General features: G+C 60.9%; 47 protein-coding genes, 1 tRNA gene and 3 pseudogenes (1 of these 51 cut by a window edge). 22 read left to right on the top strand and 29 right to left on the bottom strand.

Features of this window, described 5'->3' with window-relative positions; genetic code table 11:
* Positions 1-53 precede the first annotated feature (53 nt).
* From AC07SZ_RS29970 to AC07SZ_RS29955, 4 genes and pseudogenes are all read right to left on the bottom strand, one after another.
* Positions 54-381: pseudogene (locus AC07SZ_RS29970) on the bottom strand (catalase-related domain-containing protein); the annotation flags it as partial.
* 69 nt (positions 382-450) lie between these two features.
* Positions 451-918: a DUF6894 family protein gene (locus tag AC07SZ_RS29965; protein ID WP_494917107.1), complete on the bottom strand. Its 468-nt coding sequence runs from the start codon at positions 916-918 to the stop codon at positions 451-453.
* A 13-nt stretch (positions 919-931) separates the two neighbouring features.
* A complete protein-coding gene (locus tag AC07SZ_RS29960) occupies positions 932-1,222 on the bottom strand; it encodes a hypothetical protein (protein ID WP_494917105.1) in 291 nt (96 codons plus the stop codon).
* A gap of 260 nt (positions 1,223-1,482) precedes the next feature.
* Entirely contained in the window at positions 1,483-1,695 is a 213-nt protein-coding gene (locus AC07SZ_RS29955) for a hypothetical protein (RefSeq protein ID WP_494917103.1), read from the bottom strand.
* A 503-nt stretch (positions 1,696-2,198) separates the two neighbouring features.
* On the opposite strand from AC07SZ_RS29955, the gene AC07SZ_RS29950 reads away from it, so the two are divergent.
* The 4 genes from AC07SZ_RS29950 (at position 2,199) to AC07SZ_RS29935 (ending at position 5,422) form a co-directional block, all read left to right on the top strand.
* Positions 2,199-2,939, top strand: a complete 741-nt coding sequence (locus AC07SZ_RS29950; RefSeq protein WP_494917101.1) for a DUF4142 domain-containing protein — start codon at positions 2,199-2,201, stop codon at positions 2,937-2,939.
* Positions 2,940-2,961: 22 nt separating this feature from the next.
* Positions 2,962-3,561 carry a general stress protein gene (locus AC07SZ_RS29945; protein ID WP_494917100.1) on the top strand — a complete coding sequence of 200 codons (600 nt, stop codon included), beginning with the start codon at positions 2,962-2,964 and terminating at the stop codon, positions 3,559-3,561.
* Positions 3,562-3,696: 135 nt separating this feature from the next.
* On the top strand, positions 3,697-3,888 hold the full coding sequence (locus tag AC07SZ_RS29940; protein ID WP_494917099.1) for a DUF3606 domain-containing protein: 192 nt from the start codon (positions 3,697-3,699) through the stop codon (positions 3,886-3,888).
* An 865-nt stretch (positions 3,889-4,753) separates the two neighbouring features.
* Positions 4,754-5,422, top strand: coding sequence for a methyltransferase domain-containing protein (locus AC07SZ_RS29935; RefSeq protein ID WP_494917098.1), 669 nt, complete (start codon positions 4,754-4,756; stop codon positions 5,420-5,422).
* A 23-nt stretch (positions 5,423-5,445) separates the two neighbouring features.
* On the opposite strand, the gene AC07SZ_RS29930 is transcribed toward AC07SZ_RS29935, so the two are convergent.
* Entirely contained in the window at positions 5,446-6,642 is a 1,197-nt protein-coding gene (locus tag AC07SZ_RS29930; RefSeq protein WP_494917096.1) for a glycosyltransferase family 4 protein, read from the bottom strand.
* Positions 6,642-7,466 carry an amidohydrolase family protein gene (locus AC07SZ_RS29925; RefSeq protein WP_494917094.1) on the bottom strand — a complete coding sequence of 275 codons (825 nt, stop codon included), beginning with the start codon at positions 7,464-7,466 and terminating at the stop codon, positions 6,642-6,644. The genes AC07SZ_RS29930 and AC07SZ_RS29925 overlap by 1 nt, the downstream gene beginning before the upstream one ends.
* Positions 7,467-7,637: 171 nt before the next feature.
* On the opposite strand from AC07SZ_RS29925, the gene AC07SZ_RS29920 reads away from it, so the two are divergent.
* Positions 7,638-8,807 (top strand): glycosyltransferase family protein, encoded by a 1,170-nt coding sequence (locus AC07SZ_RS29920; protein ID WP_494917093.1) that lies wholly within the window; start codon positions 7,638-7,640, stop codon positions 8,805-8,807.
* Positions 8,800-9,936, top strand: coding sequence for a UDP-galactopyranose mutase (gene glf / locus AC07SZ_RS29915; protein ID WP_494917091.1), 1,137 nt, complete (start codon positions 8,800-8,802; stop codon positions 9,934-9,936). The genes AC07SZ_RS29920 and glf overlap by 8 nt, the downstream gene beginning before the upstream one ends.
* 80 nt (positions 9,937-10,016) lie before the next feature.
* On the opposite strand, the gene AC07SZ_RS29910 is transcribed toward glf, so the two are convergent.
* Complete coding sequence (locus tag AC07SZ_RS29910; protein ID WP_494917090.1) at positions 10,017-10,193, bottom strand: hypothetical protein; 177 nt, start codon at positions 10,191-10,193, stop codon at positions 10,017-10,019.
* Positions 10,194-10,430: 237 nt separating this feature from the next.
* On the opposite strand from AC07SZ_RS29910, the gene AC07SZ_RS29905 reads away from it, so the two are divergent.
* The gene (locus AC07SZ_RS29905; protein ID WP_494917088.1) at positions 10,431-11,573 is read left to right on the top strand and encodes a hypothetical protein; all 1,143 of its coding nucleotides are present in this window, start codon (positions 10,431-10,433) and stop codon (positions 11,571-11,573) included.
* A 252-nt stretch (positions 11,574-11,825) separates the two neighbouring features.
* Here AC07SZ_RS29905 and AC07SZ_RS29900 read toward each other — a convergent pair whose 3' ends face one another.
* Positions 11,826-12,545 carry a Crp/Fnr family transcriptional regulator gene (locus AC07SZ_RS29900; protein ID WP_172351868.1) on the bottom strand — a complete coding sequence of 240 codons (720 nt, stop codon included), beginning with the start codon at positions 12,543-12,545 and terminating at the stop codon, positions 11,826-11,828.
* Between the two features lie 82 nt (positions 12,546-12,627).
* Here AC07SZ_RS29900 and AC07SZ_RS29895 point away from each other — a divergent pair, with 82 nt between their 5' ends.
* A complete protein-coding gene (locus tag AC07SZ_RS29895; protein WP_494917085.1) occupies positions 12,628-12,972 on the top strand; it encodes a DUF6894 family protein in 345 nt (114 codons plus the stop codon).
* Positions 12,973-13,078: 106 nt separating this feature from the next.
* On the opposite strand, the gene AC07SZ_RS29890 is transcribed toward AC07SZ_RS29895, so the two are convergent.
* The 5 genes and pseudogenes from AC07SZ_RS29890 to traA all read right to left on the bottom strand — a co-directional run bounded on the left by AC07SZ_RS29890 (position 13,079) and on the right by traA (position 18,390).
* Positions 13,079-13,342, bottom strand: a complete 264-nt coding sequence (locus AC07SZ_RS29890; RefSeq protein WP_494917084.1) for a DUF2177 family protein — start codon at positions 13,340-13,342, stop codon at positions 13,079-13,081.
* Positions 13,339-13,656: pseudogene (locus AC07SZ_RS29885) on the bottom strand (FAD-binding domain-containing protein); the annotation flags it as partial. The gene AC07SZ_RS29890 and the pseudogene AC07SZ_RS29885, both read right to left, overlap by 4 nt.
* 653 nt (positions 13,657-14,309) lie before the next feature.
* Positions 14,310-14,690 (bottom strand): response regulator, encoded by a 381-nt coding sequence (locus AC07SZ_RS29880; protein WP_494917082.1) that lies wholly within the window; start codon positions 14,688-14,690, stop codon positions 14,310-14,312.
* A 303-nt stretch (positions 14,691-14,993) separates the two neighbouring features.
* Entirely contained in the window at positions 14,994-15,209 is a 216-nt protein-coding gene (locus tag AC07SZ_RS29875) for a helix-turn-helix transcriptional regulator (protein WP_494917081.1), read from the bottom strand.
* 127 nt (positions 15,210-15,336) lie between these two features.
* Entirely contained in the window at positions 15,337-18,390 is a 3,054-nt protein-coding gene (traA, locus tag AC07SZ_RS29870; RefSeq protein ID WP_494917079.1) for a Ti-type conjugative transfer relaxase TraA, read from the bottom strand.
* A gap of 172 nt (positions 18,391-18,562) precedes the next feature.
* On the opposite strand from traA, the gene AC07SZ_RS29865 reads away from it, so the two are divergent.
* Complete coding sequence (locus AC07SZ_RS29865) at positions 18,563-18,889, top strand: conjugal transfer protein TraD (RefSeq protein ID WP_494917078.1); 327 nt, start codon at positions 18,563-18,565, stop codon at positions 18,887-18,889.
* Between the two features lies 1 nt (position 18,890).
* On the top strand, positions 18,891-19,139 hold the full coding sequence (locus AC07SZ_RS29860) for a conjugal transfer protein TraD (RefSeq protein WP_494917076.1): 249 nt from the start codon (positions 18,891-18,893) through the stop codon (positions 19,137-19,139).
* A 243-nt stretch (positions 19,140-19,382) separates the two neighbouring features.
* Here AC07SZ_RS29860 and AC07SZ_RS29855 read toward each other — a convergent pair whose 3' ends face one another.
* From AC07SZ_RS29855 to AC07SZ_RS29825, 7 genes are all read right to left on the bottom strand, one after another.
* On the bottom strand, positions 19,383-19,811 hold the full coding sequence (locus AC07SZ_RS29855) for a very short patch repair endonuclease (protein WP_494917074.1): 429 nt from the start codon (positions 19,809-19,811) through the stop codon (positions 19,383-19,385).
* Positions 19,812-20,535: 724 nt separating this feature from the next.
* The gene (locus AC07SZ_RS29850) at positions 20,536-22,902 is read right to left on the bottom strand and encodes a hypothetical protein (protein WP_494917072.1); all 2,367 of its coding nucleotides are present in this window, start codon (positions 22,900-22,902) and stop codon (positions 20,536-20,538) included.
* A gap of 470 nt (positions 22,903-23,372) precedes the next feature.
* On the bottom strand, positions 23,373-25,892 hold the full coding sequence (locus AC07SZ_RS29845) for a PIN domain-containing protein (RefSeq protein ID WP_494917070.1): 2,520 nt from the start codon (positions 25,890-25,892) through the stop codon (positions 23,373-23,375).
* A gap of 15 nt (positions 25,893-25,907) precedes the next feature.
* On the bottom strand, positions 25,908-27,266 hold the full coding sequence (locus AC07SZ_RS29840; RefSeq protein ID WP_494917068.1) for a hypothetical protein: 1,359 nt from the start codon (positions 27,264-27,266) through the stop codon (positions 25,908-25,910).
* A gap of 795 nt (positions 27,267-28,061) precedes the next feature.
* On the bottom strand, positions 28,062-29,423 hold the full coding sequence (locus tag AC07SZ_RS29835) for a DUF6538 domain-containing protein (protein WP_494917067.1): 1,362 nt from the start codon (positions 29,421-29,423) through the stop codon (positions 28,062-28,064).
* Between the two features lie 129 nt (positions 29,424-29,552).
* Positions 29,553-29,629 (bottom strand) — tRNA-His (locus AC07SZ_RS29830).
* A 354-nt stretch (positions 29,630-29,983) separates the two neighbouring features.
* Complete coding sequence (locus tag AC07SZ_RS29825) at positions 29,984-30,442, bottom strand: phasin (protein WP_056566362.1); 459 nt, start codon at positions 30,440-30,442, stop codon at positions 29,984-29,986.
* A gap of 246 nt (positions 30,443-30,688) precedes the next feature.
* Between AC07SZ_RS29825 and AC07SZ_RS29820 the strand changes: the two genes are divergently transcribed.
* The gene (locus AC07SZ_RS29820; RefSeq protein WP_494917066.1) at positions 30,689-34,603 is read left to right on the top strand and encodes a PAS domain S-box protein; all 3,915 of its coding nucleotides are present in this window, start codon (positions 30,689-30,691) and stop codon (positions 34,601-34,603) included.
* 244 nt (positions 34,604-34,847) lie between these two features.
* Here AC07SZ_RS29820 and AC07SZ_RS29815 read toward each other — a convergent pair whose 3' ends face one another.
* Positions 34,848-36,818 carry an acetoacetate--CoA ligase gene (locus AC07SZ_RS29815; protein WP_494917064.1) on the bottom strand — a complete coding sequence of 657 codons (1,971 nt, stop codon included), beginning with the start codon at positions 36,816-36,818 and terminating at the stop codon, positions 34,848-34,850.
* A gap of 198 nt (positions 36,819-37,016) precedes the next feature.
* On the opposite strand from AC07SZ_RS29815, the gene AC07SZ_RS29810 reads away from it, so the two are divergent.
* Positions 37,017-38,870, top strand: coding sequence for an AsmA family protein (locus AC07SZ_RS29810; RefSeq protein ID WP_056566114.1), 1,854 nt, complete (start codon positions 37,017-37,019; stop codon positions 38,868-38,870).
* A 91-nt stretch (positions 38,871-38,961) separates the two neighbouring features.
* Here the strand turns inward: AC07SZ_RS29810 and AC07SZ_RS29805 are convergent, their stop codons facing one another.
* From AC07SZ_RS29805 to AC07SZ_RS29780, 6 genes are all read right to left on the bottom strand, one after another.
* Positions 38,962-39,780: an ABC transporter permease gene (locus AC07SZ_RS29805; RefSeq protein WP_056566109.1), complete on the bottom strand. Its 819-nt coding sequence runs from the start codon at positions 39,778-39,780 to the stop codon at positions 38,962-38,964.
* Positions 39,777-40,745, bottom strand: coding sequence for an ABC transporter permease subunit (locus tag AC07SZ_RS29800; RefSeq protein WP_056566106.1), 969 nt, complete (start codon positions 40,743-40,745; stop codon positions 39,777-39,779). Before AC07SZ_RS29800 ends, AC07SZ_RS29805 begins: the two co-directional genes overlap by 4 nt.
* A gap of 9 nt (positions 40,746-40,754) precedes the next feature.
* Positions 40,755-41,894: an ABC transporter ATP-binding protein gene (locus AC07SZ_RS29795; protein WP_172374472.1), complete on the bottom strand. Its 1,140-nt coding sequence runs from the start codon at positions 41,892-41,894 to the stop codon at positions 40,755-40,757.
* 82 nt (positions 41,895-41,976) lie between these two features.
* Positions 41,977-43,074, bottom strand: a complete 1,098-nt coding sequence (locus AC07SZ_RS29790; RefSeq protein WP_056566100.1) for a polyamine ABC transporter substrate-binding protein — start codon at positions 43,072-43,074, stop codon at positions 41,977-41,979.
* Between the two features lie 321 nt (positions 43,075-43,395).
* On the bottom strand, positions 43,396-44,349 hold the full coding sequence (locus tag AC07SZ_RS29785; protein WP_056566098.1) for a DMT family transporter: 954 nt from the start codon (positions 44,347-44,349) through the stop codon (positions 43,396-43,398).
* 136 nt (positions 44,350-44,485) lie between these two features.
* Entirely contained in the window at positions 44,486-45,931 is a 1,446-nt protein-coding gene (locus tag AC07SZ_RS29780) for a helix-turn-helix domain-containing protein (RefSeq protein WP_056566094.1), read from the bottom strand.
* A gap of 236 nt (positions 45,932-46,167) precedes the next feature.
* On the opposite strand from AC07SZ_RS29780, the gene aceA reads away from it, so the two are divergent.
* The 3 genes from aceA (at position 46,168) to AC07SZ_RS29765 (ending at position 48,441) form a co-directional block, all read left to right on the top strand.
* On the top strand, positions 46,168-47,457 hold the full coding sequence (gene aceA, locus AC07SZ_RS29775) for an isocitrate lyase (protein WP_172374473.1): 1,290 nt from the start codon (positions 46,168-46,170) through the stop codon (positions 47,455-47,457).
* Between the two features lie 57 nt (positions 47,458-47,514).
* On the top strand, positions 47,515-47,757 hold the full coding sequence (locus tag AC07SZ_RS29770) for an SMc00767 family acetate metabolism repressor (protein ID WP_006202762.1): 243 nt from the start codon (positions 47,515-47,517) through the stop codon (positions 47,755-47,757).
* A gap of 240 nt (positions 47,758-47,997) precedes the next feature.
* Positions 47,998-48,441, top strand: coding sequence for a response regulator (locus tag AC07SZ_RS29765; RefSeq protein WP_494917062.1), 444 nt, complete (start codon positions 47,998-48,000; stop codon positions 48,439-48,441).
* Between the two features lie 11 nt (positions 48,442-48,452).
* On the opposite strand, the gene AC07SZ_RS29760 is transcribed toward AC07SZ_RS29765, so the two are convergent.
* The gene (locus tag AC07SZ_RS29760) at positions 48,453-49,169 is read right to left on the bottom strand and encodes an HAD family hydrolase (RefSeq protein ID WP_494917060.1); all 717 of its coding nucleotides are present in this window, start codon (positions 49,167-49,169) and stop codon (positions 48,453-48,455) included.
* A gap of 147 nt (positions 49,170-49,316) precedes the next feature.
* Between AC07SZ_RS29760 and AC07SZ_RS29755 the strand changes: the two genes are divergently transcribed.
* The 4 genes and pseudogenes from AC07SZ_RS29755 (at position 49,317) to AC07SZ_RS29740 (ending at position 53,530) form a co-directional block, all read left to right on the top strand.
* Positions 49,317-50,753, top strand: a complete 1,437-nt coding sequence (locus AC07SZ_RS29755; protein ID WP_056566081.1) for a glutamine synthetase family protein — start codon at positions 49,317-49,319, stop codon at positions 50,751-50,753.
* Between the two features lie 21 nt (positions 50,754-50,774).
* A pseudogene (locus tag AC07SZ_RS29750) lies at positions 50,775-50,924 on the top strand (four helix bundle protein); the annotation flags it as partial.
* A gap of 89 nt (positions 50,925-51,013) precedes the next feature.
* Positions 51,014-52,300: an NAD(P)/FAD-dependent oxidoreductase gene (locus AC07SZ_RS29745; RefSeq protein ID WP_056566078.1), complete on the top strand. Its 1,287-nt coding sequence runs from the start codon at positions 51,014-51,016 to the stop codon at positions 52,298-52,300.
* Positions 52,301-52,678: 378 nt separating this feature from the next.
* Complete coding sequence (locus AC07SZ_RS29740) at positions 52,679-53,530, top strand: SH3 domain-containing protein (protein ID WP_494917058.1); 852 nt, start codon at positions 52,679-52,681, stop codon at positions 53,528-53,530.
* Positions 53,531-53,718: 188 nt separating this feature from the next.
* On the opposite strand, the gene AC07SZ_RS29735 is transcribed toward AC07SZ_RS29740, so the two are convergent.
* On the bottom strand, positions 53,719-54,465 hold the full coding sequence (locus tag AC07SZ_RS29735; RefSeq protein WP_056566352.1) for an SDR family oxidoreductase: 747 nt from the start codon (positions 54,463-54,465) through the stop codon (positions 53,719-53,721).
* A 309-nt stretch (positions 54,466-54,774) separates the two neighbouring features.
* Between AC07SZ_RS29735 and zwf the strand changes: the two genes are divergently transcribed.
* The 3 genes from zwf to edd all read left to right on the top strand — a co-directional run.
* Positions 54,775-56,244 carry a glucose-6-phosphate dehydrogenase gene (zwf, locus tag AC07SZ_RS29730; protein ID WP_172374475.1) on the top strand — a complete coding sequence of 490 codons (1,470 nt, stop codon included), beginning with the start codon at positions 54,775-54,777 and terminating at the stop codon, positions 56,242-56,244.
* The gene (pgl, locus tag AC07SZ_RS29725; RefSeq protein WP_494917056.1) at positions 56,226-56,942 is read left to right on the top strand and encodes a 6-phosphogluconolactonase; all 717 of its coding nucleotides are present in this window, start codon (positions 56,226-56,228) and stop codon (positions 56,940-56,942) included. Before zwf ends, pgl begins: the two co-directional genes overlap by 19 nt.
* A gap of 69 nt (positions 56,943-57,011) precedes the next feature.
* A protein-coding gene (edd, locus tag AC07SZ_RS29720; protein ID WP_494917054.1) for a phosphogluconate dehydratase crosses the window boundary here: on the top strand, positions 57,012-57,470 show its 5' portion. The gene runs 1,365 nt beyond the window's last position; only the first 459 of its 1,824 coding nucleotides appear in the window; the start codon lies at positions 57,012-57,014; its stop codon lies beyond the right edge, outside the window.

The raw sequence follows: 57,470 nt of genomic DNA, 5'->3' as shown, positions 1-57,470 counted from the left end.
GAAAATCGGGGACGCGCCTACAATCTGAGCGCTGGCTTCCGGTACCGGTGCCGGACACCAACCTCGCGGCTGGCAAAGCTTTCCGGACCATTGGCAATGATGCTAAGCGCTGGCCAGGGCTCGAAATCCGTCCGCGGCGGCACTGCGGCGTCGGCCGGCTTCGACATCCCGGTAATGCCAATCTTGTCGGCGACCGTGGAACCGAGCCCCTCATCGATGTTTAGCAATTGCGCAATCATCCGCTCGCTGAATGTTGGGGTTTGACCTTGCTCAGTTCAAAGGTCAAAGCCGGAGCACGTGGCGTTGTTCTGGTGGGATCTGGCTATTGAAAAACGGAGCAGCTTGGCTTTAGTGATCGGCCAGACTGTCGCGACGCCGCCGATGTGTTGACTTCGGCTGCTGGAGTATCCGGCATAGTGCTCTTCAATGAAACGCTTGAGAATGATCGGCTCAATTTTTTGAACGAGGCGGTTGGTCCAGCTCGGCCGATGCGTGTTGCAATTCGGAAAAATCGACGGAGGCGACGATGTCTCCGCTACGGTCTCGCGCCCTGACGGCCCATCCCACCGGTGCGTCCCCCCGAGACAGGGCGTCTTTCCACAAATCCTCGGCTGATCGCCTGCATTCGTCGCGCACCGCGTCCAGACTGGGAAAGACGAGGCCAGCCACCTCGCGGATTTCCCCATCGTCATGATACTCAAGCCGATACTCGTCCCCGGCGTCGGCTAGCAACAGCTTGCGAGCGCTCTCTTCGTCGACACTAAATTTGGCGGCGTGCAAAAGCATAATCTTGGATTTCTCGATCAGCTCTTCAGGAGATAGGGCTGCCTGTTGCGCAACGGTAACCAGTATGTTGTCACCCCCCTCGCCGCAGAACTCCACAACGTTGTTGGCAACGCGGACTTCCAGAACTTCCATGGCTATGATTCCTTCACATCTGATCTTTGTAAGGTTGTTTGGTAATTCCGACCTGCTTGGCCAGATCTGAAACTGGCGGCACGCCGGCCTCGAACTGACATGTGTTCGCCAGTTGCAAGTCGCAACGGGAAGTAGATGGCATCGCGGCCAGCCGGTGACATATCCTCGTACAGGCGCTTATCGCCGGTGAAGGAGCCTTTCCGGTTCTCAACGCCTCGTCGATTTCGTCGATGGTGAGGAGCCCTTTACGAACCAAGGCGTTGTTGGTCGCCGCGATCGCCATCAGAAGATCCTCCAGCTTCATCCAACGTGCTCCGTTACATGAATTCCAAGGCGTCGTTTTACCCGTCGGGTTTCCTTCGGGGACGTTGGGGAACTTTCCAAACGAGGCGAGGTTCCACAGCCAACAGCCCTCCAAACACCGATAGGGCTTGTTGTTAGCTGTTGGCGAACGCCGCATTTACCCATGTTCTAGAATGCCGCCACGCTCGGCGACACGCTGCATTTGCGGCAGCAAGTCCTTTTCTCGACCATCGAAAGCGAATGACAGGCCGGTGATCGAGACTACGGTTTAATCACGACCTTGATGCAGCCATCCTTTTTGTCGCGGAAGGTCTGGTATGCCTCCGGTCCTTGTTCCAGCCCAATGCGGTGGGTAACAAGAAAGGACGGGTCGATCTCGCCGTCCTCGATGAGTTTCAGCAGCGGTTGCAAGTAGCGCTGGACGTGTGTTTGGCCCGTTTTCATTGTCAACCCTTTGCCGACGAACAATCCCATCGGTGAGGCTCCCAACGAACACTCCGGGCAACGAGACAGTGCCGCCGGGCCGGCAGGCCATCAGCGCCTGTTGCAGCGCATAAGGTCTCTCCATCGCCGTAAGGTCCGTCTGCAAGGTCTCTATGACGCCACCGGGTCCATGGCTTTCCATGCCGACCGCTTCGATGACTGAATCGGGGCCTTTACCATCCGTCATAGCCAGGATGTGCTTTTGCAAATCTTCATCGTCATATCTCAGCGTCTCCGCCCCCGACGCTTGGGCAGGCGTCAGGCGTTCGGAAACGATGTCAAGCGCGATTACCCGGCCCGCCGAGCAGGCCGCTCGCAGGCTCCATGACGACCTTCGGGGCTCGTGCGGACGAATTCGCGCGGCCCAAACGATGTCCACTCAGCGCGCGAACGCCGGCAGCATCCCCAATCAATTTGAGCGCGTTCGCATCGTCTGGGAACAAACCCGCCGCAAGCAGGTTTGAATTCACCACTCTCAACTGAGGAATAATATCATGAGAAACAGTCTTCGCCTGGCGTCGCTGTCGCTAGCGACGTCGATGATATTTGCGTGGCCAGCACTCGCTGTCGAGACAGCCCAGGAGTTCGTCACCAAGGCCGCGATCGGCGGAATGTTCGAAGTCCAGTCAAGCAAGGCCGCCCAAGACAAGCTGCAGGATCAAGGTCTCAAGGACTTCGCCCAGAAGATGATTTCCGATCATGGGGCCGCCAATGCGAAGCTTGAGAGCATCGCCGGAGAACAGAAGTTGAAGGTGCCCACCGACCTCGATGCTGCACGCAAGAGTGATGTCGACAGGCTGCAGGCGGGTACGGCGCCAGTAGACGCGTCTTATCTCGAAATGCAGAAGGCGGCCCACGCCGATGCGGTCGGCCTGTTCGAGGCTTATGCCAAGGACGGTGACAACGCCGCACTAAAATCCTTCGCGGCCGATACGTTGCCTACACTCAAGATGCATCAGGATATGATTCAGAAGGTCGCAATAACGGCGCCTGCTTCTGACGGCACCGCACCGGCAGTCAACAGCGGCGCCACCAATCCGGCAGCTCCTATTCCCGGCGCCAACAGCTTCACCGAGGCCCAGGCCAAGAGCGCGATCGAAAAGGCGGGTTATGCCGACGTCTCAGGCCTGAAGAAGGACGACCAAGGCATCTGGCGCGGCACAGCAAGCAAGGACGGTAAGTCGACGCCGATCGCGCTCGACTACCAAGGCAACGTCGTTGCCGGCACCAAGTGATTCAGAAAGCGAGGAGAGTTAAATGAAAACCGTAACAGGACTGTTTGACAATTACGACGATGCCAACGATGCAGTAGGCGAACTCGTAGCCACCGGCGTCCCACGCGATGATATCAGCATTGTGGCCAACAACGCGACCGGCTGGCACAAGGAAGACGACGAGGCCGAAGCCGCCGGGGATGCGGCTACGGGAGCTGGCGTGGGCGCCGTCATTGGCGGCGCCGGCGGCTTGGCAACAGGCCTCGGCCTGATGGCCATCCCCGGGGTGGGACCTGTCGTTGCAGCCGGATGGCTGGCTGCCACTGCTGTCGGCGCGGTTGGCGGGGCAGTGGTTGGTGGTGCTGCTGGAGGCATCATCGGCGCCATGACGAACGCTGGCGTCCCTGAAAACGATGCGCATGTCTATGCCGAAGGCGTTCGCCGCGGCGGCACGATGGTCACGGCCAAGGTCGACGATAGACTTGCGCCGAATGCCGAACAAATCCTCAAGCAATATAATTCGGTCGACGTCGCGGGCCGACGCAGTGAATATGAGGCTGGAGGCTGGACCGGTTTCGACCCGAACGCCGACGTCTATACCGGAGACGACCTGCAGCAGGTTAGACGTGGACGCGATCTTTGAAGCGAAACCCGCAAGGCGGCCAAGGCCACCTTGCTTCACCAATTCGGGATCAAGTCAGCATCAATTGGGCGACCCGCCAAACTGATAGGTTGCAACAAGTGGCGTCGAGTCCATCGCCTTTTGTGGAGGATTGAAATGGCTGATGATAAAAGCAAACGAGACTTTCGCGACCGCGACCACGTGTCCGCTGACGAGGACTACGAGGTAGAATATTTCGCCAGCAAGGCAGGGATCACTCCTCAGCAAGTGAGAGAACTCATCGCGAAGCACGGCAACAATCGCGATAAACTGGAAAGGGAAGCACAGGCTCTGCGAGGCCGAGCTTGAGGTAGGTGTTCGAAGTGGTTGAGCCGGGTGCGCAATGCTATATGGCTTCTGCCAACCGTATCGGTTGGCTTCTACCAGATCATTCGCAAGACCCGTCAAGCACTAGCATCTTCGCCCTCACGCCAAAAAGATCGAAGACCAACGCAAGAGCGCAGGTCCGCGGCAGACAGCGCGGGCAATGTGCACACCGTATCGTGTTGGTGAGGTGCAGATGGTGTCGGCCCGCTTCATCACAAACCTTGAATTCGAACGTGCGTTTGGTGCCATGTGGATGTGATCCTCTTATGATCGCCGCGAGCGCTCACAGACCTGCTTCACGCGCGTCATCTGTTGAGCCTTGGTCTCGGCGAACATCACCATATCGAAGAGTCCTCAAGTGGAGATCAGCTGCAACGTCGATCGGAGAAGGACGTTCCACGGCCTCTTCCGCAAACCGTTCGCGGGGGTTGAAGGACATCACGAGGCGCTCTCAGAGGGAACAAATCATCTCCCGGCAAATTCGTATCAAGCATAGCTAAAACTTTAAACCAGGAGGAGGAAACGATGGGGTTTTTCGGCAAGTATTTTTCAGGCCTCTTGGGCAAAAGAGAACAGCCAGAAAAGCGCAGCGGCGACATGCGTAAGACGACCGGGGCCGGCCCCGCTCTGGCGGCCCACTCAAAGGATGCAAAGACTTCAGCTCCCAGCGGTCAAAATGCGAAGGCAGCGAGGAAGAATTCCGATGGGTGATCTAGAAGGAACCCGGGAATATCTCCACCGCAGTTCCAGCGACCTGCTTCCCGGTCGGGTGGTTTCGTCCGGTGCGATTTGACGATACGTCGAGCGAGGTTCTCGTTGCGCTACGACCCAGCGGTTTAAAATTCACATGCGCGATATCCCGGCGCCCGGTGCGGTGGTCTTTGGTGACCTTGGCGAGGTCGAGCCCCTAAGCCGTAAATTTGGCGGCGATCGCGGCACACCACTCGACCGCTACTACATCGAGAGTTTCCTGCAGCGCCATGCGGAGGATATTCAAGGACGTGTCGCGGAGATCGGCGACGATGTCTACACGCGCCGTTTTGGCCTGGCTCGAGTTGTAATTTCCGACATTATCGACTCGCCGGAGAGCACCAATCCTCACGCCACGATGCGCATTGATCTCCAAAACGAGAATGCCGTGGAGGGCGGGCGCCTTGACTGCATCATCGTGACCCAGACTCTCCACATGATCTACGACGTGCGGGGTGCAATTGCTACGATCCATCGTGCCCTGGCATCAGGTGGCGTTGTGTTGGCGACAGTACCAGGCATCACTCCGATCGACGCGCATGACGGGCCAGAAAAGTGGTTCTGGGCCATGACACAGAGTGCTGCACGACGCCTGTTCGAGGAAAAGTTTGGGGCAGCCGCAGTGGAGGTACAGCAATTCGGCAATGTGCTCGCAGCCACAGCCTTTTTGCAAGGCCTCGCTGTCGAAGAGATCGACCCCGAAAGGCTCGACATTGTCGACCCCCTTTACCCTGTTATTACAGGGATCAAGGCTACCAAATCCTGACCCTGCTGTCTCGTCGAAACCGTTCAGGGAACAGAGTGAAGGCGGGCCTTGTCGGGACGGGATCCCAGCAGCTGCCGGAAGACATGACTCGTCAGGGTTGCCGACTGGCGGATATCGAAGCTCGCCTGCGCCCGCCTCACGCTCGCGCCAGCCATTGATTTTAGCTTAGCTGGGTTTGATAAAAGTGAGATTGCAGCAAGGGCTACACCTTCCCAGTCACCGGGGTATTCCGAGACGATGCCCGGCCATTCGGTGGTTCCTATAAGAATTCCTGTTTCACCCGTCGCGACGATTTCCGGTACGCCGCCGACGCCGATCGCCACGACCGGCACGCCAGATGCCATGGCCTCCAGGATGGTGAGAGGCATCGCGTCAGCGCGCGACGTATGCAACAGCAAATCGAGTGCCGGATAGATGCGATGTGGTTCGCGTGCGAGCCCGACCATATGGATGCGGGATCCCAGTCCCGCACGATGAACTGTGGCGGTGAGATCCTTTTCCATGGACCCGGTGCCAACCATTGCGAAATGCACCTCTGGGCGCCTTTGCAGTATGAATTCGGCTGCTTTGAGAAATTTGTCGGGGCCTTTTTCCCAAGCCAACCTGCCAACGAACCCGACCAACAGATCGTCAGGGCCGATGCTGATCGTTTGGCGGAAATCCAAAGGGTCAGCCGACATAGGATGATACATTGCCAGGTCGACCCCGTTTGGAACGAGACTGACAAGCTCCGGCGCCAAACCCACGGCAAGTGCTTGTGACCAGGCTTCGCGGCATACCACAATGGTGTGGCTCTCGGTTGTGCGCGCCACGCTGATTTCCTGCGGATGCAAGCTCATGCCATGCAAGGTGGCAACGGTCGGCGTCCCGCTCAGTCGGCCGGCCACCGCCGCCACGGTATGGGCGTTCATCAGGTGAGCGTGCAGCAGGTCGACACGCGTTTCACGCACGAGCGTACAGATAAGTTCAACTGTCTTCCAAGGTGGATCGTCACGCAGCGGCGCAATGTATACGTCCCTGCCTTCCGATCTCAACAATGCGGTGTAAGGGCTTTCATAGGGGCACAGGAGCGAGACTTTGTACTCGTTCGATGGCAGGTTCGCAGCCAGATTGCGCACGTAATTTTCCATGCCGCCGACAATGGCATTGCCCAACACCTCAAGGACATGCGTGCGCTCATCAGTTTGGCCGCCTGGTAGCACCCGTGGGGTCCGGGCCATCAGTTTCCTCCTTGCGCAGGTCGCAGCCTTAGCCAATCCATTGCCGTCCCCGACATGATTGCATTTCGCTCATCGGTAGCGACATCGAGCTGATCGAGAAGCCCCCCGACCTCGTCTAATGCAGCGTGGATATGAGCACCGCTGCACGGCAAGAAACGGTCGCTCCCGAATTGCAGCGAGCGTGGCCCGATCACGTCGATTGCCTTGCGAAAAACCTCGTTACGATAAATTGGAGGTGGTCCAAAGGACAGGTCGAAGCGAAACTGGCTCTCGGCTGGATCTACGCCATTGATCCGGTCGATAACACCGACAGCATTGGCTTCGTCACACCAAGGCCAGCCTAGGTGAGCCAAAGTCACGCGAAGGCCGGGATGATCGCGAACCGCTTCATAGAAGGACGGCCGGCAGAACCGGCCAGATCGGCCGTCAATAAAAATTCCGCTATGAAACAGGATGGGAAGATCTAGTTTCGCGGCGACGGCGTACACACGGTGAGCGCACTCATCATACGGATACCATCCGGTTGGGACCATCTTCAGCGCGTGAATACCGGGGAGCGCGGCTGCCTCCTTGAGATCGTCGGCTGCTTGCGGATGGAGCGGATTGACAACCGCGAACCCAACCAGCCGATCCGAGTGGCCCTTGACGAGCTCGGAAAGGTACCGGTTGCCGGCACGCAGCGACTCGCGGTCGTTGAGCGAGTAAGGCGGGGTCAGGAACGGCGCCAGCAGGAAGGCAATGTCCACGCCCGCATCGTCAAGCGTCCGTAGCACATCTGCCGTCGTCTCTCGACCCGATGTATGAAGGTGTGCATCAACAATCATTGGCGCCTCCCCGCCGACAACTTGCGGAGGTGATGCCCGTTCCCGCCCTGCCAAGAAAATCGTGGGTTCGTTGACCCAGGGTAGGAAAGACAAAATTCCGCGTCGCCATGGAACCCGATTTGCGAACGGAGCTTGATCCACCACAAGCCAACCCGAATGCGGATCTTTGCAATGGATCAAACTGTATCCAACCCCATGCTCGTGCCATTTGATAAGCCTCTTCTGATTTGTTTTTCCCACCTGCGGTGGGACTTTGTTTATCAACGCCCACAGCATTTGATGACGCGCGCCGCGGCGGATTACGCCGTTGTGTTCTTCGAAGAGCCCGTCTTCGAGCCTGTCCAGACCGCTCTTCTGCGCCGCAAGGCGGTTGCGCCAGGCCTTGAAGTTGTCACTCCGATTGTGCCGCAGCATCAATGCGGGACGGATGTCGAGCGAGCCATCGCCGTTCTGCTTGAGAAGCTCGTTGCCGGAATCGAGCACGACCAGTTGGTGACCTGGTACTACACACCCATGGCCTTGAAGATCACGGAAGCGCTGCAGGAGGATGTCTGCGTCTACGACTGCATGGACGAACTTTCTGCCTTCAAAAACGCACCTCCCGAACTCGAGCGACTGGAAGAGCAGCTCTTCGGCAAGGCCGACGTCGTGTTCACCGGTGGAATGAGCCTCTATGAGTCCAAGCGCAGCCGGCATCCCTCCGTCCATGCATTTCCAAGCAGTATAGATGCGGCACACTTCCATCAGGCGCGCCGGCCCCAGGCAGACCCAGCAGACCAACGGAGCATTGTCCATCCCCGTGTAGGCTTCTTCGGTGTCATCGACGAACGGTTCGACATCGACCTGATGGCTCGAACCGCTGCGGCGATGCCTGAGGTCCAGTTCGTCACGATCGGTCCAGTGGTCAAGATCGACCCGGCCACTCTGCCCGTCGGCTCAAATATTCATTGGCTGGGCGCCAAGCGGTACGCCGAATTGCCCAGATACTTGGCTGGTTGGGACGTAGGATGGATGCCTTTCGCCTTGAACGAGGCCACGCGATATATTAGCCCGACGAAGACGCCTGAGTTCCTCGCCGGCGGGCTGCCGGTCGTGTCGACTGCAATCGTCGATGTGGTTCAAACCTACGGTCGTCGCGGACTGGTCAAGATCGCGGATGCAGGCTCGATGCCAGCTGCTCTCAGCATCGCTCTGCGCCAAGGTCGCGGTCCCATGGCCAAGGTCGACACGTTCCTCTCGGGAATGTCTTGGGACACGACCTGGAGCGCGATGCACGATCTGCTCAAGCCGGCGAAAGTTTTGCGTCATCCGGGTTTCAGGAGCTTGGTCGACCATGTTTGATTGGCTTGTCGTCGGCGCAGGCTTCGCCGGAAGCGTTTTGGCAGAGCGGCTAGCCAGCCAGCGCGGAGAGACAGTCCTTGTCGTCGACCGTCGCAGTCACATCGGTGGCAACGCTTTCGATTGGTACGATGAAGCCGGCATTCTCGTGCATCGCTACGGGCCGCACATTTTCCACACCAACGCTGAACCCATCGTCACTTACCTGTCTCAGTTCACGGTTTGGCGTCCCTATGAACACCGTGTCCTGGCCAAGGTCGACGGTCAGCTTGTACCAATTCCGATCAACCTGGACACGATCAATCGCCTCTATGGGCTCGACCTAACTTCCGAGCAGATGGAGCATTTTTTGGCCAAACGCAGAGAGAGCGTGGAAGAGATCCGCACCGCCGAGGACGTTGTCGTGGGCACGGTGGGGCGCGAACTCTACGAGAAATTCTTCCAAGGCTACACGCGTAAGCAGTGGGGGGTCGATCCCTCGCAGCTGAGCAAATCCGTCACGGCGCGCGTGCCGACACGAACCAATCGCGACGATAGGTATTTCGCCGACACGTTCCAAAGTATGCCGGCGGGCGGCTACACACGCATGTTTCAACGAATGCTGGCCCATCCCAATATCAAGGTGTTGCTGCAGACAGACTACCGCGAGGTCCAGAATGTCATCCCCTATCGGCGCCTCATCTATACCGGTCCAATCGATGAGTTCTTCGATTTTAGGCTGGGCAAATTGCCGTATCGATCGTTGCGCTTCGAGCACGTCACACTCGACACGCCGCGGTTTCAGCCGGTCGCAGTGGTCAACTACCCGCAAACCGAGGCCTTCACCAGGGTCACGGAATATAAGCATATGACAGGACAGCAGCATCCTCAAACCAGCCTGACCTACGAATATCCGACGGATGAAGGCGATCCCTACTATCCGGTGCCCAGGGCGGAGAATGAAGTGCTTTACAAGCGATACGAGGCACTCGCCGCTCAGCAAACCGATGCGATTTTCGTCGGTCGGCTGGCAACCTACCGGTACTACAATATGGACCAGGTGATTGGTCAGGCGCTGGCCGCATTCAATCGCATTCAGAAGGCGGGCGCGCCGCAGCTATCCCTTGCCAAGGGCGTGGCGGGGCAGTCGTAGTGGAAGTTTGGGGCGGCATTGAATGCAGCGTGGTTCGAGTGCGTGGCATAATCCGCGATCAGCTCGCCGAAACCGGGCATTCAAAGCGTATCGGGGATTTGAATCTTGTCGCGTCCCTCGGCATCAAAACGCTTCGATATCCTGCGTTGTGGGAGCACGTCGAGGCGGTTGATGGCAGCGATGACTGGAGCTGGCTCGACCAGCGGCTCCAACGGCTGCACCAGCTCGGCATCGCTCCAATAACTGCCCTTGTCCATCACGGCAGTGGGCCGTGCTGGACGTCCATTCTCGCTCCGGATTTTGCCGAACGGCTAGCCGCGTTTGCCGGTCGGCTCGCAAGTCGATACCCGTGGATAAAGACTTTCACGCCAATCAACGAACCAATGACAACCGCCCGTCTCAGCGGCCTCTATGGCTTCTGGCACCCACACCGGACGGACGAGTCAACTTGCCTGCGGCTTCTGGTAGCCCAGTGCCGTGCGATAGCGATGACAATGTCGGCCATCCGCAAGATCATCCCCGACGCGCGCCTCCTGCAGACCGAGGATGTCGGAAAGATTTTTGCCACACCAGAGCTAGCATATCAGGCTGAATACGAGAACGGCCGGCGATGGCTATCGCTGGATCTGCTTTGTGGGCATGTCGGTCAGTATCATCCGTTCCATCAACGCCTCCTCGACGCTGGTGTCGATCCAGCCCACTTGGCAGAGTTGGAGGGCACGCCCTGCACGCCGGACCTGATCGGCGTTGATTACTACCTCACCAGCGATCGGTTCCTAGACCACCGGGTCGATAGGCACCCTCGAGAACCGGTCGGCGGCAACGGCATCGTTCCCTATGTCGACATCGCTGCTTTCCGTGCCGACGCGCCAGCCTGCGAACTGGGGTTTGCCTCGCGCCTGCGCGAGGTGTGGCGCCGCTATTCTCTACCGGTGGTTATCGGAGAAGTGCACAACGCCTGCACCCGCGAGGAACAGCTTCGCTGGTTCATGGAGGGATGGGAAGCTGCTACCGAATGCGCGGCTGAGGGCATTGACGTACGGGCTGTGACGGCTTGGTCAATGTTCGGCGCCATGGACTGGAATTCCATGATGATGCGCCAGGATGGATACTACGAATGCGGAGTGTTCGACGCGAGGGCGGATCTTCCGCGCCACACAATTATGGCCGATGCCATTTCGACCTTAGTCAACAAGCAATCGTTCTGCCATCCCGTGCTTGCACAGACCGGCTGGTGGCGCGCGCCGCGCAGCAGGTTGGGAAAATCGCCCACGATCCAGCTCAGAGGGTTTGACCGGCGGCTATCGATCCTGGGAGAATGTTGCAGCCGCCGGCGACTTTCAGCGAGGGCGGCGCCCCAGCAGGCAGGATCTCCGGATGCGTGGGTTGAGCTAAGCGTGGGGGGCTCGGGACGCGGCTCGCAAGCTGTCTTGTTTGGAAGATATTGCCGGAGCAAGATGTTTTCGCTGGCGGTGTCTGATAGTGTGGACTGGGTTGCCGCCTGCAACGCATTTCTCGACTTGGTAGTCGACGGCCTTACAGGGTCCTATGAGCTGGTTTCCGCACATCGGGACAACCAGTATCGAATCGCCGAACGCCCGATCTCCCTTGCCGCGACCATGTCGCTTCAGCGCTGATATAGCACTGGTCTTCAACTGATCCTATTGGCCGACTTGCATAACACGCGGACGCAGCGGATCGCCGCTCCACCGCCGTTCCTCGGAAGTTCGTGCTGCCCGAATTCCTTGGGTGCAAGCCGTAGCGGGTCATCTCGGAAGTTTTTCCGCTTGCGCCGACGGGATGAATGCGGCGCCCAGCAAGAGCGATCGATTCAACCTATATCAATGGCTGCAACGTGTGATGTTTCGTTGGTAAGTTACCTGAGCTCGTCAGCGCGGATCTCGCACCATACTGAGGTACGTCGGATCAAATTCCGCGATCTCTTGCAGGCGCTCCCAATCGATGATTGTCAACAACTGATCAGCCCAAGTAATGGCGTCAAGCTTACGAAGTTCGCCTACGATTCGGTTCATATGGACTACCGACAGTCCCAGCACGTCGGCAAGTTCTGCCTGCGTTATGGGTAGACGGAAACTCCGGCCGGCTGTGCGATTTACCACATTCAATCGGACATAAAGTTCGCAAATCAGATGGGCTAGATGGGAAATTTTCGATCGACGCCCCATAGCAACGATCCATTCCCGGTGTATCGCCCCATCGACTAGCGTATCCAACCAGAGAAGGCGCGTAAGGTGAGGCGCCGTCTCTGTAAGTCTTCGCAGTCGATTATGATCGGCGAAAAGCACGCGACAAGCCGACAAGGCGATAATGCCGTGGTCCATTGTCTTCAGCAGGAAAGCGTGAAGGTCGACGAAGTCTCCCGGCACTTGAAGCGACGTGAATTGGCGACCGCCGTCCTCCAGCACTTTGTATCGCGCAGCCAGTCCCTCGACCAGCAGGGTGCTGTAGGTTGGACGGGAGCCCGCAGACACCAAATCCTGACCGATGGCGAAATCACGTCCGATTGATATCGTCTGCGTTAGCAAAGCCCGTTCGGACTCTGAGAGAGCATCATGTTGTTCCAGCTGCAAAAAGAGCGATTCAAGCATTACGTGACCCGAAGTGTATAGGCGTACAATAGCTAACTGCCTTGCCGGATTAGCGAGAAGAGCTGCCAGTCCCAACCTCAAAATGAGCTCGCCGCCACAATCTGGTGTATTTTCCACACAAACGCCAGCAGTGAAGGAACCACGATTCATCGAGCGGATTTATGATGTGGCATCCCGCGGTGATTTCCCGATGAACCGATATTTTTTCGATGTCTACAACAGTAACGGCCAGGTTCTCGATGATGACGGCCAGTTTTTCGAATCGCGGGATCGGGCCCGCGCCGAGGCGCTGCGAATCCTGCATGACATAGCTCGAGATGAGATGCCTGACCGCGACCTTGTCAAGCTCACTGTGAAGGTCAGGAGTGACGGAGGCGCACAGATGTTCGAAGCGTCGCTGATCTTGACGTCAGGCTGGAGCGCATAGACATCATCGCCGAGCTCCGGCCACGACTGGTCGCCAGCAGGCCGCGTAGCGCCGCCAGCGAAGGAGCACCGCCGCAACTTGAAGACCGGATATGCCAGTTCGGTGATCAACTATCGCGCCTCTCGGTGTGCTCACCTTCTTCAGCCCGGACCAACGAATATGCCGAACCATAGAGCGGTTTTTTCCGCCTGACGATGCCCGCGATGTAGATCAGGTAGAACAGCGCCGCCGGAGTTTGGTTGAAGCTATCAACCAAAATGTCGCCGATGTAGCGGCGATAGAGCCGTTCCGACATCGTCGTCTGACATACCGCGTCGATGGCCAGGAAAGCGATCAGGGTTGTCGCGCAGGCCACGGCATATCGCATCATGAAGCCTTCTCTTCGTTTATGTCTTTTATGGACTGGTAGACAATCAAGGCCCTGTCTCGAGCCCCTCCGTGATCCACTATAGGTTTCGGGTAGGCCTTTCCGAGCTTGATGTTGTTGGCCTGCAGCACCGAAGCCGGAGCTTCCCATGGTCGATGGATGTAGTGGTCCGGCAAGGCGGCAATTTCCGGTAGGTGGCGGCGGACGTAGTCGCCCCGAGGGTCGAACTTCTCGCCCTTAAGGACCGGATTGAAGATGCGGAAATAGGGTGCGGCGTAAGCTCCCGAGCCGGCAACCCATTGCCGTTCGACACGGTTGAAAATGCCGCGGCCTTCAACCGCTCATGGCCGAGATTAGCAAACCCAGAATTTGACTACGCATTCATGGGAGGCCGCGCGCCTCATGTCGGATGCCGCCGGTTTGACGACGCTCTCGTGTCGTGTCGCTCACGTGGCGCCATGGGTTCCACCTGACTGTTGATGTCTGCTGAGCCGCAATTTTCTTAGCCGGGCCGTTTTAGCGTCTCGGGCTTTGCGTTCAGCGTCGAGAACCTTGCGTGCTTCACGATCTGCTCTCTCGATTTTCTCCTTATCCACACGCCGCTTTTCCACAACAGGCCTCCTTTATCTGTTGGCTTGTACGTAGATTCTGTCTGCTCGAGCTGGGCTTTCAATTTCATTTGTTAAGCAGCAGTAGCTTCGGCCGAACCAAGCTATGGCCTTCAGACTTGATTCTGATCGGCCTATTTTGCGGCTAAACCGCTGTGCCATTGCTGTTTGAAGGAGAGGTGCAGCGTAACCATAAATGGCAGGGATCAGTCTTGCGTTTAAGTACTAGAAGCCTGCGGCGAGTGCCACGTCCGCGTGGTCGAAGATGGACGAAGAAAACCCTGACTTTTTTGTGGAAGCGCACGCCCTATACTTGGCGGAAGGCAACGGGTACGACTAGGCCCGAGTGAGGCCGCGCGGCTCTAGGCTCTCGGAAGTGCATTGAGCAGCGTGGACAAAGCAGTAATGATCTGCGGCAGGAAGAATGGTTTGGTGATCATTACGCTTTCTGGAACGCCTTCGGCGCCCCAATGGACGGCACTGTCACCACTCATGTAGATCACCGGAATGGTTGGACGGGCTTGCCGCACATGCCTGGCTAAGTCCCAGCCGGATTGTCCGGGCCCTAGCCGAATGTCGGTGATAAGGCCTTTGAACCGCTCCGGCTCAACATTGAAAGCAGCCAACGCTTGGGCTGCATTTGCTACAGCAACGACTTCGAAGCCGGCCTCCTGCAGGGCCGTCTCGATATCAAGCAGGATAAGTGGCTCGTCTTCAACGACCAAAACCGCCCCAACACTCATTTGTCGATGCCCCGCGAGTTACTCCCTACTACGCGTACAACCGCCTATTAGTTCCCGCTAATCGATTGTCGGAAGTGTACTATGAGAAATTGGCGGGCTTACCAGCGCTATCCAGCCGTCGCGGTCACGCCAGTCGCTTCGTGGGGCCATCACAGCTTCTTTCGTCTTTTGGGCCTCAGAAAGCTTGGCTATTAAAATGGTTCCTAGGGAAATTGCCGCTGAATCCAACATTTGTTATTGAATGCGGCGGGTGGGCTGCTCCCGATTTGGCAGACACTTCCAAGGCGTGCCACTCCACCGCCACTAGTCGCTGTTTTTTCGTGATGCACTGGTGTGCCATGAGACAGGATCAGCGACCCACCGATTGATGTCCGACTCCCTCCATCCCGCACCGTTGACACTGATCCTGATCTGAGCCGGAAATGTGCCTTCGGCGATCTTGCGATACATGGTTGAGCGGGACAGGCCGGTCCGGGCAAGGACAGTTCTGCTGCGGATGATACGGTCAGGTTCTGGCATGGCTGGCCTGCCTCCTGCTGGATGCTTCTGATACCTAGTGGGCAGGCATAATGGGGAACCGCAGCCGCGCAATACAGGTTGCCGCCGTATCGTAAGTTGACGTGTTATCGGCGGCAAATCGGATGGGTCAGATTGCGATGTCGCGTCCCCTTCCGAGTCCCAAGCCGTGGCTGAACGCGAGTTCCGCGCCGAGGCGGCGGCCAGAATCGGTTTGAATGCCAAGGTCGCGTTTGCGGTTGGCGAGGAGCGATTCCAGCTGCGGATCGCGTTCGAGGCTCTTGGCCATGTCAGACATCGCCGAGCGCATTGACTTGTAGCCCGACATGTCGCCGGCTTGGTATTGATGCTGGCTTGTCCTTTCCAGCTTCTGCCAACTCTCGACGAAACGGTCGGCGCGGCGGCCGGGATCGATGTCCATCCCGGTGCGGATTTCCGTTTCAAGCTGGAGAGCAAGTACGATGCGGCTGACGCGACCTGCCCCTGCCTCGCGGACAAGTTCGGGATTTTTCACATAAGCCGCTTCGGCATCGCGCCATCCATGCGGCCGCACCTTCTCGAAAGCGCTACGGGCATCCGTCAATTCGCGCATCTGGTCGGCACTGCCTTGCCCGTCCGCATTTCCAGTACTGAGGATAGTGTCGAGCGCGCGCGCGTGACGCACTAGCGCCTTCGTACGCGCGCTACGCAACGCCGCTTCCGCGTCCACCGGCGCATTGGTGTCGCGCGGTACTCCGGTGGTGGGATTCCCTCTGCCAGGCGTCGGGCCTGCACCCCCGATCCGCGCACCAGCATCTTCCCTTTCCGGGCCGCGCCCACCTTCCCGGCCGGGCTCGCCGTCCCCTGGTGAGCGCAACCCGTCCAGCAGTCCGCCGATCCTGTCGCGCAGCTTCTCCGGAACGATCCGGCGCATGATCTCGATCACGCGCTCGCGGAACGTGATGCCGCGCCGCTCGGCATAGCTCTGTGCCGGGTCGACCTGCTCGTAATCCGACGCCATGTCCTTGGCGCGGTCCCGTGACAGCGTCCGGTCCAGCTGCTCCCGCGTACTGAAGTCGTCGCTGCCGTAATGCAGGTCCATCCTGTCTCGATGCCGCGACAGGGCAACGTAGCTGCCATGTGCATCCATGCCCGGCGTGGCAAGCACATGGGTCCTGTCGACGGTCATACCCTGCGCCTTGTGAATGGTCGCGGCATAGCCGTGGTCGATGTGCGCGTAGTCTTTCAGGTCGAAGCGCACCGACCTGTCGTCATCGGTGCGCACAGTCATGCTTCGTGTGCTGACTTCCTCCACCATGCCGAGCGTGCCGTTCTTGACGCCAAGCCCGCGCTCGTTACGCAGGAACATGACGCGGTCGCCGCTGGCGAAGGCCCTTGCACCTCGTTCCACATCCACCTGAACCTCGTCGCCGAGATCGCCGGCAACGCGCAGCCGCTCGCGCGCTGCCTGGTTCAGGGCACGCACCTCGTCGTTTGTATAGCTGAGGATGATCCGGCTTGCCTCTGGATGCGCCTGCCTGTCGCGATCCCAGCGCTCGACGAGTTCAGCTCGCGCTTCGTCGCGCGTTACAGCCTGATGCACCATGCCTTGCGCGTCGTAGGCGCTGATCGCGGCGCCGATCCTGCCGCTTGCCAGATCGCGCGTGGCGTCTCGCTGCCAGTCCTCCCGCTGGCGCCGCACCTGGCCGATTTCGACGCCGCCGTGTCGCTCGTGGATAGAGCGGAATGCGGCGCCGGCCTCGATGGCCTGTAGCTGCTGCGGATCGCCGACGAGAACGACTTTTGCACCAACGTTGGCGGCATGGGAGAGGAAGCGCTCCAACTGGCGCGTGCCGACCATGCCGGCCTCATCGATCACCAGGACATCACGGGCGGTGAGCAAATCGCGGCCCTGTCCCCAGCTATGTTCCATGCTGGCAACGGTGCGAGACGAGATCCCCGATCCGCTTTCGAGATTCTCGGCGGCAATGCCGGAGAGTGCGGCGCCTCGAACCTCGTAGCCTGACGCGGCCCATGCCTGGCGCGCAACGCCCAGCATCGCGCTCTTGCCCGTTCCGGCAAAGCCGACAACGACACCAAGACCGCGGCTGTCGGTGATGTGCGCAAGCGCATCGGTCTGCTCGCCCGAAAGGACAAGACCGTGTTGCGCGGCCCGCGCCAGCGCTGCCTCGCGATGTGCCTCACTCACAGCGTGTCGCTCGTCAAAATCCATACGCTTCGCAGCGCGGTGAAGGCGCTTTTCAGTCTCGATCATCTGCCGGGTGGTGAAGCGATCTTCGCCGCGTCCGTCCTTGCCGAGTTCGACCAGATCGGGTGCATTGCTGATGGACGCCACCACCTCGTTGAACTGCTCCATTCCATCGCTGTGCCGATGCGCAAACTTCGCAATGTCCTTTCGGGTGAAGGTCGATTGCTGATGCGTGATGGCGTCGAGCGCCATGGATGGATCGGCAATGATGCGCGCGCCATTGTTGCGCGCGATCTCGCGATGCAGTTCGGCGCGATCGGCTTCGGTGTCGCCAGCGTCAAGGCCACTGCCCTGGATGCGTTGGGCCGGTGCACCAATCTGCGTCTGCGGCTCCAGGGCAATGCCCTGCGCTTCCAGACTGCGATGATCGATGCGGGCGTCGATGTCGAGTTCGGCCAGACGTTCGTTGGCCAGTTCCGCCCATCGCTCGCGCCAGCGCTCGACCATCTGGGTGGCGTTCCAATCTCGGACCTTCGCCCCGAAACCATTCTCGTCCACCGACCGCATGGTCAGCATGACATGGGCATGCGGTTTGGGACTACCATCCTCTGCCCTGTCCCAGTGCACATTGAGATCAGCGACCATGCCCCGACTGACAAACTCGACTTGTACAAAGTCGCGCGCGAGTTCGATGCCTTGCGCCTGGCTGAGTTCACGCGGCAGCGCAAACTCGACCTCGCGGGCAAGCTGGGCATCCTTGCGGACCTCGACCGCCTGGACATCGTTCCACAGCCTCTCGCGGTCGCGCCAGGCTTCCGGTGCATCCTCCGGCAACATCACTTCGGAATGAACGACACCGCGCTTGGCAGAGAAGTCGTGGCTGCGTTCGATGCGCTCGTCGCGCAGCCGCGAAGCTGAACGGTAGGCGGCTGAAGCGACAGCGCTTGAGCCTGCCTTGCGGCCAATGACCTTGACGTGAAGATGATAGATCGCCATCGCGACAGGATCATTTGCACGTCAAAGCGTACGTCGGCACGACGTATAAGCGCGCCCTCCCTCGAAAAATTCTCGGGATGGACCAGCCCGTCCCGGGCTGTCTCGGCGACCCTGAAGCCTTCCGGCGGACGCTCGCCTATCATGGCTACATCGACAATCGACGGAGACAGCCATGCGCAAACCACGCGACTTCGACGCGGAATTGAAGGCACTGGAGAACAAGGCGCGAGAGCTCAAAACGCGCAAGGTGCAGCAGCTTGGAGAGCTGGTGATCGCCACCGGCGCCGATCAACTCAGCACGGACGAACTGGCGGGCGCGCTGGTCGCAATCGCCGAGACGAAAGACACCGCAAAGCGTGAGGCATGGGCCAAGCGTGGGGTGACGTTTTTCCAAGGCAGGTCCCGGCGAACTGCTCCGGCATCTCAGCGCAACAATCGCAGCGCTGCAGCGCAACCAGGCAGCCCACAATCGCCGGCAAGCGGCAGTGGCTCGCAATGACATGCGCACATGGCAGGTAGAGCGCCGCAAGCGCACCCGGCAATTGATCGAACTTGGCGGTCTCGTCGTCAAGGCGGGCATAGTCGAGCTGACCAATGATGATCGCGCCGTCATCTATGGCGCGCTGCTTTGGATCGCCGACAAGCTGCAAAGCGACGAAGGTACGCATGCGCGAGACCTATGGGTTGCGAAAGGGAGGCAGGCGTTCAATGGTGAACGGCGTGAAGAGCAGATGGGCTGGCGAACATAGTGATGATCGCCGAATAGGGGGCGAGCCGAAGCCGTCCACCTGGTCACACCGAGCCAGCAGCCACTTAAGTCTGAGTGGGTATTATACACGGTCGAGCGGAGCCGATGGAAATTGGTGGCCACTGTGCTGCAGTCGTCAGCTTTGCGAGCCTGCGGCCCTGCTCTGCACAGGCGGCAATGGCGGGGAAGCTAAGCTTACTCTTATAATTCTGTGCAAGAGCCGTGGATTTTACGAAGAAATGTACTATTTGCCTCGTTGGCGGGAACTTGGTGTATTAAAGAAGATCCGATCCAACGCTTCGGATAGCCTCGCTGGCTTTAATGCATCGCATTCCCAAATGATCTCAACTCGCCACCCTGATTGCTCCAGAGCAGCGGTAGCGATGGCATCGCGATACAAATTCCGAGCGAATTTCCGCTCCCAGAATTGTCTATTTGTGACGGGGTGGGTTGACCGAGCACAACCAAAGTGGCGGTGCCAAAAACAGCCATGCACAAATATGGCCACCCGATGTCGCGTGAAAACCAAATCGGGACTGCCGGGCAGATCGCGGCGATGCAACCGAAATCGTAAACCCCTGGAATGCACGGCTCGCCGGACTAGCAACTCGGGCGTCGTGTTCTTGCTTCTAACGGCCCGCATGTTGGCACTTCGTTTTTCTCGATCTTCCATGGTGATTCACCACGCCTTCCGCGAGACCGACGACCGTACGCGACGTTGCAGGGCGGCTGTCAAGGTCCGAGTCTCCGCGTAACGGATCCTCTGCAAACCTGATGAGAGGCGGTATCTCCGCGCCGGCAACCGTCGGCGCTGCAATGAAGAACGGCGTATAAACCGCAGTCCCGTGCGCGCCCACGATAAGGGACGATTGTCGCGCGCAGGACGAAGGAAATTCGCCACGCTGCGGGCGGTGAACAGGACAGCCGTAAGAACGTCAGCATCGCGCCGGCCGCAGGACGGGACGCGGGACCGACTGTATCCGTCCGCGGCGGTCCGCATTTGTTTCGCCAGGATGGAAGCCGACCGGCCGACATCGCGCGCAATTCCAGTTCTCGAAAAGTACGGCGGCCGGCCGGCGACGACGCTTTGTCTTCGGCGACCAAAGGCATTGTCGCCGCTCGACTTATCTCGCTCAGCCGCAGCAACGAAGCCAGAATTGGTAGTTCGACGGGTGGGGAAAGGCGGTAGCGCTCTTCCGAGGAACGCCCGCACAGGGTGTCGACCAAGCCAGCAACGCCGCAGAATCGCTTCCGCAATTGCCTCATGATCTCGAGAAACGCTACTCTATTCGGCCCTTCACGAGGGCGCGTAAGCGCAAATGACCTCCGACTGGGGCTGGCAACACTAACGGAGCCCAAACCGCCTTCTTCGTGTGAAATCACCTTTTCACTACTCTCTAAGCCGCCTGCCAGACTTGGTTCAATATTCGCGCAGCAAGAGCAGCTTTGTCTTGCGGCAAAAAGCGACCGTAGTGGTGGGCCACCATGTCCGGCGTGTCTTGGATCGCGTAACTTGCCTGCTCATATGACCCGGTCTGCTTCAGGATATGCGTTGCCAGCACGTCGCGAACATTGTGCGGGCCGTGAGGGAGAAGACCGGGGATCGCGCCTCGTCGAGTATATGGATTGTAAATGCCATATCGCTGGGTGGTCAGCCGCCACGCCTCGTAAAATGTGTTTCGATCGTATTCGGCGTCCTTGCTGGTCGCCTTCACCGTTTTGATAAAGAAGGTGCCGGGGTCTTCCATTCCTCCAAGCAGCACTCGGCGGTGCCGATCGATATACGCCTGGATGTGCTCGTATAAACCAGCCAGGTTCGGCAGGACGAGACGAAACGGCTTGCTTCCGAAAAAGGATGAGTTCGCGTTTTTGAACGCTATCGAAGGAATAAGCACCTCCCAACCGTTTTCACGTTCGCTCCAACGTAGTTCACCGCGCTTCATGTCGGCTAGCTGACGCTCAGACCTTGGCAGCCTCCCGCGTTCACTGAGCATGAGCTGACGCAGATTCTTCTGCCGCAACCCAAGATGCAACCCTAACCGAAGCATCAGGAATGAACGAACCGCCTCGGCGGCAGGACGGCGATGAATGCGTTCATCTGGCATGAGCCGAACAATCTCTTCCGTTATCTTTCGATACTCGCCAACGGGGCTATCGGCCTCCAGCACAGGCATAATTGGTTCAAAAGGATCTCGGTGCACACGCGCGATACGCTGGATCTCCTTCACGCGGGAGGAGGCGTGCTTGAAGTAGACATCGCAGGCGTCCTCCCAGTCCCCGCGGGCGCGATCAACGTCGGTCTGTGAAACCAGTCCGTTAACGGGACGGATCCGCGACGCTAAGTGAGGTTGCTGTCTAAGCCAGCCCGTGTCCTTGCGAGTGAGCGCGAGAGAAATTCGCAGCATGTCCACCTCCCAGGCAGTGTAGAATCCGCGCCGCCTCTCGCGCCATTGCACATACCAGTCCCAAACAGAGGGGAAGACGAGCAGGCCAAAGGTCAAATGCTGCGTCGGAACGCCATGGCCGCGTACTGGTCCGCGCGGATGCGCGGCTAACGCACCGAACATCAGACCGAGATGCTCAACTTTCTGCGATGCCGTCTCCTCGCCCCAAACACCGTTGCGCTGCAAACCGAACGCAGTGAGCGTCGCGGTCTTGAAGCGGATCAAATCCGCCATTTCCATGCCAAGCATAGGCGGCGCATCGATGACGCCGGAGTTCAGGTCGGGGTCGGTGAACAGGGCAGCATCATCGTCCTGTTGCTGGCGCTGACCTCGATAGCCGTCATTTGCAACATCCGACTGACCATAGGTGATACCCGGGAAACGAATGGCGTAACGCTGTTTCAACGCGGCCGCCTGGAATCTCCGGTAGTCAGTTGATCCGCTGATAATTACGCGCCGAACCCATTCCAGAATCTCTTCCTGCTCCTCGGGACATCGCGTGTTGAAGTCGTCAGGCAGGTGCCACGCAAGCCGACGGCGTTCAGCCGGGCCGATATCATCGAGAATGTGGCCGGAGGCGGAGCGCGTCTGAAGCGGGAGTCTCGCTTTAAAATACCCTGCTGGAAGACGATAACGACGCTCGATCCGCGCTAGCACTTCCATGCTCGCCACGCTGCGCGGCGATTTTGATCCCTGGAGCCAATGACGAATTGTCGAGCGGTCCAGACTCTCGTCGTCTCGGACAACAGCACGATGAAGATGCCAATAGCTGTCGCCATGGCGGCGCATCTGGAAATCCAGCGCCGCCTGGAAGCTGGGGTGATCAGACGCTTCCTCGAAAAGTGGTGGTGGGAACTCCTCGATAGCGCGCGGTTTCATGCCGGACTTTTGCCGGTCGACCGCTACTGCAGGCTCCCGTTCTGACCGCTCGAGCTTCTTTTGACGACTTGGAGCTGGCGCCTTCTCTGCCGGCGGTTGCGGACGTTCCCCCTCATGACGCTGCGGTTTAGTGTTGCGACGGCCCGCGATGGTCGCGCGCTTCGGCGCAGCCTTCGTATTTCGAGCGATCGCGTCCAATGCTGGTTCGATTGCGGTCCGGGCAGATCGCAACGTTTCACCGTCGAGATCGCAACAAATGCCGATTTCTTGCCAATCATAGCCGCGCAGTTTTCGCGGCGGTGTTTTAGCACAGGAGATCAGGTTCAGCAGAAACGCTCTGATGCGGGCACTTTCTTGAGGGGGAAACAGTGGGTCGAGATGGATACGGCAGAAATCAGAGATTTTGCGCGAGAGCAGTCTGGTACGCGAAGTTTCAGTCATGCGGGCAAGCGATGGGGTTTGTCAGCGTCTGTGGGAGGAGTGCACGCACTTACGCGATTCTTGTCGCTTGGAAGCACCAAAGCGCATGTGTTTACTGAAATTTCGAGCACGACGTGGAACCTGATAGCGCCACGTCAGACCTCGTCCGACTTAGACCCGCAGTGAGGGCGTGATCACATCCCCAAAAGGCAGTTTTCATGTTGCGGCCGCTCTCGCGAGCGCGCGCAATTCGGCTGGTGCAGCATGGCAGAAAGTTCGAAAAGCTTCCAAGAACCCCAGGAAAACTGGATGCCGATAGATAATTAACCGTCGGATTCTATTGCATCCACGCGCTAATCGCTCATGCAGACATTCCTCGGGTGGTTCGAGTGCATCAGCTTCTTGCGCTTGTGAAAGGCGCTTGATCGCCATCGCTTGCCCGTAGCGATAGCGCCTGCATTGTTCAAGGGCGGCCGCCAGTAGAGCCGACGTTAGCGCAACGGCCAGTTGGTGCTGGAAAGCGCGCGCCAGCCGCGATTGGCGGCATCACGCACAAGGTTGGCGGCACGCATGGCTTCTACCGAAGTCCGCGCGGCGCGGAACTCTGCCCTATCGAGGAAGTTGCCGGCGACCCACCGCTCAACATAAGCCCGCAATCGCCAAAGAGTGCTTTCGGCAAGCAAGGCCAGCGTTAAAGCCCAATCCTTGGCACGATAGCGGGTCAGCTTGCCAAGCAAAATACCGGTGGCGCGCATCTCCCTCAGTTCGGGAGTGGCGGGTTCCTGCCAGATCCGGTTCAAGAAGCTGAATGTCACATTGATATGCGAGCGAATGTCGGCATCTTTGGTGCCGACATAGTCGGCAAGCGCATCGAAATCCCGTAGGTCGGCGCTTTGATCCGCCTGCCAGATCAAAAAAAGCGTCTCGGCGTCGAGTGAGACGTGGCCGTGGCGCCGCCAAGCCAGCTTAACCGCCGCTTCGGCGTAACGTTTGTGGTTGATCAGCCCGGTCTCACGCGCAAACGCCATGGTCGAGTGCAACCAGACTCCGTTGACCCCTGGCCCAGACGCCGCAGCAGCCATCTGGCGATAGAACAAATCCTCCGACAACAAAACGTAGCCTGTGGCGGCGAGATCTGCGGTGTCGAGCACATCCATGCCAAACGTATCGGTGAGGCTGACTGCCAGCGCGGAGGGTACATCGGGCGCGGTCGAGGGCAGGATTTCACAGGCTCGCTCGATCTTGTCGATCTGTTCGGTGATGAAGGCATTGCGGGCCTTCACATCCTCACGCGTGAGGATCTGGCGGATATATTGCCCGTTGTGCCATCCGATCGTCATCGAACGGCGACCGGCGCTGAAATCATCTTCTTTGCGCAAGGCCCACAATTCATCGAGGTTCGATTGCGGCAGAACCAGCTTGCCGAAAACGTCCTTCAAGATGTCGAAGACATCCATCGTCGCAGCCGTCCACGCCGTGTAGCTGTCCAGAACTGCGCCGGCGGCGCGATGCCGGTCCAGTACCTGACGAGCGGCATCGCCTTCCGGTGTGTTGCCGACACAGGTTACGATGTCCCGCTTGAGCGAGCGGATATAATCTGCAAACCCGATGCTGTCGCCGCCAAGCTTCGACGCCACCATGGCCATAGGCAGGTGCTGAAGCAGGTAGAGATCGGCAAGCTTGCGGTTGCTCTCGGCGACGCGCCTCACCTCATCCAGCGCCGGCTGGACATCGGCTCCCTTCATTCGGATCGTGTAGAAGCCCTTGGCGTCGGGAAAGCGGGTCTGGAAATTCGCCATCACGTCATGCAGGGCATGGAGATATTTGTGCTTGATCTCCGCGACGCGCCAGGTGGCGTCGGTCCCAAACGCAGCCTCAATGATAAAGGTCTGGCCAACCTTCAGGCCCATCGCGGCAGCAGCGAGCGGGTGAGACTGGCTCACCAAGCCTTCTGTCGGCCGATCGGCGCCCTCCGCAACCACAAAGGCATGCGATTGTCCGGCATCGTTTTCGAGCCGCACCCAGGCCTGGAGTCCAACGACACGTGGCCGGGGGGTTTGACGCCCGTTCGGATCGAGCATCATCAGTCCGAAGTAGCGCAGCGCAACCTCGGGATCATTGCGTGCGTGCTGCAAGACGTTGTAGCCGAACTCCAGGGCCGTCTTGGCCATGCCGCTGGCAAAGAGCTGTTGAGCTAGAAACATTTTCTGCCCGGGGCTGCCCTCGACGGCCGCTAGGTCGAGCTTGGCCAGAAGGGGCTTGATTTCGGAGGCGCGGCCGGCACGGCGCAGGGTTGCGAACAAGGCCAGATAGTTGGTCAGGTCAGGGCTGGCTTCGATCGCCCGCCGCAGAGCGCTTTCCGCTTGTTTCAGGGCACCACGATTTAAATGCAGCAAGCCTTCTGCATGCAGATAGATGGCTTCCTGCTTCAAAGAAGCCGGAAGCCTTTCGAAGAAGCGTACGGCGCGCTGGCGAATGGGTTGGTCATTGACAAAAGCCCCCGCCAGCACACGCAGCATTTCGTGATCGTGGTCCTCTGCGACGTAGCCGTCGAGTAGATCCGCCACGACGCTGGCATCGCCGCGCTTCCAGGCATGCATAGCCACCATGTGGCGCGCTGAAATGTGGCTCTCGGAGTCGATGCACGCGAGCGCGCCGCGATAGGCGTCTTCCGCCACACGATCGATGCCCTGGGATCTGGCGAAATCGGCGAGCAGAATTGCTGCGCGCGGCTCGTTGGCGAGCCCAGCGGCGATTGCCTCGAGCTCAGCCTCGAGATCGGTTGGTCGATTCAGCTTGAAGCCGGCAAGACGTGCCGCTGTGGCCATCAGAGCGCGTTCGACAGGGGGAATGGTCTCTTGCTCAGTTCGCCAGATGCGCTCGATTTCAGCCCAGTTGCCCTTGGCGGCGCGATAGCGAAAACGCAGAACCGTTGCTTCTGGACCCGGCGGCAAGAGCGGCATGACCTGTTCGGCCAACGACTCGTCATTCGCCTCGACCGCGACAAACATCGCCCGGCTTGCCAGCTAACCGTCATCCGGCAACGCAGCCAGCCCCTGGCGAGCGACGGTCAGCGCCCTCGGCAAGTCGTCCAGTGCGTGATAAGCGGCAATCAGGTTGCAGCAAAGCGATGCGTCTTCGGGGCCGGGAACCCCCTCCGATGACATCACCTCATCCCACAGAGCCGACAAGACGGCGACCGCCTTCACGATCTTGTCGTGCTGTGGCGGAGAAAGCATCTGCAGTTGCCGGAAATGCGGGTCATTCAGGGTCTCGTCGAGGTCGGCCTCCGCGGCGAACTGGCGAGCGTGCCGATCATCCGGAAACGCAGCATAAGCGTCTCGTGCTGCTTGCCACCATTGCGGGACCTGGCCGCGCTGCCGCAGCACGTCTATGTTTGCGACCGCAACGGCAAGCGAGCCCTTGAGCTGAGCTGGAACCAGGTCGAGCGGGTCAAAAATGTCGGCATCGAAGCGCGCGGCCTGGACGAGATAGCCGGCTAGCCCCTCATTTGCCTGATCGGCCGCCAGCTTTTTCCTGCCCCAGTCGAGGAGCTCCAGGCCACGATCCTGCAAAAGCAGCGATAAGGCCTTGTTGGCGATTGCCTTTGGTTCCTCCGGTGCCTGGTCAAAAGCGTCGGATAGCATCTTGGCGCATTTTTCCTTGTCGCCAAGGGCGAGCAGGCATGCGCCAATATTGGCCTTTATGCGAAACAGAATCCTGCCCGATGCGAAGGAAGCGACGCGAGCCAGCAGCCGCTCCAGAAGCGGCAGCGCGGTACGCGGCTTCCCGCCATTGGCAAGATTGCGGTATTCGTCGATCTCGGCATCGAGCTGCGCCTCCAAGGCTCCGCCGGTGCCGGTCGCATCGCCGCCCGCGAGGTAACGCGCCTCAAGACGGGCAAACCGCGCATCCAGCCCCGCGTCCACTTGCGCTAGGCCGCTGGCCAGCTGATTGGCTATGTCGCGTTGCCCGATAGTCACCTTCTCGACACTCTCCAGGATCTTCTCGCTGAAGGCGCCATAACTGGGATCGAATTCCTTCCTTGCGTCAGCATCCTCGCTGATGCGCTCCTCGAGCGTGTTCCAGCCCCAAACATAGATCAGGATGGACCGGCCACTGGCTTTCTGCTCGATGGCGAGCTCGCGCGCCAAGTCGTGCAAAGCCACGTCATCGGGTGCCGTGGTTATGATGAAGTATTCCCTGAGCTGCGGCTTGAAGGTCAGTGCCTTGAAGACCTCCTCGCGCACTTCATCGGCAGTCAGGACTTGCCCATCGCCCTTCAGCTTGCACTGGATGCCCACCGGATGTGCCGGATCGCCGTTGCGAATGCCAACCAGGTCGACGCCATTTTGCCGCTGGCCGCGCCTTCCATTTCGCTGCACGTTGGGATCGCCAAGCGGCATGCGCGGGCGCACAAGCCGGAACGGCGGAGGGCGCAGAGGAGATGGCGATCGCGGTATCGAGGCGAATCATGTTTTCGAGGCTAAAGCGCCGGTGCGCTTTGCGCTACTATCTTCACCTCAAAACCCGCATCCTGTCGGGACAGCTAAACCAGTGATAATGTCGTAATATCAGCTATTTAAGAGGGCCAGCCCGCCGCCTTGGCGGCAACGATCTCTATCGACTCTCCTGACGCAGTGTCTGCTTTTGGACCGGATTCCTGGATCAACTCCATGGAATGGCGGCCTAGAGGTGTCGTTCGTATCAAGGAAAACTCCGCCTTTCCTATCCCCCGCTGATCGTCGCAGCACAAGAGTTAGATCTATTACGCACAACAGCGTAGAAAATATCGCGGGGTTTCAGAGTGGGGGGAAAGGCGGTAGCGCTCTCCCGCTACCAACCCCCGACGGGCAGAGAGCCTTTCCCATTTGCACGCCGCAGCCGCCGATTACAGCCCGAGCCGAACGCAGGCCTTCACTGCACCAGGAAAGTCCGCCTACGCATAGGGCATGCTACATTCATGGCCTTGCAGAAAGGCGAAGCAGTGAGGCGATATTCGCCCACGCTTGAGCCAATCACCGTGCAACGGATTGAGCGAGCGCTCGATCGCGTGGCCGAAATAATCGTCGCGCGCGGCGACCAAGGCGAGACATGGCTCCCACTGTACGACTATCTTGAACATGCCCTGCAAGATTGCCAAGCGAAGGAGGGACGCCTCGCCGCAGCCCATCAGCGCGTTAAACGATTGAGGGATCAAACGGTAGAACGATCTTCATAAGTTCTTCCTGCCACATTTTCATGTCGCCGCCTTCGCCGTATTTCGGCCGATCGATGGTGTGGCCCATCAGCATACGCCGGAGTTCCTCATCCAGCCTGGCGTTCTTCATGCGGTCTTCAAACGAATGACGCAGCGAATAGACCGTATGTTTGTCGGTCGGGAACAATTTGTGGCTCTCGAAATGCTTGTTGAGCAGGGCCGATAGCGACGCCTCGCGATCTTTGTACCTCGGAAAGCCATTGGGGTGCCTCTTGAACACCTCAAGCGCCACGCCAACGAGTGGTATCTTACGTACGGATGAGGCTGTCTTGATTTCGCGCGGATCTTCAGGATCCTCGCGCGGCTCCACCGAGATGTGAGGCACCTCGTGGTCGAGGTGTATGACGTTCTCGTACAGGTTCGCAAGCTCACTTGGTCGAGCCCCCGTTTCAGCGAACGCTAGCACGATGCCTCGCGCCTCGTCGTTGAGAGCCGCAAGCGCGCCAAGCGCGAAGATCCTGTCGCGAATCCAGTCGGCAGGGAATGGTGGACGACTGCGTTTCGACTTGTCGCTGAATGAGAGATCGGCGAACGGATTCTTCTGTTCGGGTGAACCTAGATGACGATAGTAGTCGCCATAAAGGGTTCGCAAGTTCCCCATATTTCGGTTTCCAGTCGACGCCGAACGGTCTGGCCTCCCCTTCTCGGGTGCAATTCTGTCCAACCAATATTTATGCACCGCACGCGCGTCGTCGCGCGTGATCTCTCCCATTGGCTTGTCGCCGACAAGTGTGATGAAGACATCGACGCTCATTTGGCGCTTTGCCTTCCATCGTTTCTTCTGATCAGCACTTTTGGTGCGGAGTTCGTCGCGGACGATCTCATCGAAATAGAGCTCCAGCGCTTCCGAAATCTTGTCGTCAGGACGGGAGACAGTGCCAGTAACAGCGTCGACCACGGGAGAGCTGGCAGGCTCTCCGATCGTGGCCTCGGCCCGCTGTAGGATGGTGTCCAGCGGCTCGGCAACGAGGATGTCGGCGAGCGGCCGATAGACGAACCCTAACGCCTCGGCGCGCTTGATAGCGCGCTGGTAACGAATGCGCGCAGCTTCTGGGTTTTCGCCCAACATAAGAGACGACCATAGCGCGTTGTCGGCGGCTTCGTGGAGATCGCGCGACGTACGCGCCTTCAAACGGTCAGTGGTGTCCAAGGCGCGGCGTACGAAAGCGCCGCGACCATCGAGCTCTCGGAGCTCCTTTGGGACCCGTCGGTAGTAGTGGAAGCGATCGCCCCTCTGTTGCAGAAAGCGATCAGGATCATGCTCTTCACGTCGCCTTCCCATGCCCGCAAGATACCGTTTGTATCACAATAAGTAACACAATAGGTATCACAAAAGGCCAACATGGCGCAACAAGAAGATTTCCTAATGCGAAATTCTTCAGCAAAATCAATATCTTATTGGAAGGGCCGATGGTACCGTTGGCTGGGATCGAACCAGCGACCTCCGGATCCACAATCCGGCGCTCTAACCAGCTGAGCTACAACGGCACATTTGCCTGGGCGTGATCTCGTCGGAAACGCGTTCCACTTGACCCACTCTGTCGTTCGGCGATGCGTCCTTACGGGCTTATGGATTTTAATTCAAGGCTTTTGCGAAGCAAAGACCACTTCCCCACATCTCGCCGCGTCGAGCAGTATCCCCCGGGCAAAGAAAAAGGCCGGCGGGAGGAGGTGCCGGCCTTTTCCTGTTACGAGCCAGCGGGAGGAGGAGCTGGCTGGTCACCCCGGGAGCAGAGGGAGGAGGTTCCACTCGCCGGGTATTCCTTGATGGCTGGCATCATACGCCTGATCAGTTTGAAGAAAATGCGACCTTTTGTTGCATCTCCTGATCCTGCGCAAATATTAGGCAGCCTTAATGTCCTTGATCGCCTTCTCGAAGGCGGTCTTGATCGGCTTGGAGACGTCTTCGGCCGCCTTGGAAGCGACAGCCTGCAACTCCTTGGCCTGCTCGACCGACAACTCGACGCGCTTGCGCAGGAAGGCGGTCTGCAGTTCGATGACTTCCGACAGCGACTTGGCGCCGATAAGGGCTTCGAGATGCGAGAAACCGGCTTCGGCATTGGCGCGCAGTGCCGCGATGGTCTTGAGCGACAGGTCGCTGGAAACGGTCTTGGCGGTCTCGTAGGTCGACTCCAGAGCCTTCTGGGTCTCCTCGGCGCCGGTCTTGAGCTTGGCATAGGCCTCTTTCGACTGCTCAACGCCCTTTTCGGCGAAAGCGCGGATCTGGTCGGTGGCCTTGGAAGCGTCGAAGCTCGGGAATTCAACGTTTTCGATGGTCTCGGCAGTCTTGGTCCTGGACATTTTCCATCCTTTCAGCGGCAGCGGCTTTGACAGAAAGCCGTCTCGTTCATGTATGGTGGCAATATAAAGGCAAATTTTGTGCATTGCAATATCTTTGTTGCAGTGCACAAAAAATCTTTTGGGCCGTTAACCAAGAGCCCAAATTCCAGCCTTTGCACGTTCTGGCTTGTGGACCTTCGTGGCTGCGGCTTTTATTAACAAAGCGTTAACTGCAATTTCGCCGCTCCGTGAGGGTTCGCCAAGCGCATGCCGTCCGAATATTCCTTCCTCGACGTCGCCGTGCTCGACGCGGTCCGCCAGCGCTTTGCCGCCGGCGACGCGATCGCGATCCTGTCGGGGGACCTGGAGCAGGTGATCTGGGCCAACGGGCCGGGCGCAGCCGTGTTCGGCTACCCCGACATTGAAGCGATCATCGGCGCCTCGGCGCGGCTGCCGCTGATCGCCCGCCGCCAGATCATGGCCACCAGCGGCTTTCCCGAGATCGGCAGCGACCGCGCCATCATGGTGCGGCTGGCGACGGGAATGACCAGCCGCGCTGTCAGCTTCCTTGCAAGTGCCGTGACGCTGCCCGATGGCGAGAAGGCGATCATGCTGGCGGTACCGGCCGCGCAGACAGGCTCGCGTAGTGCCGCCGAGATCGCCAGCCGGGCGATCGGCGGCTTCACCGAAGACGGCCATTTCATCGCCTTCATCGACGCGGGGGGCAATGTCGAGGCGGCATCGTACGGGTTTTCGAGGCTCGGCATCCAGCCCGCGACGCTGGCCGCCCTGGTGGCGGACGTGACTGCCGAAGGCGAGCGTATCGTCAAGCGCCTCGTTCCGGGCGGCAGCACCTCCTACCCGGCCGGCCTCGCGCGGCTGACGCCTGAGCGGCATCTCCTTGTGGTGATCGACGAGGATCAGCTCGAGGACAACATGCCTGCCGCAGAAGCTCCGGCGGACGGACGGTCCGAAGCGACGGAAAGCCGCGCCAACCGGATTGGCGGCGCGACAACAGCGGCCAAGAGCTTTTCCGCGGAATCCGAGTCCCACCAGGACAATCAGCCGCCGGCGGATGTTTCAAAGACAAAGGCGATCGAGGGACTGACGGGCAATGCCGCGCCCGAGCAGCCGCCAGCCCTCCCTCCAACCGGGCCAGCGCCAGCTGCCGCCGACAATGATCAGCCGGTGGCGGACCGCACGACTGCACAGCATGATCATTGGTACTTCAATGCCGGTGAGGACGACGCGCCAGCCGCGCCGGAGCCGAAGGCCGTGGCCGAAGCAATCGGCACCGAGGCTTCGGCGGACAGCGCGAAAAGGGACGAGGCCGCCTCCCCGACCGCATCGGCCACAGCCCCAACTCGCACCATAGATCGCTCGGCGGCACCGCTGCGCTTTGTCTGGCGCACCGACGCCGAGGGCAGGTTCAGCGCGCTGTCGCCGGAATTCGCCGACATCGTCGGCAAGCCGGCCGCCGACGTAATCGGCCGGCGTTTCAGGGATGTCGCGGCGACCTTCGGCCTTGACGCGTCCGGCGAGATAGCCGGCCTGCTGGAGCGACGCGACACCTGGTCAGGCCGCTCCGTGCTGTGGCCCGTGGTCGGCACCGACCTCAAGATTCCCGTCGACCTCGCGGCTTTGCCTGTCTATGGCCGCAGCCGCGCCTTCGAAGGTTTTCGCGGCTTCGGCGTTGCCCGCGCCAGCGACGCAGTCGTCGATCCGGAAGCGATCGGCATGGCCCTCGTACCCAATGGCCAGGCCTCAGCTTCGTCCGTACCGGAAACCGTCGAAGCTCCCACTGAAGAGCCAAAGACCGAGGAGCCGAACGCGGCGGACCCGTTCAAGGGCGAGGTGCCGGCGCTGACCATCGTGCCAAAACAGGAGCGGCGCTTTGCCGACAAGGTCATCCGGCTGGCCGAACACCGGCAACCGGCCAATGACAAGGGACTGTCGACGCTGGAGCGCAGCGCCTTCCGTGAGATCGGCGAGCGGCTGAAGAAGGAGAGCGCGCCGGCCGAGCCGCCGGAAACCGAAAAGCCCGGCATCGAAAGCCCGACGGAACCGGCGATCAAGACCACGGCGGAGGCCCCGGCCGCGAAGACAGAGGCTTCGATCGAACCCGCCGGCGAGATCGCGGCGACACATGATGCCGTGCCGGATCAGGAGGATGCGGCGCTGGCCGAGCCATCCGAGACCGATGCCGAGGACGAGGCCGATCTCGCACGGCTTGATGGCGGTCACCCGGACGAAGTGAATGATGAGGAGCCCGTCAGCACCTTGCCAGGTGTGAGCGGCTCGTTGCTCGACTACGCCGACCGGAACGATGAATCCGGTCCTGTCGCGAACAATGACGAGCCCCCGGTTTCAGAACCCGCGGTGGCGGAACCGCAGGGGACCGAGCCGGTCGCGGCCGAAGGACCTGATACCAAAGACACCACGCATGCTGCCGTCGAGGATGACGACAGCATGACATCGGCTGATTTTCGCGATGCCGAGGACAATGAGGACTGGGCCGACGGCGAGGAAGCCGCGGCCGCTGATGAGCAGGCCGCCGCACTCACCGGTGAAGCCGCCAGTGCAGCCGACACCGTCGAGAGCGCGGCTGAACGTCCTCGCTTGCGGGTGCCGCCGCTCAAGACCGAAGGGTTCGTGCCATCGGCTTTTTCCGTCGGCGACGAAAGCAAGGCTCCGGACACCTTGCTGCTCGGCAAGCTGCCGGTGCCGCTGCTCATTCATTCGGGCGACCAGTTGCACTATGCGAACGAGGAGTTCCTGAACCTGACCGGTTACGCAGCACTCGAGGACCTCGCTGATGCCGGCGGCCTGGGCGCGCTGTTTGCCGACCCCTATGGGGATGACGGCGCCTCCGACGGGAGCGACCGGACGCTGCGGCTGAAGACGCGCGACGGCCAGGAATTCCCGATCGACGCCATCCTGCGCTCCGTGCCCTGGCGAGACGGCAAGGCCCTGATGCTGGTCGTGCGCCGTTCCGGCGAGGATGACGCGCCTGTGGCCCTGCACGTGGTGGGCGAGGAGCCGACGCAGCCCGACATTTCCGAACTCAAGGCACGCATCGCCGAGATGCGCACCATCATCGACACCGCCACCGACGGCGTCGTGCTGATCGGCAGCGACGGCACCATCCGTTCGATCAGCCGCCCGGCCGAAGCGCTGTTCGGCTTCGACAGCGACGAGGTGACCGGCAAGCCATTCGCCTCGCTGTTTGCCATCGAGAGCCAGCGCGCGGCTCGCGACTATCTCACCGGCCTGTCCGAGCCCGGTGTGGCAAGCGTGATGAATGACGGTCGCGAGGTGATCGGGCGCGAAGCACAGGGGCGCTTCATCCCGCTGTTCATGACCATCGGCCGGCTGCCCAACGACAGCGGCTTCTGTGCCGTGGTGCGAGACATCACGCAGTGGAAGCGAGCGGAAGAGGATTTGACGCAAGCACGCGCGGTGGCCGAACGGGCATCCTCGCAGAAGACCGATTTCCTGGCTCGCATCAGCCACGAGATCCGCACGCCGCTCAATGCCATTATCGGCTTTTCCGAATTGATGGTCGACGAGAAGTTCGGGCCGGTCGCCAATGACCGCTACCGCGACTATCTGCGTGACATCAACCGCTCGGGCAACCATGTGCTCGACCTGGTCAACGACTTGCTCGACATCTCTAAGATCGAAGCCGGCCAGCAGGAAATGGCCTATGAGGCGGTGTCGCTCAACGACACGCTGGCCGAGACCGTGGCGATGATGCAGCCGCAGGCCAACCGCGAACGCGTCATCATCCGCTCAAGCTTCGCCTCGCGGCTGCCGGAAGTGGTGGCGGATCTGCGTTCCGTGCGCCAGATCGCGCTCAACATCCTGTCGAACGCCATCCGCTACACCCAGGCCGGCGGCCAGGTGATCGTCTCGACCGCGTACGAGACCTCGGGCGATGTCGTCATGCGGGTGCGCGACACCGGTATCGGCATGAGCCAGGCCGAGATCGAACAGGCGCTCAAGCCGTTCAAGCAGATCAATGCGCTGAAGCGCGGGCGCGGCGACGGCACCGGGCTCGGCCTGCCGCTGACCAAGGCGATGGTGGAAGCAAACCGTGCTCGCTTCACCATCAATTCGACACCCGGCGAAGGCACGCTCGTCGAGGTCGCTTTTCCCTCGACCAGGGTGCTCGCGGAATAGCGGCTCCAAAAGAAAAGGCGCCCAAAGGACGCCTTAAGAGATGGGATTGCTGTCACAACGGGGGCTTGAGCGAATCAGATCCTCCGGGGGCTGAGGAACGGGATTTCTCCCTCAAGTTACATGCGACTATCGAGGTCGGGCCTTAACAAGTCCTTACCGGGTCGCCAAAAAATTTACGAATGTGTACCACTCGTGAAATCTAGGTAAATTCCCGAGACATGATCCGTTAACCATGACGGGCCGGTCATTCGGCAAGCTGCGGCAGGTTGCGGAACAGCTCCAGCGCCTCCGGGTTGGCAAGCGCTTCCTTGTTCTTGATGGCGCGCCCATGCACCACGTCGCGCACGGCGAGTTCGGTTATCTTGCCAGACTTGGTGCGGGGAATGTCCGGCACGGCGACGATCCTGGCCGGGACATGGCGGGGGCTCGCGCCGCCGCGGATCTTGGCACGAATGCGTTTTTCCAGATCCTCGTCCAACTGGACGCCCACGGCCAGCCGCACGAACAGCACGACGCGCACATCATTGTCGAAATCCTGTCCGATGCACAGCGCTTCCAGGATTTCCGGCATCTGTTCGACCTGGTTGTAGATCTCCGCCGTGCCGATCCGCACGCCGCCCGGGTTGAGCGTGGCGTCCGAGCGGCCGTGGATGATCATGCCGCCGTGCTCAGTCCATTCGGCGAAATCGCCATGGCACCACACATTGTCGAAACGCTCGAAATAGGCCGCCTGGTATTTCTTGCCGTCGGGGTCGTTCCAGAAACCGATCGGCATGGACGGAAAGGCCTTGGTGCAGACCAGTTCGCCCTTCTCCTGCCGGATCGGCTTGCCGTCGTCATCCCAGACATCGACGGCAAGGCCAAGGCCAGGACCCTGGATTTCGCCGGTCCAGACCGGCTCGGTCGGCACGCCGAGCACGAAACACGAGACGATGTCGGTGCCGCCGGAAACCGAAGCCAGATGCACGTCCTTCTTGATGCCTTCGTAGACGAAGCGGAAATCCTCGGGCGACAGTGGCGAACCGGTGGAGGATATCGCCCGCACGGTCGACAGATCGTGACTGCCGATCGGCTTGAGACCGGCCTTGCGCACGGAATCGATAAACTTCGCCGAGGTGCCGAAGAAGGTCATCTTCTCGACGTCGGCGAAGTCGAACAGGACATTGCCGTTGGGATAGAAGGGAGAACCGTCATAGAGCAGCAGCGTCGCACCGGACGCGAGGCCCGACACCAGCCAGTTCCACATCATCCAACCGCAGGTGGTGAAATAGAAGAAGCGATCGCCGTCGACGAGCCCGGCATGCAGCCGATGCTCCTTGACATGCTGGATCAGCGTCCCGCCGGCCGAATGGACGATGCATTTGGGAATGCCCGTGGTTCCGGATGAAAACAGGATGTAGAGCGGATGCGAAAACGCCAGCCGCTCGAAGGTGACGGGCTTGACGGCGAAGGGCGCCAGCGCCTCCTCCATCGCCATGGCCTTGTCGATGACCGCGGCCACATCGACCGAGGTGCCGAGATAATCGACGAGCAGAACCTTGCGGACACTGCCGAGCTTGGCCGCGACCGCCGCGACCTTGTCGGCGACCTCGATCGCCTTGCCATTGTACCAATAGCCGTCGGGCGCGATGAAGATGACGGGCTCGATCTGGCCGAAGCGGTCGAGCACGCCCTGCTCGCCGAAATCGGGTGAGCAGGATGACCACACCGCGCCGATCGAGGCCGCCGCCAGCATCGCCGCGACGGTTTCCGGCATGTTGGGCATCATCGCGGCGATGCGGTCGCCTTTCTTCACCTTGAGCGACAGGAAAAGCTGCTGCAGACGCGAGACCAGGCCATGCAGCTCATTCCAGGACAGCCGCCGCTCGACCTTGTCCTCGCCGCGAAAGACAATCGCCTCGCCGGCACCGGTCTTCTTCAGCAGGTTCTCGGCGAAATTCAGCGTCGCGTCGGGGAAGAAGGCAGCGCCGGGCATCTTGTCGCCATCGGCCAGCACGCGCTCGCTCCCATTGGTCCATTTGTCGCCGACAAGGCCGGAAAAGTCCCACATCAGGCTCCAGAACGTCTCGCGATCCTCGATCGACCAGCGGTGAAGGTCGGTATAGGAGGAGAACGTGGCGCCGGCTTTCGCCTCCGCGGCCTTCAGGAAAGCCGTCAGTGGCGAAGCTTCGATCCGGTCTTGCGTCGGGGTCCAGAGCGGTACTTCTGCAGCCATGATCGATCCTCCCACGGTCGTCATCGCTTATGCATATCGCAGCGCAGCAGAGCAAGATTTTGTTGGGCCGAGGCGACCAGGTGTGCGCAAATGCCATCGCCGGGCCATAAAGACTTGAAATGCCTCAGTCCTAAGTCGTAGTGACGACTGGGGCACACCCGTCGGGCGATTAATCGGAACGGAAGCATATAGGGCGAGATGCCATCATCCTTGATCCGCCGCGGAGTATGGGCGATCGGCGCTGCCGTGATCGTCATTGCTCTGGTGGTCGCCGCGCTGCCGCTGATCGCCTCGACGCGCATCGTGCGCGACCGCATTGCCTGGGAAATGAGCGCCTGGAGCGGCTTCCGGGTCGCCATCGAAGGCTCGCCGCGTATCGAGGTCTGGCCGAAATTCCGGGCAATCCTGACCGATGTGACGCTGTCCAAGTGGACGGATACCGATGCACCGCCGGTCGTCGAGGCCGAACGGGTGGAAATCGACCTCTCGGCCATGGCTGCATTGCAGGGCGACGTGGCGTTTTCCACGGCGCGACTGGTGCGTCCGACGATCCGCGTGCAGCGCACGACCGATGGCCTGTTCCTGCCCACCGCGCCGACGGGCGGGCGCATCGCGCGCTCCATCGACACGGCGCGCGGCGTGGTCAGTGCCGATCCCGCCAAGCCCGACCTCGACAAGCTGCCGACCGACGCCTTCGGCACGGTCGAGTTCAGGGACGGCCGCATGGTTGCTTCCGTGAACGGCAAGGACGTGGAAATCCTCAGCAGCCTTAGCGGCCAGGCGACCTGGGCGGCGATGAACAGCAATGCGACATTGTCGGCAACCGGTATCTGGCGTGGCGAAAGCGTCGCCCTGGACGCGGCCTCGCCGAAGCCGCTGGTGCTGTTTGCCGGGGGCATGGCGCCGCTCACCCTGTCCTTCAAGGCAGCGCCCGCCACCTTCTCCTTCGACGGCACCGCCAACATGTCCCAGAACGCCTATTTCGACGGCCAGGTGAAGTTCGCGGCACCTTCGCTGCGCCGCGTGTTGGAATGGTCGCAGGCCGGTATCGCGCCGAGCGCGGCGATCGGTTCCGTCAGCATTTCCAGCAAGGTCACGGCGTCGGCCGGTCGCGTCAAATTCGAGAACACCGCGCTCACGCTGGACAACAATCCGGGTATGGGCGCGCTGGACCTGTCGCTTGGCGACGCCCAGCCGGTGATATCTGGCACGCTCGCCTTCGATACGCTCGACCTCAGATCGTTCCTGTCCGCCTTCACGCCGCTGGGGCCGGCAAGCGGGGCTGGACCGGGTGACGTCGACACAAGCTTCGCCGATCGGGTCAATCTCGATCTCAGACTGTCGGCGGCGCATGCCACGGCTGGCAGTATCCAGCTTGCCGACGTCGCCGCCACCGCCCAGGTCAAGGACGGTCTTTCCGTCTTCGATATCTCCGACGCGTCGGCCTTTGGCGGCAACATCCAGACCAGCCTTCGTTTCGACCGCAAGCCCGAGGGAACACAGGTCGAGATCCGGCTGCTTGCTTCCGATGTCGACGGCGGGGCGTTCGGTACGGCCGCCGGAATGACCCGGCTGGTGCCGGTTGGCACGGGCACCGTTTCGGTCATCCTCAAGGGACCGGGCAGGACCTGGGATTCGATCTTTGAAAACGCCGATGGCTCGGTCTCGGCGACTTTCGGCCCCGGCGCGCTCAGCAAGTTCAACCTGGCGGCCTTTCTCAAGCATACCGAACAGGGCGGCTTCTTCGCGCTCGACGATGTTTCGGACGGAACACTGCCGATCGACGGCGCCGAAGTGAAGGCGACCATTTCGCGCGGCGTGGCGAGGCTGGACAAGGCCGAGGCCAATTCGGCGAAATACAAGATCTGGCTTTCCGGCATCGCCTCCTATGCGGGGCGTGGGCTGGCACTGTCGGGCGGCGTCATCCAACCTGACCAGGCGGCGGCGCAGAAGAACGGCCAGCAGGGGCCCAACCAGTCGTCCTTCTTCGTCGGCGGAACCTGGAGCACGCCGTTCATTTCCCCGATAAGCCGCGGCGTTTCGGGCGAATAGCAGAAGCACGCACCCTTCAGTTGAACGTCGCCTCGTGCGAGAACCGGTTGTCACCCTCGGGGCCAAGCCCGAGGGCACACTTTCGAGCTGCTCACCCGCGCTGCGCCGCCTGTTCGTCGATCTGACGCTGTACCTCCCGCCGCTTGTTGGCGATCGAGGCGACGATGACACCGACCGCGACGACGGCGATCAGGATGGTGCAGGCGGCATTGATCTCCGGTGTCACGCCGAGGCGGACCTGGCTGTAGATCTTCATCGGCAGCGTCGTGGCGCCCGGCCCCGAGGTGAAGCTGGCGATCACAAGATCGTCGAGCGACAGCGTGAAAGCCAGCATCCAGCCCGACACGATCGCCGGCAGGATGACCGGCAGCGTGATCTGGAAGAAAGTCTTCGCCGGCGTCGCGCCGAGATCCATCGCCGCCTCCTCCAGCGAACGATCGAAGGAGACCAGCCGCGATTGCACCACGACGGCCACGAAGCACATTGTGAGCGTGATGTGGGCGAGCGTTACCGTGAAGAAGCCGCGGTCGAGGCCGACGGCAACGAAGAGCAGCAGCAGCGACAGGCCGGTGATGACTTCCGGCATGACCAGCGGCGCGAAGACCATGCCGGAAAACAGCACCCTGCCCCGGAAGCGGGTGTAGCGCGTCAGGGTGAGCGCGGCCAGCGTGCCGAGCACGGTCGCCACCGTCGCCGAAATGACGCCGACACGCGCCGTGACCCAGGTGGCGTCCATCAGGCCCTGATTGTGGAACAGCGACACGTACCATTTGGTCGAGAAGCCGCCCCATACGGTGACGAGCTTGGATTCGTTGAAGGAGAAGACGATGAGCAGCACGATCGGCAGGTACAGGAAGGCGAAGCCAAGCACGATCGAGGTGACGTTGAAGCGGCTCCAGGTGGCGTTCATTTGCCCTGCTCCTGGGCACGCGCCTGTGCCTGTTGGAAAAGCATGATCGGCACGGTCAGCAACAACAGCAGGATGACGGCCACGGCAGACGACACCGGCCAGTCACGATTGGCGAAGAACTCGTTCCAGAGCGTCTTGCCGATCATCAGCGTCTGCGATCCGCCGAGCAGATCGGGGATGACGAACTCGCCGACGGCCGGGATGAACACCAGCAGGCAGCCGGCAATGACGCCGGGCAGCGACAGCGGGAAGGTGATCTTCCAGAAAGCCGATGTTGGCGGGCAGCCGAGATCCTTGGCCGCCTCGATCAGCGAATAGTCCATCTTCTCCAGCGACGAATAGAGCGGCAGCACCATGAACGGCAGATAGGAATAGACGATGCCGATGAAGATCGCCGTGTAGGTGTTGAGGATGATCAGCGGCTGACTGACGATGCCGGTGGCAAGCAATAGCTGGTTGAGCAGCCCCTCGGGCTTGAGAATGCCGATCCAGGCATAGACGCGGATCAGGAACGAGGTCCAGAACGGCAGGATGACCAGCATCAGCAGGGTCGGGCGGATGGTGGCCGGTGCACGTGACATGCCATAGGCGATCGGGTAGCCGACGATCAGCGTCAGCACGGTCGAGATCGCGGCAATGATGACGCTCGTCACATAGGCCTTGAAATAAAGCGCGTCCTGCGTCAGCCAGACATAGTTGTCGAAATTGAGGTCTCGGAACCCGGCGAAGAAGCCGGAGACGCCATCGCTGAAATCGAGCACCGGCGTGTAGGGCGGCATGGCGATCGCCGTCTGCGACATGGAAATCTTGAAGACGATGATGAACGGGATGAGGAAGAAGAACAGCAGCCAGAGGTAAGGGACGATTATGACGAGCCGGTTGACGAAGCCGGCACCCAGCCGCGTCAGGAACGGCGTGGCGACAGTCGATGGTCCGGCGGCATCGGTGACGGCGATGTTGGACATGTCAGCCCCCTACCGCGCCAGCACGACGCCGGCGTCGGGCCGGAAGGACACCCAGGCGCGGTCGTTCCAGGTCAGCGGATCGTCGGTCACTCGCGCCGCATTGAGCGCGCTTGCCCTGATGATCTGCCCGTCATCCAGCCTGATGTGGTAGACGGTCATGTCGCCGAGATAGGCGACGTCGTAGACCTCGCCTTCCAGCGCATTGACAGCGTCCGCCGGCTTCTTCGACGACACCTTGATCTTCTCCGGCCTGATGGCGAAAACGATGTCGGAACCGGCTGCGGTATCGGAGCTGTTTTCAACGACGATCTGGGCACCTGTCGCGCCGGTGATGCGGGTGGTGTTGGCCAAGCGCTCGGCGACCTTGCCCTCGAACATGTTCACGTTGCCGACGAAATGCGCGACGAAGCGCGAGGCCGGGGCTTCATAGACTTCCGCCGGCGTCGCCACCTGCATGACCTCACCCTTGTCCATGATGGCGATGCGATCGGCCATGGTCATCGCTTCTTCCTGGTCGTGGGTGACCACGACGAAGGTCAGCCCAAGTTCCTGCTGCAAATCCATCAATTCGAACTGGGTCTCCTCGCGCAGCTTCTTGTCGAGAGCCCCCAGTGGCTCATCGAGCAGCAGCACCTTCGGCCGCTTGGCGACCGAGCGGGCAAGCGCGACACGCTGGCGCTGGCCGCCGGAAAGCTGGTGCGGCTTGCGCTTGGCGAACTGCTCGAGCTTGACCAGTTTCAGCATCTCGGCGACGCGTTTTTCGATGTCGGGCTTGGGCATGCCTTCCTGCTTGAGGCCGAAGGCGATGTTGTTTTCCACCGTCATATGCGGGAACAGGGCATAGGACTGGAACATCATGTTGACCGGCCGGCGATAGGGCGGAATGCCACGCAGGTCCTGGCCGTCGAGCAGGATGCGGCCGGCCGTCGGTTCCTCGAAGCCCGCGAGCATCCTGAGCAGGGTCGACTTTCCGCAACCGGAGGCACCGAGAAGGGCGAAGAATTCTCGCTCGAAGATCGTCAGCGACAGATTGTTGACGGCGGTGAAGTCACCGAACTTCTTGGTGACTTTGTCGAACTGGATGTATGGCTTGGCGTTCGGGTCGTTCCATGGCGCGAAATCCCTGCGGATGCTGCCAAGCGATTTCATATCCCCACTCCGTGCTGTTTCTTGCTTCGTGCCCCAAAAATACGCGACCCCGGCAGTTGTCTGCCGGGGTCGCTTCAGATGCTTATTGGCCGGTGACGATCTTGGTCCAGCTGCGCGTGATGATACGCTGTGTCTTGGGATCGTAAGGGGAGACCGTGTAGAGCTTCTGCAAGGTCGCGGCGTCCGGATAGACAGCCGGATCCTCCAGCAGCGCCTTGTCGACAAATTGCTGCGATGCCTTGTTGCCGTTGGCATAGAGCACGTAGTTCGACGATTTGGCGATCACTTCGGGCGTCATCATGTAGTTGATGAATTCGAGTGCCTCGGCGACATGCGGCGCATCGGCGGGGATCGCCATCTGGTCGAACCACATCTGTGCGCCTTCCTTCGGCACGGAATAGCCGATTTCAACGCCTTGCTTGGCCTCGACCGCGCGGTTGCGGGCCTGGAACACGTCACCCGACCAGCCGACCGCGAGGCAGATGTCGCCATTGGCGAGCGCGTTGATGTACTCGGACGAATGGAACTTCCTGATGTAGGGACGGACCTTGAGCAAAGCTTCCTCGGCCTTGGCGATATCGTCCGGCGAAGTGCTGTTCGGGTCGAGGCCTAGATATTTCAACGCCGCCGGTATGATGTCGGCCGGCGAGTCCAGCACGTAGACGCCGCAGTCTTTCAACTTGGCAAGACTATCCGGATTGAAGAACACGTCCCAGCTGTCGATCTTGTCGGTGCCCAGTGCCGCCTGCACTTTCTTCGTGTTGTAGCCGATGCCGACCGTGCCCCACATGTAGTTGACCGAGTATTCGTTGCCGGGATCATATTTGGCGGTTCGCTCGGAAACCGTGTCCCACATGTTGGAGAGGTTCGGCAGTTTCGACTTGTCGAGCTTCTGGAACACACCGGCCTGAATCTGGCGGGCGAGGAAGTTGCCGCTCGGCACGACGACGTCGTAGCCGCTGCCGCCGGCGAGCAGTTTGGTTTCCAGGATCTCGTTGGAATCGAACGTGTCGTAGACGACCTTGATGCCGGTCTTCTTGGTGAAGTCGTCTATGATCGAACTGTCGATATAATCCGACCAGTTGAAGACGTTGACGACGCGATCCTCGGCATGCCCGGCGGGCGTGAACAATGTCAGAAATACCGAGGTCGCCGAAAGCCAGAGCGCTTTGCGGATCATGCTATTCTCCTTTGGTGAGTGTTCCGTCGCCGGCTCGTCGCGACGCGCGACCGGACTTTTGTTTCAGACTATTGAGCTTTCCAGGGGACAACAAGCGGCGATTGGCGCGCCGGTCGCGGCCGCGCGATTGACCCGGACTGGGGGGAATCGCAGTGCCGTCAGAAGCTTTCGCCGCCGCGCGGACAGAAATACAGAAATATGGTCCGGTCTCGATCGGGCCGCCGGGGAGACTTGGCAAGATACGCCTGTCTTGTTGTTGCCGTGTTCCCAGCCTGCCCGGGCGGCAGCGAGGTTGTCAATGGCAAAGCATCGGCCCCCGCATCAATTCGGCGACGGCACCCCAGTGACGCCTGCCCGCCGCGGCCGTGCCTGGCGTTTGAACTCGAGACCGATATGGACAAGCAGCGCCGTGACCACCACCGCGCCGCCGATGATGGTGCGTCCGGACGGCACTTCGGAATGGATGAGCCAGACCCATATCGGCCCAAGGATCGGCTCAAAAGTGCCAAGCAGTGCCGCGATGGCAGCCGGGATCAGCCTCGCGCCGGTGGCGAAGAAGGCAAGGCCGATGCCGAGATTGACCACGCCGAACGCGAAGAGAAAGCCCATGTCGCCGGCCGAGACCGTGAAGGTCGACGCCTGCGAGGCGGCAAGGCCCGCGGCCAGGATCGTGCCGAGACAGGTCGCCGGGGTCATCCTGACGCTGGCGAACCGCCTTGTGATGACGGTGGCGATCGAGAACATGAACGCGATCAGCAGCGCCAGCCCGTCGCCCATGGGCGAGACGGCGCCATTGAGCGATTCCGACACCATGATGGCGACGCCTGCGATGACGGCGGCAATCGCCACCCAGGTCACGACACCAATCCGTTCGCGAAACAGCGCCCAGGCAAACAGCGCCGCCAGAAGCGGCACGCCGGCCTGCATCAAAAGTATGTTGGCGACAGTGGTGTAGGCGAGCGCCACGACGAAGGAAGTCGATGCGATGGCGAAGCAGAAGCCGACGGCAAGGCCGGGCAGGCCCATGTCGCGAAACGATCTCAGCATGCCGCGCCAGCCGTCACGCCAGGCCATGAAGGCGAGCAGGAAGGCGGCGGCCCAAACCGAGCGCCAGAAGACAACCGTCCAGCTGTCACCCACGGTGATGAAGCGGGCGATGGTGCCGCCGAAACTCCACATCAGCGCCGAGAGGAAGACCAGAAGCATGCCGACGCGTTCCTCGCGCGGCGAGGCGGTCGAAGCGACAAGGGCCGGTGATGATGCTGCGTCTGTCATGGGCGCGACTGTCGAGCTTGTGTGGACGGGACGATGCGCAAGAGACGACAAAAAACTGCCCTGTTCGCGTAACGCAAAGACTTGACCCGCGGGTGATCCAGACACAGGCGACGATTGTGGCACCTCTGCCGCCGCGTTACTGGAAGTCGAAAGCGCTCAGGCCCGTCACCATCTCGTCGAGGCCGAGCGGGCGCGTCACCGGCGGTTCGGCACGCGCCAGGCAGCCGACACGCTCGCAAAGCCGGCAGGCGGGTCCGACCGGCGTCGCCACGACGGCGCCTGTTCCCGACTTTCCGGCGGCCGCGCCGGGCAGCGCCGCGCCATAGACGATGTCGTCGCGAAAGCCGATGTCGCAACCGAGCAGCAGCGCAGTGCGGCGCGGACGCTCCGAGAATGCGCCCTGCGGCCCCTCCAGCGTGCGGGCAAGGCACAGGAATTCGGCGCCATCGGGCATTTCCACCGCTTCGACGAAAACTTGGCCGGGCTGGGTGAAAGCGACGTGCACGGGCAGCTTCGGACAGCCGCCGCCGAAGCGGCTATGCGGAAAGCCCTGGCTGCCGGCCCTGCGGAAGCGGTTACCCGCATTGTCGACCTCCAGCATGAAGAACGGCACACCAGGTGCGCCCTGCCGCTGCAGCATCGTCAGCCGGTTCGCCGCCTGCTCGAAGGAGACGCCGAAGCGTGAGCGAAGGACGTCGATGTCGTAGCGCGCGCGGACGGCCGCCCCATGAAAGGCCTGATAGGGCATCATCAGCGCATGCGCCGCATAGCGACCGAGTTCGAAGCGGGCAAGGCGACGGGCTTCGTCCGTGCTCAGCTTGAGCGCCTGGATCTGACCGGCGACCACGACCGTCATGCGGATCAGGCAGGCTTCCATCGCCACTTCGCGCAACTGGTCGAACGGCGACAGCCGCTCCGACAGGAACAGGCGCTGCGAATGGCGATCGTAGCGGCGGCGCCAGTTCGGCATTGTGGCGACCGGCAGCACCTTGACGACGATGCCGTATTCGCGCTTCAGCCAGGCCTTCAAGGCACCGAACAGGTCATCGCCGGGATCAAGGACCGCGGTGAACGCCTCCGCCTCCTCCTCGAGTGCGGTAAAATGGTTCGGCCGCCGCTCGAAGGTCTCGTGCACCTCGTCGATCGGCAAACGGGCGCCCGAAAGCGCCGTCGCCCGGCCCTCGCGCGCCAGAAGCTCGTTGAGGTCGGACAGCCGCTCGGCCTGCTCGCGATAGGCGCGGAATAGTTTTATCACCGCGGCCGACGCATTGGGCGCCGCCTCGGCAAGTTCGATCAGCTCTTGATCTCCCGGCAATTCGCCGACCAGCAGCGGATCGGTGAACACCTCCTTCAAGGCCGCGACCGACCCTCTTGCCTCGCCCTGCAGCTCGTGCGGATCGACCTTGTAGACGGAGGCCAACTTGAGGATCAGCTGCACCGTCAGCGGCCGCTGGTTGCGCTCGATAAGGTTGAGATAGGACGGCGAGATGCCGAGCCCCTCGGCCATCGCCGTCTGGGTGAGGCCCTTGGCATTGCGGATGCGGCGAATGCGCGGCCCCGCGAAGATCTTCTGGTCAGCCATCGACTGCCCTTGACAGAAATTTACACGGCATCCGCGATAATTCGATCCTCACCAGTTTTACAAACATGACAAATTTACAACAGCCTTCTGTCAAACGCAACACAGGTTTTCCCTTATCTGCGACTATGATTGCTGATTTTTCTGGGAGATTTTGCGCCGCAATGTAAAGTCAGTCACATCGCAGCTCGCCAAAGATTGGTGCGCGGACAAAGTACAGCAATCCTTCGGAGTGACTCATGACTGATTTTTACAACCTCGTTCCCTCGGCGCCGGAAGGTCGCTTCGACGGCATTGAACGCCCCTATTCGCCGGAGGATGTGAAGCGGCTGCGCGGTTCGGTCCAGATTCGTCAGAGCCTTGCCGAAATGGGTGCCAACCGGCTGTGGAAGCTGATCCACGAGGAGGATTTCGTCAACGCGCTCGGCGCCATGTCCGGCAACCAGGCGATGCAGCAGGTGCGCGCCGGGCTGAAGGCGATCTATCTATCGGGCTGGCAGGTCGCGGCAGACGCCAACACCGCCTCGGCGATGTATCCCGACCAGTCGCTTTACCCGGCCAATGCAGCGCCGGAGCTGGTCAAGCGCATCAACCGGACGCTGCAGCGCGCCGACCAGATCGAGACCTCCGAGGGCAACGGGCTCTCGGTCGAGACCTGGTTCGCTCCGATCGTCGCCGACGCGGAAGCCGGCTTCGGCGGACCGCTCAACGCCTTCGAGATCATGAAGGCGTTCATCGAGGCGGGTGCCGCCGGCGTCCATTACGAGGACCAGCTGGCATCGGAAAAGAAGTGCGGCCATCTCGGCGGCAAGGTTCTGATCCCGACAGCCGCGCATATCCGCAACCTCAACGCCGCGCGGCTCGCGGCCGACGTGATGGGCACGCCGACGCTCGTCGTGGCGCGCACCGATGCGGAAGCCGCCAAGCTTCTGACATCCGATATCGACGAGCGCGACCAGCCCTTCGTCGACTACGATGCCGGGCGCACGGTGGAAGGCTTCTACCAGGTCAGGAACGGCATCGAGCCCTGCATCGCGCGGGCCGTCGCCTATGCGCCGTACGCTGACCTGATCTGGTGCGAAACCTCCAAGCCGGACCTGGCGCAGGCCAAGAAATTCGCCGAGGGAGTGCGCAAGCATCATCCAGGCAAGCTGCTCGCCTATAATTGTTCGCCCTCGTTCAACTGGAAGAAGAATCTCGACGACGCGACGATCGCGAAGTTCCAGAAGGAACTCGGCGCCATGGGCTACAAGTTCCAGTTCATCACGCTGGCCGGCTTCCACCAGCTAAACTACGGAATGTTCGAGCTGGCGCGTGGCTACAAGGCGCGGCAGATGGCAGCCTATTCCGAGTTGCAGGAAGCCGAGTTCGCCGCGGAGGCCAATGGCTACACCGCCACGAAGCACCAGCGTGAGGTCGGCACCGGCTATTTCGACGCCGTGTCGATGGCGATCACCGGCGGCAAGTCGTCGACCACCGCCATGCATGAATCGACCGAACACGCACAATTCAAACCGGCCGCCGAATAGCGGCTCGGAAAATACCGAGGAAACGCCCAGCAGGGCTTCAGAAACAGGAGAAGACCAATGGCATCGATAAGCCGCGTCAAGGAACGGGCGGAAGAGCAATCGACCACGATGAGCGTCGACCAGCAGGCGACGATCCGCATGCTCGCCAACGATCTGCACAGACTGAACCAGTCGGTGATGAAGGCGGTCGAGGCGGGCGTCTCGGTGGAGCTGGTGCGCTCGGCCAGGCACCATGGCGGCGATGGCAATTGGGGCGATCTTCTGATCCCGGTAATCGTCACACAGCAGAGTCATGGCTGACCGGCAATCGTTGCAACCGACCTCTCACCTGCGCAGCGGATGCGCAGGTGAATTTTATTTTTATGTAACCAATCCATGGACAGGACAGTACAGTACTATTGCTTGACTCCACTGCTGGGGGAGGCGTCTCCAAGCTCTTTTATTTCAACTTGACATGGAGTGCGATCTCACGCCAATTGTCACCCAGATTTCAACTCTGCATTGAAATAGGGGCGAGCTTTTGGCCGACTTGGGTGCCCAGTGAGTAGCGAGGGGGAGACCGCGAAACATCCGAATCTGGTGACCCAGGGTTCAAGCGCCGAAACGATCCGCGGTCCCTCGCAAGTGCTTGTTGTCGGGAAATCGCCGATCAATCGTGTGGTGGTGTCGAAGATCGTCGAGCGATCCGGGCTCAGGCCAATCTCGGAATCGCCTGACATGGCGGCGAAGACCTTGCGAACACTTGTGCCGAGCGTGATTGTCCTGGACGGCGGCGCGGACAACAAGGACTGCGACAATCTGATGTCCGGCATCGAAACGTTGCGGCGGGCGTCGGGCAAATCGCTTCCTCCCGTCATCCTGCTTTCAACCAAGAACGGCACGCCGGAAAGCCTGGGCCTGCCGAGCGTGATCGACGTCGTGGTCGCGAAGCCGATCACGCCCGAACGGCTGCAACCGGTCATCGATCGCCTGATCAGCCGCTAACCAAGGCGCGATCAATCTCGCTTCGTGATGCTTTGTATCAGTTCGGGCAATTGCCCAAGGTTGGATATCTGGCGGAATCGCGGGTCGGCGACCGGCGCCTCGACATGCTCGAGCACCCAGGTCAGTTCGTGCGGCACATGGACACCCCAGCCGCCGGCCTCGATGGCCGGCACCACGTCCGACTTCAGCGAATTGCCCACCATCATGCTCTTTGCCGGACCGTCGCCGTGGCGGCTGAAGAGGCGGGCATAAGTCGCGGCGTTCTTGTCGCTGACGATCTCGACCGCATCGAACAGGTCACCGAGGCCGGAGCCAGCCAGCTTGCGCTCCTGGTCGAAGAGATCGCCCTTGGTGATCATCACGAGGCGGTACACGCCGGCGAGCTTCTCCACCGTCTCACGCACATGCGGCAAGACCTCGATCGGGTGAGCCAGCATCTCGCGGCCGGCATCGAGGATCCGCGCTATGACCGAAGCCGGGACCCGTCCGTCGGTGACCTCGATCGCCGTCTCGACCATCGACAGCGTAAATCCCTTGATGCCGAAACCATAAACGGCAAGGTTGCGCCGTTCGGCTTCGAGCAATCGGGCCGAAATCTGTTTCTCCTCGCCATGGTCGGCAAGCATGGCGGCGAAGCGCTTCTCCGTCATGCGGAAGAACCGTTCGTTCTGCCAAAGCGTGTCGTCGGCGTCGAAGCCTATCGTGGTCACTTCGCTACTGGTTCGCATCGTCGAGTTCTTGAGTTCAGGGGCGGGCCGAGCCTAAGCCGAGCCGGGTGCGATTTTCAACCGCGGCGGCAAATGCCAGCAGCGGCTCCCCTTCCCTTCCACAGTGGGGCACGGCTATACTCCGAAATCCGCAACCCAATCTGGTGAATGATGCCGCCTGCAAAAAAGGAAGTCCGTCCGTCGAGCCGCGGAGGACGAGCGCGCACGCCTGCCTTCGTGAAAAACCTGCGTGGTGTGAAGAACTGGAAGGAAGTCAGCGAATGGCTGGAATGGCGTGGCATCGAGGATATCGAATGCATCACGCCTGATCAGGCTGGCGTGGCACGCGGCAAGATGATGCCGTCGAAGAAATTCACCTCCAACACCTCGCTGGCGCTGCCTTCGGCCGTCTTCATGACGACGATTTCAGGCGGCTATCCCGAAGATGGCAACGGCTTCCACTATCCCGAGGATGATGGCGACCTCAAATTGATGCCGGATCTTTCGACACTGACGGTGGTGCCGTGGGAAGAAGACCCGACGGCGGCCGTCATCTGCGACCTCGTCCACCAGGACGGCCGCTCGGTCGAATTCACGCCGCGCAATGTGTTGAAGCGGGTGCTTGCAGCCTACGACAAGCTTGGGCTGAGGCCGGTGGTGGCGCCCGAGATCGAATTCTACCTGGTGCGCAAGAATCCGGACCCGGACTATCCGCTGACCCCGCCCGTCGGCCGCTCGGGGCGCGCAATCGGCGGCGGCGCCGGCTATTCGATCGCCGGCGTCAACGAGTTCGACGAACTGATCGACGACATCTACCATTTCTCCGAAAGCCAGGGCCTGGAGATCGACACGCTCATTCACGAGGAGGGCGCCGGTCAGCTCGAGATCAATCTGCGCCATGGCGACCCGATCGAACTCGCCGACCAGGTGTTCATGTTCAAGCGCACCATTCGCGAAGCCGCGCTCAAGCATGAAATCTACGCGACCTTCATGGCCAAGCCGATCCAGGGCCAACCGGGTTCGGCCATGCACATCCATCAGTCGATCGTCGACAAGAAGACAGGCAGGAACATCTTTTCGGCCGAGGACGGCTCGGAAACCCCGGAGTTCTTCCATTTCATCGGCGGCATGCAAAAGCACGTGCCGAACGCGCTGGTGATGTTCGCGCCCTATGTCAATTCCTACCGTCGGCTGACGCAGGCGGCTTCGGCCCCGGTCAACAACAAATGGGGCTATGACAACCGCACCACCGCGTTCCGCGTGCCACGCTCCGACCCTGCGGCGCGACGCGTCGAGAACCGCATCCCGTCCTCCGACGCCAATCCCTATCTGGCGCTGGCGGCATCGCTTGCCTGCGGGCTGATCGGCATCACCCGGAAGATCAAGGCCGAGCCTCCGGTGCTGACGACCGCCAATGCGGACGAGATCGACCTGCCACGCAGCCTGCTTGAAGCCGTCGACCTGTTCGAGGGCGATGAGGAGCTTTGCGCATTGCTGGGCAAGTCCTTCGCCGCCACCTATGCAGCGATCAAGAGGGCGGAATTCGAGACCTTCATGGAAGTGATCAGCCCGTGGGAGCGGGAGTATTTGTTGCTGAATGTTTAGGGGAGTAGGGGGTGACAGACGGTGGCGAAGATCGAATCGTACAGAGATTTGATCGTCTGGCAGCAGGCAATGGACCTGGCTGTATCAATCTACGAAGCGACAAGAGCTTGGCCCAAAGAAGAGATCTATGGATTGACAGCTCAGTTGCGCAGGGCAGCCACCTCCGTGCCCGGCTTCTGATCCGCAAATTGTTCCCTGAATAGGTTCACCCTACTGCCCTACTGCCCTATTCCCCTATTCCCCTATTCCCCGTGAGCACCATGCCTTACCAATCCCCCATTTCTCCCGGCCGCTCATGGTATGAAGACACGGCGGGACCTAGACCCGAATACCCGGCGCTCGACGGCGACCGGGCCTGCGATGTCGTCATTATCGGCGGCGGCTTTACCGGGCTGTCGGCGGCGACACATCTGGCCAAGGCTGGAACCAATGTCGTCCTGATCGAGGCGTATCGCTTCGGCGACGGCGCTTCCGGACGCAATGGGGGGCAGCTCGGCACCGGCCAGCGCGCCTGGGCCGAAGACCTGGAAGCGGAGTACGGCTTGTCCCGTGCCAAGGCTTTGTTCGATCTTGCCGAGGAGGCGAAGGCACATCTCATCGAATTCGCCGCCGCCAACCAGATCGATATCGATTATATGCCGGGCCAGCTCTCCGTGGCGCACAAGCCTCGCTATGTCGACGACTACAAGGCGCATGCGGAGATCATGGCCAGCCGTTTCTCCTACCCGCATATCTCTTTCATGGATGCCAAGGAGACGGCGGAGCGGCTTGGTTCGACCGCCTATTTCGGCGGTACACGCGACACCGGCACCGGCCATATCCATCCCATGAAACTGGTGATCGGCACGGCGCGGGTGGCGGCGCAGGCGGGCGCGCAGCTGTTCGAGGGAACGCCATCGACCGGCATCGTTTCGACCGGCGGCAAGGTCAGGGTTTCGACGCCAAGAGGCACCGTGACGGCGCAGAAATGCCTGATCGCGGTCAACGCCTATGGCGGCGCGCTCGAACCGGTGAGTGCCGCGCACATCATGCCGATCGGCTCCTTCATCGGCGCGACCGTGCCTTTGGGGGCGGATTTGAAAGTGCTGCCCGGCGGCGAAGCGGTCGACGATTCCCGCTTTGTCGTGCGCTATTTCCGCAAGTCGAGGGATGGACGACTGTTGTTCGGGGGACGCGAAGTCTATGGCGTCAACGACCCCAAGGACATCCACATCCATATCCGCCGTCAGATCGCGGAGCTCTATCCGGCATTGAAGGATATCGAGATCACCCATGGCTGGGGCGGCTATGTCGGCATCACGGTGCCAAGGAAACCGTTCGTGCGCGAAGTGATGCCCAATGTGATCTCGGCTGGCGGCTATTCAGGCCACGGCGTCATGCTGTCGAACTTCTTCGGCAAACTCTATGCCGAGACAGTTGCCGGCAACCGCGACCGGCTGAAGCTTATCGAGGACCTGAAAATTCCGCCATTTCCAGGCGGCCGCCGTTTCCGTACGCCCCTGCTTTTCCTGGCGCTCAACTGGTTCGCGCTTCGCGACAGGGTTTAGTGAATGTCCCCCAAGCTGGCTCCGCGGTTTGGAGAACAACATCCGCGAAAAGAAGGCTTGAAGCGCGTCGCTGAACCCGTTTCGGCGCGACGCAGTTCGGACGGGATCGGATCGCCGTCACGATCTGATGTAATATTGTAATATTCATTGTAACATTTGTTGCCCTAGCGGCACATTGCGTAAATGCCGGCAAAGGGGCAGAATCCCTTATAATGGCGTACTGATGCCACAATCGCGGGTGAAAGGTTCCCGCTTCTGGGCGACTATTCGGGGATTGCTGCGGGCTTGCCCGCGTTGATTTTGGGACCGATGCCGATCAGACGCCGGACTTCCGGCACCGATCGAAAGAACATTGGCCCGCTTATGGAGGTGGTGAGAGTGAGAGAGCCCTTCAGTTTCGGTGCGCCGGAACGTCGGCGCTTTGCCATGCAGTTTGGATACGACATGCGGCCGTCCTTCTGGCAGGAAGTCCGTTCGAACTCGCATCTGGTGATTGCCGCGGTCGGCACCGCCGCGCTGCTTGGCGTCGCCGCGGTGGCGCTCTGGCTGGCATTGCCGACGAGCGAGCGGCAGGCAGCCGCCAGCCCGGAACAGAGCATTCCGGCCACTCCGGTAAAGACGACGAAGATCGTCCCTGGCGGAACCACGGTGGCCGCGGCGGTCGTGCCGGCCCGCAAGTCCGACCAGGTTTCATCGACCGTGGCGCCAGCAAAAGCAAGCATACAGGCGCTTGCGGCCAACGATCCCCGCTGGACCGAGGCACAGCCGAAGCCCGCTTCCGACTCCACTGCCCCCAATCAAACGGCCAAACAGGCTGCGCCGGCGGGCAAGGCAGTGGCGTTCGCGCAGCCGTCAACCAGCACCGATGCCGTTAACGAGCTTGCCAAGGTTGCCGCGCCGGCGCCGGCCGCGAATGTCGGCAAGCCCGATGGCGCGCGGACCGCCGCCATCCCTGAGACGCAGCCGCAAGTGCCGGAACAAAAACCCGCGAATGCACAAGGCGACGATGGCGCGGCCAAGGCGAAGCCGCGAAAAGTGGCGGCGGCAGGCACCGGCCGCGTCCTGCGGGCTGTGACCATGCGCAATGCTCCGAAGAAGGGCGCTACTCCCATCGACACCGTGCCTGCCCGGACTGCGGTGCAATTGATGGGCTGCAAGCAGTGGTGCGAGATTGTCTACAACGGCAAGCACGGCTGGGTCTACAAGAGCTACATCAAGCCCGGCACCTGAGGTTTAAACCGCCAGGCGACCACCCAAAGCGACGCCTCCTGCCTTGCTACTTGTGAGCCTGCAGGGCGCGATGGCGCCGCGCTCGACGTCTCAAGTCGCTCCGGATTTCTCCGCAGCCTGATCGATACAAGCTCATCGGATGAAGAGCCGCCGGAAACGTTGCAGGCGACGCGCCGATTTGCGTTGCATCAGATGCAGCGGCCGCCATCGACCTCCAGCGCCACGCCGGTGATGAAGGCGGCTTCATCCGATGCCAGCCAGAGTGCGGCGTTGGCGATATCGAGCGGGGTCGAAAGCCGGCCGAGCGGGATCGAGGCACGGAATGTCTCGCGGATCTCTGGGGTGTCGGCGCCCATGAACTTCTCCAGCATGCCGGTTTCACCGGCGACCGGGCAGAGACAGTTGACACGGATGTTCTTGGGCGCCAGTTCCACCGCCATCGATTTGGCGGCGGTGATCGCCCAGCCTTTCGAGGCATTGTACCAGGTGAGGCCGGGCCGCGGCCGCAGGCCCGCGGTGGAGGCCGTGGTCAGGATGACGCCACCGCCTTGCCGGTCCATGATCGGCACCACGGCAAGGGCCGCGTGATAGATCGCCTTCATATTGACAGCGGTAATCAGGTCGAAAGTGTCCTCGTCGACCTTGAGCATGTCGCCGTTGCGATGGGTGTAACCGGCATTGTTGACCATGATGTCGATGCGGCCGAAGGCGCTTTTTGCGGCATAGACCATCTCGTCGAATTCGGAGCGCAGCGAAACGTCGGTCTGCGTCCAGATCGCCGCCTCGCCGATTTCATTGGCGACGCGCTCCGCGCCCTTGGCATTGAGATCGGCGACAACCACCCTGGCGCCCTCTTGCGCGAAGCGCTTGGCCATGCCTTCGCCAAAGCCCGATGCGGCGCCGGTGATGACGGCAACCTTGTTTTCCAGACGCATGCTTTTCCCGCTCATCGATGTCTTCCAGGAATTAATAAAGCGGCCGACCGCCATGGCCCATGCGGCAACAGACGGAGCGCCATTTCTCCCTTAGCTTTCGTCACATTCACGTTCTATGCTGCAACTGCGAAAGCTTCCGGGGTCTTCGTCCACCGACAAGCCTCCGGCAAGCGCCAGTGTCAAGGGCACATGTGAACCCAATCAATATCGTGCGATTGGTCCTTGATGTGACACCATGGCACTGGAAAATTTAAATCGATTAGAATATATCAGCCGCGTACTCGCGACCGGCGTCAAAGCGGACAGACCATGACCAGCCAGATCATCCCCGTCGACCCTTTCGACTTCATCATTTTCGGCGGCACCGGCGACCTGTCGGAACGCAAGCTGCTGCCGTCGCTCTACTACCGCCAGCGCGACCATCAATTCTCCGAGCCGACGCGCATCATCGGCACCTCGCGCTCGAAGATGAGCGACGAGGAGTTCCGGGCCTTCGCCAGCCAGGCGATCTCCGATCACGTCAAGCCGGCCGATATCGACGCCAAGGAGCTGAAGACCTTCCTGGCACGGCTTTCCTACGTCTCGGCCGATGCGACGAGCGGTGCGGGCTTCGACAAACTGAAAAAGGCGATCGGCGAGAGCGACAGCATCCGCGCCTTTTACCTCGCCGTTGCGCCGGCGCTGTTCGGCGATATCTCGCATAAGCTCAAAGAGCACAAGCTGATCACGTCGAACTCACGCATTGTGCTGGAGAAGCCGATCGGCCGCGACCTTGCCTCGGCGCAGGCGCTCAACGATTTGGTCGGCGACGATTTCCACGAGAGCCAGATCTTTCGCATCGATCACTATCTCGGCAAGGAGACGGTGCAGAACCTGATGGCGTTGCGCTTCGCCAACGCGCTTTACGAGCCGCTATGGAACTCCGCCCATATCGACCATGTGCAGATCACGGTCGCCGAGACGGTCGGCCTGGAAGACCGCGTCACCTATTACGACAAGGCCGGCGCGCTGCGCGACATGGTGCAGAACCACATGCTGCAGCTGCTCTGCCTCGTCGCCATGGAGGCGCCGTCGTCGATGGACGCGGACGCCGTGCGCGACGAGAAACTGAAGGTGCTGCGGGCGCTGAAACGCATCAACGGCAACGAGGCGCCGAAACACACGGTGCGCGGCCAGTACCGCGCCGGTGCGTCCGCCGGCGGGCCGGTGAAGGGCTATGTCGAGGAGCTCGGCAAGGACAGCAACACCGAGACCTTCGTCGCCATCAAGGCCGAGATCGGCACCTGGCGCTGGGCGGGCGTTCCGTTCTACCTCAGGACCGGCAAGCGGCTGGCGACCCGGGTTTCGGAGATCGTCATCGAGTTCAAGCCGATCCCGCACTCGATCTTCGGCGACAGCGCCGGACCGATCTTCGCCAACCAGCTGGTCATCCGCCTGCAGCCCGATGAAGGCGTCAAGCAGTTCATCATGATCAAGGATCCGGGCCCGGGCGGCATGCGGCTGCGCCAGATCTCGCTCGACATGAGCTTTGCGCAATCCTTCGATGGCCGTGCGCCCGATGCCTATGAACGGCTGATCATGGATGTCATCCGCGGCAACCAGACGCTGTTCATGCGCCGGGACGAAGTCGAGGCGGCATGGAAGTGGATCGACCCGATTCAGAATGCCTGGGAAGGCGCCAAGCAGGAAGCACAGGGCTACACGGCAGGCACCTGGGGGCCGTCGGCCTCGATAGCGCTGATCGAACGTGATGGGCGGACATGGCACGAGAGCAATTGAACAGCGCCAGTTACAACTGGAACGCTTTCCCAGACCGTCCGCATCTGGCGGCGGCACTGGCCGGCCGTGTGGCCGATCGCCTGACCAAGGCGATAGCCGAACGCGGCACGGCAGTGCTGGCGGTCTCCGGCGGTACGACGCCGGCAAAGTTCTTTGCCGCGCTTTCGGTGGCGCCGATCGCCTGGGACAAGGTGATCGTGACGCTCGTCGACGAGCGTTTCGTGCCGGCCTCCTCGCCGCGTTCCAATGCCGGGCTGGTGGCCGCTAATCTGTTGCAGAACGCGGCCAAGGCAGCACGCTTCGTGCCGCTCTACCATGAGGCATCAGGCATCGAGGATGCCGCCGCATCCGACGATGCGGCACTGCGATCCCTGCCCTGGCCGCTCGACGTCGTGGTGCTCGGCATGGGGCCGGACGGCCACACCGCCTCGTTCTTTCCCGATGCCGACGATCTGGCAAGGCTGCTCGACCCGGCCTCCGACAGGATCATCCTGCCGGTTCATGCGGCCAGCGCGGGCGAACCGCGGCTGACTCTGACGCTCGCGCGCATCATCGATGCCGGCTTCATCGCGCTGCACATCGAGGGCGAGGACAAGCGCACCGCCTTCGACGGCGCGGTCGCGCCCGGACCGCGAAAGCCGATCCGTGCCGTGCTCGACGCCGCACCCAGGCCCGTAGAGGTTTTCTGGGCGCCCTGATTTTACGTTAGTGGTCCCGGCAATTGCGGGAGGATGTTTCCGGGACCTCGCCTGAAAGGACCGACCGCCATGACCGCAAGACGCGACATCGAAGCCATCACCGAGCGTATCCGCCAGCGCTCCAGACCGGGCCGCGAGCGCTATCTCGGCCGTATCGCCGAAGCGTCGAACCAGACCGCCAACCGCTCGGTGCTGTCCTGCGGCAACCTCGCCCACGGCTTTGCGGTCTGCAGTCCCTCGGAAAAGCTGGCGCTCGGTGCCGACAAGGTGCCCAATCTCGGCATCATCACCTCCTACAATGACATGCTTTCGGCGCATCAGCCTTTCGAGACCTACCCTGCCCTGATCAAGGAAGCGGCCCGCGAGACCGGCGGCATCGCCCAGGTGGCCGGTGGCGTGCCGGCGATGTGCGATGGGGTGACACAAGGCCAGCCCGGCATGGAGCTGTCGCTATTTTCACGCGACGTGATCGCCATGGCCGCGGCGGTCGGCCTGTCCCACAACATGTTCGACGCCGCCGTCTTTCTC

Source organism: Mesorhizobium sp. GW821-FHT07A06, assembly GCF_059419085.1.
The sequence above is the reverse complement of the archived record's forward strand: the minus strand, read 5'-3'. Positions and strand labels throughout refer to the sequence as shown.

What these genes read in the sequence shown, in the direction of transcription:
- AC07SZ_RS29860 (WP_494917076.1), top strand. Translation starts at nt 18,891, where the DNA reads ATGCGCACATGGCAGGTAGAGCGCCGCAAGCGCACCCGGCAATTGATC.
- AC07SZ_RS29735 (WP_056566352.1), bottom strand. Translation starts at nt 54,465, where the DNA reads ATGCGTCTGGAAAACAAGGTTGCCGTCATCACCGGCGCCGCATCGGGC.
- AC07SZ_RS29780 (WP_056566094.1), bottom strand. Translation starts at nt 45,931, where the DNA reads ATGGCTGACCAGAAGATCTTCGCGGGGCCGCGCATTCGCCGCATCCGC.
- AC07SZ_RS29810 (WP_056566114.1), top strand. Translation starts at nt 37,017, where the DNA reads ATGCCATCATCCTTGATCCGCCGCGGAGTATGGGCGATCGGCGCTGCC.
- AC07SZ_RS29890 (WP_494917084.1), bottom strand. Translation starts at nt 13,342, where the DNA reads ATGATGCGATATGCCGTGGCCTGCGCGACAACCCTGATCGCTTTCCTG.
- glf (WP_494917091.1), top strand. Translation starts at nt 8,800, where the DNA reads ATGTTTGATTGGCTTGTCGTCGGCGCAGGCTTCGCCGGAAGCGTTTTG.
- AC07SZ_RS29895 (WP_494917085.1), top strand. Translation starts at nt 12,628, where the DNA reads ATGAGCTCGCCGCCACAATCTGGTGTATTTTCCACACAAACGCCAGCA.
- AC07SZ_RS29900 (WP_172351868.1), bottom strand. Translation starts at nt 12,545, where the DNA reads ATGCTTGAATCGCTCTTTTTGCAGCTGGAACAACATGATGCTCTCTCA.
- AC07SZ_RS29835 (WP_494917067.1), bottom strand. Translation starts at nt 29,423, where the DNA reads ATGGGAAGGCGACGTGAAGAGCATGATCCTGATCGCTTTCTGCAACAG.
- traA (WP_494917079.1), bottom strand. Translation starts at nt 18,390, where the DNA reads ATGGCGATCTATCATCTTCACGTCAAGGTCATTGGCCGCAAGGCAGGC.
- AC07SZ_RS29850 (WP_494917072.1), bottom strand. Translation starts at nt 22,902, where the DNA reads ATGACTGAAACTTCGCGTACCAGACTGCTCTCGCGCAAAATCTCTGAT.
- AC07SZ_RS29920 (WP_494917093.1), top strand. Translation starts at nt 7,638, where the DNA reads ATGGATCAAACTGTATCCAACCCCATGCTCGTGCCATTTGATAAGCCT.
- AC07SZ_RS29770 (WP_006202762.1), top strand. Translation starts at nt 47,515, where the DNA reads ATGGCATCGATAAGCCGCGTCAAGGAACGGGCGGAAGAGCAATCGACC.
- AC07SZ_RS29795 (WP_172374472.1), bottom strand. Translation starts at nt 41,894, where the DNA reads ATGAAATCGCTTGGCAGCATCCGCAGGGATTTCGCGCCATGGAACGAC.
- pgl (WP_494917056.1), top strand. Translation starts at nt 56,226, where the DNA reads ATGGCACGAGAGCAATTGAACAGCGCCAGTTACAACTGGAACGCTTTC.
- AC07SZ_RS29910 (WP_494917090.1), bottom strand. Translation starts at nt 10,193, where the DNA reads ATGGACAAGGGCAGTTATTGGAGCGATGCCGAGCTGGTGCAGCCGTTG.
- AC07SZ_RS29865 (WP_494917078.1), top strand. Translation starts at nt 18,563, where the DNA reads ATGCGCAAACCACGCGACTTCGACGCGGAATTGAAGGCACTGGAGAAC.
- AC07SZ_RS29905 (WP_494917088.1), top strand. Translation starts at nt 10,431, where the DNA reads ATGTCGGCCATCCGCAAGATCATCCCCGACGCGCGCCTCCTGCAGACC.
- AC07SZ_RS29875 (WP_494917081.1), bottom strand. Translation starts at nt 15,209, where the DNA reads ATGCCAGAACCTGACCGTATCATCCGCAGCAGAACTGTCCTTGCCCGG.
- AC07SZ_RS29930 (WP_494917096.1), bottom strand. Translation starts at nt 6,642, where the DNA reads ATGGCCCGGACCCCACGGGTGCTACCAGGCGGCCAAACTGATGAGCGC.
- AC07SZ_RS29790 (WP_056566100.1), bottom strand. Translation starts at nt 43,074, where the DNA reads ATGATCCGCAAAGCGCTCTGGCTTTCGGCGACCTCGGTATTTCTGACA.
- AC07SZ_RS29845 (WP_494917070.1), bottom strand. Translation starts at nt 25,892, where the DNA reads ATGTTTGTCGCGGTCGAGGCGAATGACGAGTCGTTGGCCGAACAGGTC.
- AC07SZ_RS29825 (WP_056566362.1), bottom strand. Translation starts at nt 30,442, where the DNA reads ATGTCCAGGACCAAGACTGCCGAGACCATCGAAAACGTTGAATTCCCG.
- AC07SZ_RS29945 (WP_494917100.1), top strand. Translation starts at nt 2,962, where the DNA reads ATGAAAACCGTAACAGGACTGTTTGACAATTACGACGATGCCAACGAT.
- AC07SZ_RS29925 (WP_494917094.1), bottom strand. Translation starts at nt 7,466, where the DNA reads ATGATTGTTGATGCACACCTTCATACATCGGGTCGAGAGACGACGGCA.
- AC07SZ_RS29805 (WP_056566109.1), bottom strand. Translation starts at nt 39,780, where the DNA reads ATGAACGCCACCTGGAGCCGCTTCAACGTCACCTCGATCGTGCTTGGC.
- AC07SZ_RS29745 (WP_056566078.1), top strand. Translation starts at nt 51,014, where the DNA reads ATGCCTTACCAATCCCCCATTTCTCCCGGCCGCTCATGGTATGAAGAC.
- AC07SZ_RS29880 (WP_494917082.1), bottom strand. Translation starts at nt 14,690, where the DNA reads ATGAGTGTTGGGGCGGTTTTGGTCGTTGAAGACGAGCCACTTATCCTG.
- AC07SZ_RS29800 (WP_056566106.1), bottom strand. Translation starts at nt 40,745, where the DNA reads ATGTCCAACATCGCCGTCACCGATGCCGCCGGACCATCGACTGTCGCC.
- AC07SZ_RS29935 (WP_494917098.1), top strand. Translation starts at nt 4,754, where the DNA reads ATGCGCGATATCCCGGCGCCCGGTGCGGTGGTCTTTGGTGACCTTGGC.
- aceA (WP_172374473.1), top strand. Translation starts at nt 46,168, where the DNA reads ATGACTGATTTTTACAACCTCGTTCCCTCGGCGCCGGAAGGTCGCTTC.
- zwf (WP_172374475.1), top strand. Translation starts at nt 54,775, where the DNA reads ATGACCAGCCAGATCATCCCCGTCGACCCTTTCGACTTCATCATTTTC.
- AC07SZ_RS29855 (WP_494917074.1), bottom strand. Translation starts at nt 19,811, where the DNA reads ATGGAAGATCGAGAAAAACGAAGTGCCAACATGCGGGCCGTTAGAAGC.
- AC07SZ_RS29955 (WP_494917103.1), bottom strand. Translation starts at nt 1,695, where the DNA reads ATGGGATTGTTCGTCGGCAAAGGGTTGACAATGAAAACGGGCCAAACA.
- AC07SZ_RS29760 (WP_494917060.1), bottom strand. Translation starts at nt 49,169, where the DNA reads ATGCGAACCAGTAGCGAAGTGACCACGATAGGCTTCGACGCCGACGAC.
- AC07SZ_RS29815 (WP_494917064.1), bottom strand. Translation starts at nt 36,818, where the DNA reads ATGGCTGCAGAAGTACCGCTCTGGACCCCGACGCAAGACCGGATCGAA.
- AC07SZ_RS29965 (WP_494917107.1), bottom strand. Translation starts at nt 918, where the DNA reads ATGGAAGTTCTGGAAGTCCGCGTTGCCAACAACGTTGTGGAGTTCTGC.
- AC07SZ_RS29950 (WP_494917101.1), top strand. Translation starts at nt 2,199, where the DNA reads ATGAGAAACAGTCTTCGCCTGGCGTCGCTGTCGCTAGCGACGTCGATG.
- AC07SZ_RS29785 (WP_056566098.1), bottom strand. Translation starts at nt 44,349, where the DNA reads ATGACAGACGCAGCATCATCACCGGCCCTTGTCGCTTCGACCGCCTCG.
- AC07SZ_RS29755 (WP_056566081.1), top strand. Translation starts at nt 49,317, where the DNA reads ATGATGCCGCCTGCAAAAAAGGAAGTCCGTCCGTCGAGCCGCGGAGGA.
- AC07SZ_RS29820 (WP_494917066.1), top strand. Translation starts at nt 30,689, where the DNA reads ATGCCGTCCGAATATTCCTTCCTCGACGTCGCCGTGCTCGACGCGGTC.
- AC07SZ_RS29960 (WP_494917105.1), bottom strand. Translation starts at nt 1,222, where the DNA reads ATGAAGCTGGAGGATCTTCTGATGGCGATCGCGGCGACCAACAACGCC.
- AC07SZ_RS29940 (WP_494917099.1), top strand. Translation starts at nt 3,697, where the DNA reads ATGGCTGATGATAAAAGCAAACGAGACTTTCGCGACCGCGACCACGTG.